This is a genomic window from Pseudoalteromonas sp. SG41-1 (assembly GCF_014164575.1).
Classification (GTDB): domain Bacteria; phylum Pseudomonadota; class Gammaproteobacteria; order Enterobacterales; family Alteromonadaceae; genus Pseudoalteromonas; species Pseudoalteromonas rhizosphaerae.
The window spans coordinates 1-57671 of the sequence record NZ_JACJFL010000015.1 but is presented as its reverse complement, the minus strand read 5'-3'; the positions used below and the strand labels follow the sequence as shown (position 1 = coordinate 57671).

Genomic DNA, 57671 nt, shown 5'->3' with positions numbered 1-57671 from the left:
GGCAAGTGGTCAACAAAGTCACCGTTTAGTGATTAATTTAAATGCTGGCTCGAAATAAAAATTAAGTGTTTTATAAGTTAATGTTTTCGTATATCTCTTAACCTGAGTTCAGGTTAAGAGATTGGATACGGTTGATTTTTATTTGCAGTAATATGTGGCACAGGCTCGGCAAAGTAATTGCCTTGCATTAGCGTCACATTTGCTTTTTTAAGCGCGTTGGCGATAGGTTTACTCTCTACATGCTCAGCAATTAGCTGTAAGTTGAGTTGCTTTGCAAAGTTGGCAATATGCTCAACATATAGATAAATGTCTTTATCGTGAATGATCTGTCTGATCAAACTACCATCAAGCTTAATACCATCTACTTCTAATTTTAGTACATTAGAGATATTCGAATAACCTGTACCAAAATCATCAATTATTACCCGTATACCACGATTTTTAACCATGGTTATAAATGCTTTTACTTCAGAAAAATTTGCGATAGCTTCGGTTTCCAATAGTTCTAAGGTAATATTACTCGGTAGTGGATAGCGTTTAAATTCGTTTTCCAAAAATTCAGCAAGGCTTGGATCAAGCATATCTTGGGCTGTAATATTGATGCTCCAGCACGTACTGGTTTTTCTAAATCGTGCAAAGCATTGTGTGAGCATAGTGCGGGTGAGCATGCCATCCATGCGAGAGCGATTAACGACATCTAAGAACGATTCTGGTTTAAGAATTTCACCATGGCAGGTGATCATTCTAGCCAAACATTCATACTGAATAATGGCATTCGTTTCATTATCATAAATTGCCTGAAAATAAGGCACAATTCTGTTGTTCTCAAATGCTTCACGTACTTCTTTTGCCATTGCTACATTATACTGATATTGGTTTTTTACATCATGTAGTGCGCTGGAGTAATTGACCACAGTGTGGCGTCCCTGCTTGGCTTGTAATGCGGCAATATGGGCATTTTCAAGTAACATTGATTTATTGCCACTGGCGATGCCTGCGCACAAGGTGATGTATATAAAAGGGTCGGTAAGTAATGGGGTACTGCAATTATAGGCTTGGATCACCTCGAGAAAACCTGCATTATCTTTACCCAAAGGAGCGATGAGGACTATTTTGTTGGTCGTTAGACGAAACATCTGACTACCAGCAGGGCGGCGCTTTTTGAAGTGTTGCAACAAGTTTTTCATAACGCGGTCGCCTACTTCAGTACCATAAAAACTGCTTATATCTTCAACTTCATTTACCCAAATAACAGCAAGTTGCAGATGATGATTAGGGGAGTTTTTAATATAATATTCAAGTGCAATATGATTGGCAAAGCCACTACTGGTATCGGTTGAAATTGCACGTTTCAATAAATACACATAAATACCGGCTACCAACAGAGCAATAAAAAAGAAAAAAATGGCCATGCCCGCAGCTTTAGATACACTTTGCGCTAATCGCTGATTGAGATCGTATATGGTGATATCGGCCCCTGTTAAGTAGGTGACTCCATTGGCATCAACGAAAGGGACAAAAATTGTTTTAAAATGTCCCCATTGATCTTTTGATATTTCAAACACCGGCTCTGTTGAATAAAATGCGCCAATATTAGCGGCAGTTGCTTCAGGGTAAAGATCGAGTAATTGGGTGATTCTACCGGTATTTTGATCGTTTTGAGTGTAACTCGATGCACTAAAATGTACATTACCGTCTTTTAATATCATGGCGTAAACATAAGCGATATTTAACGCATTAGCAAACTCTGAAAGTTGCCGACTTTTTTGTTGGTATTCGGTTGATGATATATATTGGCCTGCATTGATTTTTTGATGATAGTCATCACCAAGTATATGCTTGACACTTAATGCGGCATTGAGTAATCGAGTATCGACGCTGTGCATAATATCGTTACGGGTGCTGTTGTAGGTGTAATAGATGTAGCTTAATAAACTGATAAAAAACAGTATGAAACCCGCGATTATCCAATTTGTCCGTAAATTTGTATTTATCATGCTCTTCCTTGATTTATTAGCCCTTCTATTATACAAAAAAAGGCTGTATCGCCTATAAAAATATAGTTAGCCAAATTAATGATAAATATTAATCAACTTATCATTAATTTGTCATGCAATTGGCTACTTTTGTGGCTTTATACGAGACATTTCTACTCTATTACAGTAAAGTTAACGCATTTCATAGAATCATTGTAGTTTTGGCGTTATTAGCGATGGAGTTCATTGATATGGATCTTCAGCTAAACAAAGCTACATTCACTGGGTATAAAGATGGATCAAAAGCGTTGTGCCGTCGCCTCTAAAGAAACTCTGATGCGTATATTTACTGTGCCTGAAGCACCAGACTCAACTTTGAGTAAAATCGAACTTGAGATCTCGAGCAATTTAGCAGGTTTTTTGAATGAGAACATAGCGGCAATTGAAAAGCCATTGCATGAGATTGAAAAAGATTTTCAATCGGCAGCGATCCCAGAAGATCCGACTTTTGTATCTGCTTATGCGCAAGATATTATGGAGCAACTTGTCGCTCATTCAGTGCATACCGCTGCGCCAAGCTTTATTGGGCACATGACGTCAGCATTACCGCATTTTGTATTGCCACTTTCTAAGTTGATGGTTGGCCTTAATCAAAACTTAGTAAAAATAGAAACTTCCAAAGCATTTACTCCGCTTGAGCGCCAAGTGCTTGGTATGATGCATCATTTGGCATACGGGCAAGATGACAGTTTTTATAGCAAATGGATGCACAGTGCGAAAACGTCGCTAGGTGCTTTTTGTTCGGGTGGCACAATCGCCAATATTACCGCATTGTGGATTGCTCGTAATCGCTTACTGAAAGCGGACGGTGAATTTAAAGGGATTGGTTCACAAGGTTTGATCAGTGCAATGTTGCATTATGGATATAAAGGCCTTGCAGTACTTATTTCTGAACGTGGCCATTACTCGCTAGGAAAATCAGCTGATTTACTTGGCATTGGTCGTGATAACTTTATTGCCATTAAAACTGCAGATAACAATAAGGTTAATGTTGATGCAATGCGCGCCAAAGCCCATGAGCTAGCAGCGCAAGGTATAAAAGTGATGGCCATTGTTGGGGTCGCTGGCACGACTGAAACCGGTAATATTGATCCTCTCGATGCTATGGCTGATTTAAGCGCTGAACTTAACTGCCATTTTCATGTAGATGCAGCATGGGGAGGAGCTACGCTGCTTTCTAGTACATACCGCTCGTTACTAAAAGGTATTGAGCGAGCAGATTCAATTACCATCGATGCTCATAAACAAATGTATGTGCCAATGGGCGCTGGGTTAGTGCTATTTAAAGATCCTACAGCTACGGATGCTATAGAACATCATGCAGAATATATTTTACGTAAAGGCTCTAAAGATTTAGGCAGCCACACACTTGAAGGTAGTCGTCCTGGTATGGCTATGTTAGTGCATGCTTGCTTACGCGTTATTGGCCGTAAAGGCTACGAAATCTTAATAGATAAAGGAATTGAAAAAGCCCGTTACTTTGCTGATTTAGTGAAAGCAGATGACGACTTTGAGCTGATCTCAGAACCTGAGTTATGTTTACTGACATACCGTTATGTGCCAAAACAGATAAAACAAAAAATAGCTCAAGCAGATGAACAAACGCGTTTGGATATCTTTGCCTCGTTAAATCGTTTTACTGCCAGTATGCAAAAACGCCAACGTGAAGCCGGTCGTTCATTTGTGTCCCGTACCCGTTTAACTCCCGCGCAGTATGATCATCAACCTACAGTGGTATTTCGAGTCGTACTTGCAAATCCGCTGACATCAGAGAGTATTTTAAAAGATATACTTGCTGAGCAAAAAGAGCTGGCTAAAACAGATCCTGTATTTAAGAAATATCTTAAGAAATACATGGACTGAGCAGTAACAGTTGCGTTATTCCCAGGTTGCGTGGGGATAACGCAAGCAGCACTTTCTTTGTTAGCTAAAACACGATGTTCTGATCATTTCAGTGATAATATGTTGAGATGGTTTAATTTTTTCCATCGCCAAAAATTCATCGGGTTGGTGAGCCTGATTAATTGAACCCGGTCCCATCACAATCGTTTCACAACCCAATTGTTGAATAAATGGCGCTTCAGTACAGTAGTTCACTGCAACTGCTTGCTCTCCTGATATTTTTTCTGCCAGTTTAACTAATGCCGAATCAGTACTGCCGGTAAAAGCGGGGATTGGCTCGTGCATATCCATTACACTGACTGAATCTGGATATTGGTTATTGATCTCTGTAGCTATTTTTAACAGCATCATTTGCAGTTCTTGCACACTTAGACCCGGTAAAGGGCGCATATCAATATGCATTTCACAGCAGCCACATATGCGATTTGCATTATCGCCACCATGAATGTGTCCTAGATTTAAAGTAGGGTAAGGAATAACAAAATGCTCAACTGCATATTTATTCTTTAATTGCTCTTTTAAAGTTAACAGTTTTGCAATAACTTTATGCATCACTTCAATGGCATTTAAACCACGTTCAGGATCAGAGCTATGTCCGGAACGACCGACTACGCGAATCGCGCTGCTCATATGTCCTTTATGTGTGAAAACAGGTGTCATATCAGTAGGTTCACCAATAATACACCGAGCTGGCTTTAAGTTTTTATGCTGACAAACTTGCTGTGCACCGGCCATGGTGGTTTCTTCGTCGGCAGTAGCTAGAATCAAAATTGGCTGTGTTTGAATATTCTCATCTAGTTCACTGATTGATTGCAATACAAAAGCGAAAAACCCTTTCATATCAATACTACCTAAACCATATAATTTATTGTTATCTTCACTTAATTTAAACGGATTATAGTTCCAACGACTATCATCAAATGGGACTGTATCGGTATGACCGGCAAGCATTAAACCACCATCTCCCTGGCCACGTTTTGCGAGTAAGTTAAAACGACCTTTAGGGCCCGACAACTCAGTAATTTCACATTCAAATCCAAGACTTGTACACCAAGTAGCTAATAAATCAATCACCCCTTTATTGCTCATAGACAATGACTCATCCATGGCACTAATTGAAGGTGCAGCAATCAATTGCTGATACATAGATAAAAAAGACGGTAATGACATAAAAAAATCCAAAATAAGTATTCAATCTAATTGCATAACAATATAAAAGTATTTATGATGAATATCAATTCACTTTTTAAGCATAAATATATTAAAGCGACGCAATGAATATAAAACGACGATAACCAGATTTCATTCATAAAATAGTGTTTTATGCACTGTTAAACCCGATTTGAATATATATGTAGTAACAAAAAACCAAAAAGAGTAACGAATGAAAGTAGTGATTATTGGCGCAAGTGGCTATAGCGGCGCAGAATTAGCAAGTTTGGTAGTAAAACACCCGCAATTAACCTTAGCTGGTTGCTATGTATCTGAGCAAAGCTTAGATAAGGGTAAATTATTAAGTGACTTGTATCCTGAGCATTTAGGTTTGCTTGATTCTCCTTTATTGCCTCTTAGTGATAGCGCTTATAACGATATTGAAAAGTCGGCCGATTTTGTATGTTTGTGTACTGATCATAAAGTGAGTGTTGACTTAGCGCCACGTTTTTTAAGCATGGGCAAAAAAGTATTTGATTTATCGGGTGGCTACCGTTTAAGCAGTAATGAAGATTATCAAACCTATTATGGTTTTGCGCATCAACATACGGAATTACTAAGTGAAGCGGCTTACGGATTGGCTGAATGGAATAGTGAAGCAATCGCCAAGGCGCAGTTAGTCGCTGTGGCTGGTTGCTATCCAACAGCAGCGCTGAATGCGTTAAAACCATTGCAACAAGCCGGCTTATTAGCCGAGCAAACCATTATTATTAATGCTGTATCGGGTGTAACCGGTGCGGGGCGTAAAGCTAGTGTAGCCACGCATTTTTGTGAAGTGTCGTTAGCACCTTATGGATTGTTTAATCATAGACACAGTCCTGAGATTGAGCAGCATTTAGGTCACAAGGTGTTATTTACGCCGCATTTAGGTAATTTTCCACGCGGTATTTTAGAAACTATTTATGTGCAATTGAAACCTGGAGTTACACCAGAGCAAGTTACACAAGCTTATCAAGTGCTTGCTGATGAGCCACTGATCAGATTGCTTGGTAATAAAATGCCATCAATTAAAGGAGTTGCAAAGCAGCCTTACGTTGATATTGCATGGCAGCAGCAAGGTACGCAGCTAATTGTGATGGCAGCTATTGATAACTTATTAAAAGGTGCTGCAGGGCAAGCATTGCAGTGCATTAATTTAGCCATGGGTATTGCCCATAGTACAGGTTTAAAAGGGTAGTTAGTAATGCAAACATGGGTCATTAAACTCGGTGGTGCAGTACTCAATACAGAAGACGCGGCTAAAGCGTTATTTGAGGCGCTTGCATCGCAAACTCAAGCACAATTTGTCATCGTTCATGGTGGCGGTTCACTAGTTGATAATTGGTTGACTGAGGCTGGTTTTGCTAGTGCGAAACATCAAGGTTTACGCATCAGTCCAAAAGAGCAAATGCCTTATATTGTTGGCGCGCTTGCTGGGTGTGCTAATAAACAATTAATGAGCCAAGCAATTATCGCAGGTCATAAACCCGTCGGGCTTAGTTTATACGAAGCGGGCATTATTTCGTCACAAAAACTCAAAGCGCTTGGTCAAGTCGGTAATTGTGACGGCGGTGTGCAAAGTGTGATACCGGAGTTATTAAAACTCGGTCGTTTACCTCTGGTCAGCTCTATCGGCTTTGGTGAAGATGGCCTTTGGTATAACGTAAACGCTGATGAAGCGGCGGCAGCAATAGCTAAAGAGCTTAATGCGGAAATTATTTTTATGACTGATGTAGAAGCTGTACTTGATGCAAATAAACAGCCGTTACATCAACTTGACACAAACCAGATCAATACTTTAATTGCAGAAGGAGTAATTTTGGGTGGGATGGAGGTCAAAGTAAAGACCAGCCTTCTTGCTGCCCAGCACTTACGACGTGGCGTTTACATTTCGAGCTGGCAAAAGCCAGAAAACTTAATTGCTCTACTCGCGGGTGAGCACGTCGGAACAAAAATTACACCATAGGTTTTATATGTTTAATCATTTTTTATCGGGTCTAGAGTTAGACCAACAAGGCGCACTTAAATTACTTAACTTAGCGCAAAAAATTAAAGCTAACCCAGCTGATTTTAGTCAAGCACTGGCTGGCAAATCGGTGGTTACTTTATTTGAAAAACCAAGCTTACGTACGCGTTTATCATTTGATATAGGTATTAATAAGTTAGGTGGACATGCGGTGTATCTTGATTCACAAAATGGCGCCATGGGCGCACGTGAATCAGTAAAAGACTTTGCATTGAACATTGCCAGTTGGGCTGACGGTATTGTGGCGCGGGTATATCAGCATAAAACATTAACCACACTTGCTGAATTTTCAAGCGTACCTGTGGTCAACAGTTTGTGCGATTTATATCATCCATGCCAAGCACTTGCTGACTTTCTAACACTGCAAGAAGTATATGGCGATGTAAGCCAGCTAAAATTAGCTTATTTAGGTGAAGGCAACAACGTAACGCATTCACTGATGTTACTTGCGGCTACTTTAGGCACCGATTTTGTTGCCGTATGCCCTAAAGGCAGTTCACCAGACTCGCAAATTTTAAAGCAGGCTGAGCAAATTGCCGCAATGAATGGTGCATCAGTGATGGTGAGTGATCGTGTTGAAGCGGCTGTAGGCGCTAACGCAGTGTATGCCGATACATGGGTATCAATGGGCGATGATACGCCACTTGAACAAGTAAAAGAAAAGTACATGCCGTATCAATTAAATGCGGCGTTGCTTAAACAGACTGGGGCTGACACTGTACTGCATTGCCAGCCAGCACACCGTGAATTTGAAATTACTTCTGAGGTAATGGATGGTCCGGCGTCAAAAATTATACAACAAGCAGAAAACCGTATGCATGCGCAAAACGCATTGCTTGTTTCATTATTAAATCCAAATTTTGTGTAAGGTATCACCAATGAGTTCTATTAAAAAAGTTGTATTAGCCTATTCTGGTGGTTTAGATACGTCAGCCATCGTGCCATGGTTAAAAGAAAACTACGGTTGTGAAGTTATCGCGTTTGTTGCCGATGTAGGTCAAGGTGCTGAAGAACTTGAAGGCGTTGAAGCAAAAGCGATCGCATCTGGTGCGTCTGAATGTTATGTAGTTGACTTAAAAGACGAAATGGTAAGTGATTATATTTACCCAACGTTAAAAACCGGTTCAATTTACGAAGGTACTTATTTATTAGGTACGTCAATGGCACGTCCTATTATTGCTAAAGCGCAAGTTGAGATTGCTCGTAAAGTAGGTGCTGATGCACTTTCTCATGGTTGTACTGGTAAAGGTAATGACCAAGTGCGCTTTGAATCTTGTTTTGCGGCCCTTGCGCCTGATCTTCAAGTTATTGCGCCATGGCGTGAGTGGGACTTATCAAGCCGTGAGTCATTACTTGACTACTTGGCAGAGCGTAATATTCCATGTTCTGCATCGGCAACTAAAATCTACAGCCGTGATGCAAACGCGTGGCATATTTCTCACGAAGGTGGCGAGCTTGAAGATCCGTGGTGTCAACCAAGTGAGCAAGTGTGGACTTGGACTAGCTCACCAGAGCAAGCACCCAATGAGCCTGAATTTGTTACCTTAAACGTGGTTGAAGGTGAAGTTGTTGCTGTCAATGGCGAGCAGCTTAAACCGTATGATTGTCTAGTTAAACTTAATGATATTGCATCCCCACATGGTGTTGGTCGTGTTGATATCGTTGAAAACCGTTTAGTGGGCATGAAATCCCGTGGTTGTTATGAAACCCCTGGTGGCACAGTGATCATGGCGGCATTACAAGCGATTGATGAGTTAGTACTTGATAAAGCAAGCCGCAAATGGAAAGAAGTACTGGGCGGCGAGTTTTCACATTTAGTATATGACGGTCGTTGGTTTACACCACTTAAAGATTCAATCTTAGCGGGTGCAGAAGCGTTATCAACTGTGGCTACTGGCGAAGTTATTCTTAAGCTCTATAAAGGCCAAGTAACAGCGGTTCAGAAAAAATCACCAAATAGCTTATACAGCGAAGATTTTGCTACTTTTGGTGCAGATGATGTTTACGACCAATCGCATGCTGAAGGCTTTATTCGTTTATTCTCGCTTTCAAGCAGAATTTCAGCACTAGCGAAGAAGTAATTTTACTACAGCCTCGTAACAATAAGGCGGGGCAATTTCAGGGTTTGGAGAGATTTCATGGCATTATGGGGCGGACGTTTTTCTACGGGTCCAGATGAGGCGTTTAAACAATTTAACGACTCACTTCCCTTCGATTATCAACTCGCAGAGCAAGATATAGTTGGCTCTGTAGCGTGGGCAGGTGCCCTTAAGCAGGTTGACGTATTAAGTAGTGACGAACACAAAAAGTTAGTCGCTGCATTATATGAATTACTCGACGAAGTAAAAGCTGATCCACAAGCTGTGGCAACGTCAGGAGCTGAAGATATTCACTCACATGTTGAAGCTGCATTGATCGAAAAAGTGGGTGACTTAGCTAAAAAATTACATACCGGACGTAGTCGTAACGATCAGGTCGCTACTGACTTTCGTTTATGGTGTCGTGATACCGCCGCTCACATACTTACGGCGCTTGGTCAGTTAAAAGGTGAGTTTATCGCTTTAGCTGAACGTGAGCTGGGCACTATCTTACCTGGTTATACCCATTTACAACGTGCTCAGCCATTGTTGTTTAGTCATTGGTGTATGGCTTACGTGGAAATGATCGAACGTGATGAAAGCCGTTTAGCAGATGCTAAAGCGCGAATGAATTTTTGCCCTTTGGGCAGTGGGGCACTTGCCGGTACTGCGTACCCAATTGATCGGCAAGCACTTGCCGTGGGGTTAGGTTTTACCGCTGCGACTAAAAATAGTTTAGATGCCGTATCAGATCGTGACTTTGTGGTTGAGCTATTAAGCTGTGCATCAATCTCTATGATCCATTTATCGCGTATGTCAGAAGATTTGATCTTTTATAATTCGGGTGAAGCGGGTTTCATTGAGTTAGCAGATAATGTTACTTCAGGCTCATCATTGATGCCACAAAAGAAGAACCCCGATGCGCTAGAGCTTATTCGCGGCAAAACAGGGCGTGTATTTGGTGCCTTTAGTGCCATGATGATGACGTTAAAAGCACTGCCACTTGCCTATAATAAAGATATGCAAGAAGATAAAGAAGGCTTATTTGATGCCATGCCAACGTGGCTTGCTTGTATTCATATGGCGCAAGCGTGTATCAAAGGTATAAAAGTAAATGGCGATCGTACTTTAGCCGCTGCTAAGGGCGGGCATTCAAATGCGACAGAGCTTGCTGACTATTTAGTCGCCAAAGGGATCCCTTTTAGGGAAGGTCATCATATTGTTGGTGTGTTGGTACAAATGGCTATCGCACAAGGGAATAACTTAGAAGATTTAAGTTTAGAACAATTCCAATCGGTGCATAGTATTTTTGCACAGGACGTATATGCTGTACTAGAGATAGACGCATGTATAAAAGCGCGCCAAGCACTTGGTGGTACATCTTTAGAGCAAGTTACAGTTGCAGTTAAAGATGCCAAAAAAAAACAGCAAATAACAGTTCGTGACGCTAATCTTGACGATGTAGAGTCAATTGCTAAATTGATCCAGCACTGGGCTACGGTAGGTGAAAATTTACCGCGTGCTAAAAGCGACATGGTACATTCAATCAATGAGTTTGCAGTTACCGAAGTTGCTGGAGAAGTCGCGGGCTGCGCATCATTGTATATTTATGATACTGGTCTTGCTGAAATTCGTTCACTAGGGATAGATCCTGAAACAGGTATTACTGGGCAAGGTCGTCAGTTAGTTGAACATTTATTAGTTAAAGCCAAAAAATTGGCACTCAATCGCATCATTGTTTTGACGCGAGTACCTGATTTCTTTGAAAAACAAGGTTTCACATTCTGTACCAAAGACAGCTTACCGGAAAAGGTGATGAAAGATTGTGAACTGTGTTTACGCAGAGACAATTGTGACGAAGTCGCGATGGAATTTATTTTGAAGCAAAGTCGGAACGCGGAGATCCCGTGTAAAAATGTAGCTTAAAATCCCTGGATATAAAAAGCGTACGGTTATCCCTGTGCGTTTTTTTATGTCTTGCTATATCTGGTATGACCTGTTGTATTGGTTAGCTGTAGCAAATAAAAGATAAAAAAAGATCGTTTTTTTTAAATGTTGGATCAGTAATTGCTTATTACTTAGGTGTAAGATGGCTCAGCGTGAGTTCATCTTTAAAAGCGCCAAGCAGTTATCAGAGCGTTAAAAACAGTGACTTATTTAATAAGTCATTTTATTCAACATTTATTGAAAGGATTAATCTTATGCAAGTTACAGCTAACAGCCAATTACAAATGCAAGCATATAATAATATGCAACAATCAAAGCCAGCACTTGAACAAAGCGCTAGTAATAAAACCCTACAATCTGATACAGTGTCTATATCTAATGAGGCTTTGTTAGCATCAAAAGGCGAAGCTGAAATTCAACGTGGCGGGATCATTGTATTAGATCCAGATAAGCGCCCAAAATAATAGCAATGAGTTATAGATGTATTTAACAGAACATTTCGGACTTTCGTTGTCAGCATTGGTTGTTTGGGGCTTGATGATGGGTTTGTTTTTCAATCTTTTTTTATGGATAGCAGATTTAAAAAGAAATAATGTTCTGTTGATCTCATCTTTTATTGTTTTTACTTCTTATTTTATAAGTGATCATCTATTTACGTGGTTTGATAATTCTAACATTTATCTCAATTGGGCTATTTACGATGTTGTAACAATAACATTAATAATTATTAGCGCCTACTTGGTAAAAAATAATGCCAAGTCCCCAGCATTCTTCTATGTCATTTCTGTTTTAAGTGTTAATACAATTTTGTCATCTTCAATGTATTATGATCTACGAATATCAGAAAATACTACTCCGTGGGTATTGTGGGACATATATTCTTTTGGTGTTTATTTTCTTGATTTTACAATGATAGTAGCCTTGATTGTCGATCGTGACATTTTAGGTTTAATTAGGCTTAAAAATGCAATTAAAGCATTATTTAAAACACATCACGTAAAACACTCCATTTAGCTTATGTTTATAAATGACGTAGTTGGTCCGTACATCGGTGTATTTATCGAGTGGGGATTCTTAATGGTCTTTTTATTAAATTGGGTACTGTACATAAATAACCCCAATAAAAGCATAGTAATACTTTCATTTATAATGGCCGTTTCTTATATAACGAGCGAGCACTTATATTTAGTGTATTCAACTTATTTGAACTGGTTTATATACGATTTACTCACTCTTACATGCATTGGGTTATTGATCAGATATCAAAAGATTAGCCCCTCTCCAGTTAATTGCTATATTGTGTGTGGGCTTATCTTAAATGCCATTTTAATTACCGCAATTTATTGCGATATCTATGTGCGATCAAATTCTGAGCCTTGGTGGCTTTGGTCAGTTTATTCTTTTGGCGTTAATATATGCGATGTGATGATGATAACAGCCTTAGCTATAAATAAAGATTTTTTAGGCTTAAGCAAATTTTTAATAAAAGTTAGGATAATCAAAGGCCTAAATAAACATCAGGCCCTTATTTAGAACACTTAAAACCGATATTCCCAACTGGTTTTTAATGCGCTGTTGGTATTAGACTCGTTAGCAAGTTCGTCTTTATACACTGAGCCGCTGATCTTCCATAAACCACTAAAAATAGCCTGCTGATAACCAAGCTCTAATTGTAAGCGTTCAAACGTTTCAGCGACTTGAGTCAAGTCGGTGATGTCAGTTTTAAACCAACGTAACTTCGCATAGCCGCCATAACCGTTCATAGTATGATAATGCGCACCTAATACTGCTGATTTACTTTGCTGTGGTGTTGCAGAGCCAATTAAGCGGTCTTTATGATTATAGGCTTGGGCATAGTTCGTAAAGCTTTCATTAGCCTCATTACAGCTAAGTTGGGCCGTACAATCTTGTTGGGTATTTGAATATTCAAAATAGGTTTTTAATAACTGTTTTTGATCACCAAAAAAACTCTCTACACCAAGGGTATAAAAAGGATCACTGGGCGCAATACCACTGTCATTTTTACCCATTAGCTCAGTATAAAAAGCAATCGGTTGATTGGCGATGCTGGTTGAGTACTTAACATCTAAACTAGTTAAGCGTTGCTTAGTTGTTATCAGTTCGAGCGAATTGGGGGCTATTTCTGTGCTGGTTAAATAGTCAGAGCCCGCTGAGCTAAATGCAATCTCAAGCCCCGCAAGTGGTGTGCTGGCAAAGCGCATAGCCCAGTAGTCGCCTTTTTCACCATTACTTAAATGCGGTTTTTGTTTCGCGTAAATCCCGGTTAACTGCCAATTACCAATAAAGGAGAGCCAGCTTGGACCTACATATTGGGTGTTAGCGCGGTTTATCCGTAGCCCTTTCATTGGTGCTGCATTATTTGATAGCAGTAGTGCGTTATCGTTACTGGGTCCCCACCAATGGCTTACTTGCTCTGCACTGACAGACCAGCCGCCGATTAATACTGCTAAATAACTGCCGTGATAATTTGTGTATTCATCATCTAGTGCCTCATCAGCGTAATTAACACTGACTTTGGCGCTAACACGGTCGCCAGTGATAGAGCCATAGCTATTTATACCACTTTTTTGTTGATCGCGCTTACCAAAGCTTTGTTGCAAAGCTGGCTCACTATTGTAGTTAAGCCTGACACCAGAGCTACTGCCTTGTTTAGCTCTATCTAAGGCATGTTTTACGTGTTGATAAGCAAATTGACTCTGTGTTGATAAACTGCTGCTTTCAATTGTACTTAAATCTCTGGCAATACCTTGCCACATTAGGGGATAACTATTGATCGGTTGTTTAATCACACCTTGGTTAAAGAGCATTTCAATTGAAGCGCGTAATAAAGGATCGTCACTTTCAATCCAAGGTGTTGCAAACGCCGGTGTAGCAATGGCAATTAAGGCGCTTAAATAGATATTTAACTTCATCCGTGTAACTTTTCCTGCAATGCTTTTACTACAATAGGGTGTACAAACTCACTGACATCGCCTTTATGACGGGCGACTTCTTTAACGAGGGTTGAAGAGATAAATGAGTTTTTTTCAGCTGGGGTTAAAAAAACACTCTCTAAATCAGGATTTAAACGACGATTCATATTGGCAAGCTGAAACTCATAATCAAAGTCAGACACAGCACGAATACCGCGGATTAACACATTAGCACTATGATCGCGTGCTAAATCAGCTAATAATCCAGAAAAGCCAATAACACTGACGTTATCTAAATGAGTGAGTAAACTATTGGCAATTGCTACCCGCTCATCAAGGCTAAAGCAGGGTTTTTTACTAGGGTTGTGAGCAACTGCAACAATTACAGTATCAAACATTTTAGCTGCCCGCTGGATCAGATCTGTGTGTCCATTGGTTAATGGATCAAAGGTACCAGGGTAAATTGCGGTGACTTTCATAAATATCATCTTAGTGTTATTTTGAGGGTTATATTAACAGTCTTTGTTGTCCAGATCAGCCTGCAAATTGCGACTGCATATTTTCATTTGTAAATGAGTTTATTTCAATAAGAAACAATAACTACGAATTATGGATTAGAAATTTTCAAGGTAGTATTTTATTGGATTATATTTGTATATACTGCGCGGCTAATAATACTGAGTGAATTATGGTCATTTACTCTAATAAAAATAATCAGAGTCGCAGGATATGAGTACCAAGGATAAAATAATTACAACTAGCATAATGCTATTTAACCAACATGGCGAGCGCGCGATAACAACCAATCATATCGCTTCTCACATGGGCATCAGTCCCGGTAATCTTTATTATCACTTTAAAAATAAAGAAGACATTATTCGCCATATTTTTGCATTATATAGTAAGCATTTGCACACTCAGTTTGTGCCAATGGAAAAGCAGGATGAAGCACTGACACACTTAACTGGGTATCTTGATGCTTTGTTTGAGTTGATGTGGCGTTTTCATTTTTTCTATGACAATTTGGGTGATATTTTATCTCGCGACGAAGTACTGAAAAAAGACTATATTGAGTTCCAAGCAGCTTTGTTAAGCCAAGTGCGCGAAATTGTAATTGGCCTGCGTGAAGTTGGTATGATCGCAATTGACGATGAAGATGCTGTTGAGCTTGCTCACATGCTAAAAATTACTGTCAGTTTTTGGACTCCTTACATTAAAGCTAGACGGTTAAGCGGTGAGTTAATTCAGCAAGATATTTATAATGGTATCTTAAAAGTGTTAGCACTTTTTAAAGCATTTGGTACAGAGCAAAGCATCCCAAAAATTAACTTGTTACGCGAAAAATACAGTAAATTAGCGGCACAGGCAGGTGCCGTTTAATTAAACGCAGCGGTTGTTTATTTCCTAGACGTTAGATTTTTTGTTATAATCCCGCGCCCAACACGTGGGTGCGTGAATCCTAAATATTGTCTAACGAGTAAACTATGCTTAAATTTATCGTCAAACTCCATCCTGAAATAGCCATTAAAAGCCGTTCTGTGCGAAAACGTTTTACTAAGTTGTTAGAGAACAACATTAAAATTGTATTACGCAAGCTTGACGAAAAAGTACAAGTACAAAATAACTGGGACAATATATCCGTCGTAACTAAATTAGATGACGCGCAAATGCGTATTGATTTTATCGATGGCTTACAACGGATCCCAGGTATCGTGCAGTTTATTGAAGTGACCGAAACTAACTACGAAAACCTGCACGATATTTACGAAAAAGCGCTAGATATGGTTGGTCACACTGTTGTTGGCAAAACATTCTGTGTGCGTTGTAAACGCCAAGGTAAGCATGATTTCACTTCTACCGATGTAGAGCGTTATGTTGGGGGTGGGTTAAATCAACACGTCGATGGCGCCAGCGTAAGACTGAAAAATCCTGAAGTAACTATTCGCCTTGAAATTAAAGATGATAAAGCTTACGTAGTAACGCACACCCATCATGGTATGGCCGGTTTCCCATTACCAACGCAAGAAGATGTCTTGTCGTTAATGTCAGGTGGATTTGACTCGGGCGTTGCTAGTTATCAAATGATCCGCAAAGGCGCTCGTACGCACTTTTTGTTCTTCAATTTAGGCGGTGCGGCGCACGAGATTGGTGTTAAACAAGCCTGCTATTATATTTGGAAGCAGTTTAGCTCAACCCATAAAGTTAAATTTATCAGTGTTGACTTTGACCCCGTTGTTGCCGAAATTTTAGAAAATGTTGAAAACAGTCAAATGGGTGTAGTTCTCAAACGTATGATGATGCGTGCAGGCAGCCAAATAGCTGAAAAAATGGGGATTCAAGCGCTTGTTACCGGTGAGAGTCTAGGCCAAGTTTCAAGTCAAACATTAGCCAACTTAAGTGTGATTGACCGTGTTACCGAAACGCTTATATTACGCCCGCTGATCCAACACGACAAACAAGAAATTATAAACATCGCTCGTAAAATCGGCACCGCAGAAATGGCCGAAACTATGCCGGAATACTGTGGTGTGATTTCTAAAAAGCCTACAGTTAAAGCTAAAATTGCCGTAGTAGAAGCTGAAGAGCAAAAGTTTGATTTTGATGTGCTCAATACTGTTATTGAAAACGCACGTATTATGGATATTCGTGACATTGACGTCGAAGCTAAACAAGAGCTAAAAGAGGCAGAGTCAGTTTCTGATTTACCAGCTGATGCAGTTGTTGTTGATATTCGCTCGCCGGAAGAAGAAGATGCAGCACCGCTTGAAATTGATGGGATAGAAGTTGTGCATTTGCCGTTTTTCCGCTTAGCGACCAAATTTGCAGACCTACCGCAAGACAAAGACTACTACTTATATTGCACTAAAGGTGTAATGAGTCAGCTACAGGCGCTTATTTTACATGAAAATGGCTTTGCCAATGTTAAAGTTTATCGCCCGTAAGGTTGATAGTTATTAATAACAAGCGCGAGTTAAATCGCGCTTTTTTTATGTCTGATAGCATCGAGTAAAGATTGATTGTGAGGGGTATTAATACCGAGTTGATTACCTTTTTGGCAAATATAACCGCACATCGCGTCAATTTCTGTGATGCGATTATGGGCGACATCTTGATGCATTGATGAGTAATTGTTTTTGGTATCACTCATCACTTGATAGGCGTTCGCTAATGCTTCAGCAAGTCGCACATTAATACCTAGTTTATTTGCAACGGTACACGCTTCGTTTAAGATATTTAAAATTATGCCACTAAACTGTGGTGCAGTCAGTGCGCCATTTTTCACATTGTGCAGCGCACTGAGTGGATTAATAGCAATATTAACGAGTAATTTTTCAAAGCGTAATTGTTGTATATTATTTGTGGTTGTTAATTCAGGAATAGCGTTTAGTAGATTTTTAACTTCAGCGAGTTGTGTTTTTGCTTGCTGGTTACAATCACCTAAAATGCTGCTCCCGATACCAGTATGCAACACACTAAAAGGTGCATCTTTGTAGCCCGCTAAACGTGTTGTTAAAAAATATAGTCCTTGTTGTTTTGTAAGTTCGCTATTTATTTCATCTACATTACCCATGCCATTGTGAGATAAAATCAGTTGGCATTGAGCGCTTAAAAAAGGCTTTAGTTGCCTAAATGCGGTGGCAACTTGATATGCTTTAACAGTAAAAATAACAACATCGACTTGGCCGTGCTCAGATAATTGAGTCAGGTTTGTCAGTTGGCAATTAATTGCTTGTTTTGGCGCGTTTGCTTGTTGATAAAAACGAGGTTCGTCAATAGCATGCTTGGTAAGTAGGGTAACCCTGTGCTGTTGACTCAAATAATGGCTATAGAGCAGCCCAATGGCACCATCGCCAACGACGAATATATTAGCCATTTTGATTCTTTTTAAAACGAGAATAAATACCGAACAACAAAAAGAAACTAGCAGCCCCAGAAAAGTCAGCAACAACATCAGCAACAGATGCGCTACGATAAGGGATTGTGCTTTGCATTAGCTCAATAGCGATACCATAAAATGCTAATAACACGAGGTGAACGAATACAGGTAGCTTGAACGCTCTGACCATGACGGCTGCCAGAACAAAGAAAATAATAAAATGCACTAACTTATCTAGATGAGGCAGTGACGATACCCCAACGCCCCTAAAATCGCGGGCAAACAAAAAGGTAAATACCAGAATACTGATTAAAAATAGAGTTTGATAAACACGCCGAGTCACGAAAAATCCTAAATCGTTTAAAAATAGAACCGCAGTATATCAAACAAATTTCGTATCGCACCTGAACAAAGCATAGAAAAGTGTAAAGATTTATAAAATTTATATAGTATAATTATCGACAATATAAATTTGAATTAAAAATATCTTGTTAGGAGAGACTTATGCCTTCATTTGACATTGTTTCGGAAGTCGAAATGAACGAAGCAAAAAATGCTGTTGATAACGCTAACCGTGAACTTGAAACTCGCTTTGACTTTAGAGGCGTTGATGCGTCAATAGAGCTTAATGATAAAACCATTAAACTAAAAGCAGAAGCTGATTCACAGGTTATGCAGTTGTTTGATATTTTAGCGAGCAAAATATCAAAACGCGGTATGGACGTATCAAGTTTAGAGCTGCAAGATATTTCACGTGCGGGAAAAAATGTTTACCGTAATGTTGCGCTAAAGCAAGGTATCGAAAAAGATATGGCTAAAAAAGTCGTTAAAGCCATTAAAGACTCTAAAGTAAAAGTACAAGCCGCGATCCAAGGCGAAGAAGTACGTGTAACGGGTAAAAAACGTGATGACCTACAAGAAGCCATGCAAGTAGTACGCAGTGCTGATTTAGGGCAACCATTTCAGTTTAAAAACTTTAGAGATTAGAAAGCTAGGAGCTAGGTTTCTAGGTGCTAGAAAAAGCCAAATTGCAGCAATGTAGTTTGGCTTTTTTAGTTTAGAACTTATGATTATTCCTAGAACCTAGAGTATTTAGATGTATAGCCGTCCATTGACTTTTGTGCTTAAAATAATCACAATAGCGACCTATTTTCAAGGTGCTTGTGGTTACTTTTCAAGGTTGTTGATTAAGTAAAGCAAGATAATCGGGAAGTTGGTGGCGTTTATAGGATATAAACGAAGTCCAACACTGCCCCCGCAACGGTGATACATACTTTTAGCTAAATTTATTAGCGAGTTATGTTAAGTCCGGAGACCGGCCTTGAAGTCAATTTACTATCACTTGTGCGGTGGGCGCGGGTCAGGGGATATCATGTTAAACAAATCTACTCTAGGCGTAGCAATTGCCGCTGCGTTGTCTTTTTCTGTGTCTGCAGAGCAATCAATAGAACGCCTGACGGTAACCGCTAATAAATTTGAGCAATCAATTACTGATGTACTTGCCAGTGTAACTGTTATTGAGCGCAGTGATATTGAAACAAGTAATGTCCGTGATTTACCGAGTTTACTAGCAACCCAAGTTGGTTTTCAAATAAATTCCAATGGTGGCTTTGGGCAAAGTTCTGGCGTGTCACTTCGCGGTTCAAGCTCGCGACATACACTTATTTTGATTGATGGCGTACGTACGGGCTCTGCAACCCTTGGTTATAAATCAATTAGTAATATTCCTCTTAATTCAATAGAGCGCATTGAAATTGTTAAAGGCTCTCGTGCTGCAGTTTATGGGTCTGACGCGCTCGCTGGTGTGATCAATATTATTACTCGTACAAAGGAATCCGTCAGCCTAGATGCAACATTTGGTACTGATGCTTATCAAAATTATCAAGTTGCAGGTACAACGGTAGTTGATGCTGTTAAAGCGTCGTTTAATGCTGGGTTTGAAAAAACGGATGGCTTTGACGTATTGCAAGGCGTAGCACCGGATGAAGATGGTTATGAGAACAAAAATTTAGGATTTAATATTCGCTATGCAGATGAGCTGTTAGGTGAGCTTAAAGCGCTGGGTCAATACAGTGAAGGTAATGCACAATACGACAATGCTTTCTCGCCTATTGATAGTATCGTAGAAAATAATGAATTTGAAAATTATCAGCTAGGGCTGGGTTGGGATAAATCCTTTACCGATCATAAGCACTCAATTAATGTTGCTATTGCAACCGATGATTCTGACAACAAAGGCTATGATTACACTGGTGCGATTATTACTAATAGTTATAAAACAAAACGTAAACAATTTGATTACCACGGCAGTTATAATGCAAGCCAAGTTTTAACCGTTAATGGCGGGTTTAATTGGTATAAAGATGAAATATTTACTAATGGTAAGGCTTATCTAGCGGATAGCAAAGTAGCTAAAGCTGCATTTCTTGGGGGCTATTTTGATGATAATAAAGTCATTGCAAATTTAGCATTGCGTTTAGATGATGATGAGCAGTTTGGTAATGAAACAACTTACGCCGCAGCTGTTGGTTATCACTTAAATAAGCGTGCAACACTTCGATTGAGCCAAAGCACGGGCTTTAAAGCGCCAACATTTAATGATCTTTATTTTCCTGACCCTTTATCTCCAGGTAATCCAAATTTAGCACCAGAGACATCAACTAACCAAGAGTTAGGTTTGAGTTTAGACTTTTCTCAAGCAAAGCTTGATATATCAATATTCAGAAATAATATTGAAAACCTAATTGCATGGGCACCTAATGCAGCTGGTAAATGGCAGCCAGAAAATATAAATGAAGCACGCCATGAGGGTGTTGAGTTTAGCTTTGCCAATACAGTACTTGGTTTTGATAATCAGTTTAATTTTACTTATTTAAATGCTGAAAATACCGAAACGGGTGTAGCACAAACTAATGTTTCACCACGTACTGTGAACTGGTCTGTTGCGAAGCAGTGGGGCGATTTTGATGCCGGTTTTGATATGCAGTACCGTAGTGATCGTCAAGGTAAAGTAACAGAGCTTAGTTCTTATACGTTATGGAACTTAACTGCAAATTATCAATTTAACAGTGCGCTTTCATTTTCTGCTCGTGTTGAAAACTTATTTGATAAGCAATACAACGCGGTTGACTCAAGTATGGATTATGTAACTGGCGAAGTGTTTTACTACAATACAGTTGACCGTCGCTTCTTTGTTGGCGCAAGTTACCAGTTCTGATCTCGTTCTAGCTTAAATAAAAAAGCCCGACACTTTTGTTTGTCGGGCTTTTTTATATTTAGATGAAAATGCTTATTTAGCACTTTGCTTAGTTTACTAAAAACTGTTTATAGTCTTTTTCAAACTTTTTCAGCTTTGGTGCTATCAATAAACTGCAATAGCGTTGCTCAGGGTTTTCGTTGTAGTAGTCTTGGTGATACTGCTCTGCTGGGTAGTAAGTGGTTGCAGGGCTAACTTCAGTGACGATATCTTCGCGTATTTGGCTTTGTAATTTTGCAATATATTGATTAGTTTGCGCTTGCTGCTCGCTATCATGATAATAAATCACACTTCGATATTGGGTACCTATATCATTACCTTGGCGGTTTAGCTGAGTGGCATCATGCAGGGTAAAAAACATCGCCAGTAAGGTTTCATAGCTTATCAGGCTACTGTCAAACTTAATCTGTACAACCTCTGCGTGGCCGGTGAGGCCAGTGCAAATTTGTTTATACGTAGGCTCAGTTGTTTCGCCGCCAGTATAGCCAGAGCTTACTTGTAAAACGCCTTTCACGCGCCTAAACGCGGCATCAATACACCAAAAGCAGCCACCACCAAATGTTGCAGTTTCATTTGTTATACTCATTTAGTTGTTCCTTAAAGCTGTTAAATTACACGGATTATCTAGCGTAACAGAAGAACGAGCAAGGAGGTTTATTATTTCATTTAATTACGGCAGGGAAGTGTGTTGAAGTGAACAGTAGCGTTGCTATGGGTTTGCAACGCTACGATGAGATTAAAGCTCTTTTAGCGGCCTTTCAGCTTCTTGTTGGTTGAGCTTTTGTTGTAAAAACTCAGGAGACTGAGTATTGCGAGCCAGCGCATAGTACGCCGCAGGAACAACAAATAGCGTAAGTATGGTTGCGACAATAACACCAGTAAACACCACTACACCAATTACCATACGGCTCTCTGCACCAGGGCCTGAGGCTAGCACTAGTGGCACCGCACTCATTACCGTAGTCAAAGAGGTCATAATAATTGGTCGCAATCTTTGGGTTGCTGCTTGTAAAATAGCTTCACTAAACTCTACGCCTTTATCGCGCAATTGATTGGTAAATTCGACAATCAATATACCGTTCTTAGCACTAAGACCAATCAGCATTACAATGCCTATTTGGCTGTAAATGTTTATGGTTAGTCCTGCAACCCATAAACCAAACATTGCGCCCATCAAACCCAGTGGCACAGTGAGCATGATCACAAAGGGGTGCATAAAGCTTTCAAACTGAGCGGCTAAAACTAAGAAGGTAACAGTAAGCGCTAGAATGAAAACATACGTCATCGCTGAGGCACCTTCATAATATAATTGCGATTCACCTTTATAATCAATGGCGCCATCAATTTCGTTTTCTTCCATTGCCACTTTATTTAAAAAGTTAAGCGCTTCTTCAAGGGTGTAACCATCGGCGAGGTTAGCGCTCAAAGTAATAGCACGCATTCGGTTGTAACGATTTAGCCTTGATGCAGTGGCTTCTTCTTTTAAGCTAATTAAGCTATCTAGAGGAACCAGTTCATCACTGCGAGATTTTAAGTAAATATTTGATATATCGGTAGGATCAGCAAAGTCAGCTTTAGTGCCTTTTAAGATCACATCGTACTCTTCACCACGGTCAATAAAGGTGGTAACACGGCGTTGACCTAACATGGTTTCAAGGGTGCGGCCAACATCCGAAACTGAAATCCCTAAATCCGCCGCTTTGTTTTTATCGATACTGATCAAAAACTGCGGGAAGGTTTCTTTGTAGTCATGGTCAATACGCACCAGTCCTGGGTTTTTCTCTGCACGTTCAATGATCCGGTCTCGCCAATCAGCTAATTGTGCATAATCATTACCTTGCAGGACAAACTCAATGGGCCGTGATGAGCCACCGCCACCAATACCACGGCGCATAATAGCAAACGCGCGCACATCGGTGACTTCAGTCATTTTTGCACTGATCTCATCCATTACTTCCCAAGTTGAACGTTTACGTTCATCCCAGTCTGCCATACCAACAATTGCCACACCACCGCTGCCACCCCAGCCAGGAACGCGTACCAGCACTCGACTTAGTTCGCCCGCTTCGGAATAAGGCATTAAACGTTCTTCAATTTTTGCCATGTTGGCGGCGTTATTTTCATAACTTGCCCCTTCAGGGCCACTCATCATGATAAAGAAAGTACCACGGTCTTCTTTTGGCGTAAGTTCTGAAGGAATTTGTTGGAACAGTAAATAACTAACAAAACCAGCCAGCAGTAGGGTGATTGTTAAACCACCTGAACGCGTCATATTTGAGCGTAAAGAGTTTTTATAACTTTGCTCAATCTTACTAAAGATACGGTCCATCCATTGGCTGAATTTACTCTCTTTTGAGGATGGTTTAAGTACTAATGAACACAACGCTGGCGAGAGTGTTAATGCGGTAATGCTTGAGAAGAATACCGCGGCGCTGACGGCCATCGCAAACTCGGTAAATAATGCGCCGATACGGCCATCCATAAATACCAAGGGGACAAACACCGAGATCAGCACTAAGGTGGTGGCAATAATTGCAAAGCCAACCTCACGGGCGCCACGATAAGCGGCTAGTAGGGCAGGTTCGCCCAGTTCGATACGCCGGTGAATGTTTTCTAGCATTACAATCGCGTCATCAACAACCAAGCCAATTGCTAGCACCAGCGCCAGTAGTGTCAATAAGTTAATTGAGTAACCCATCGCCAATAAGAACATAAAGCTACCGACCAGCGCAACTGGGACTGTTACCGCTGGGATCAAGGTGGCGCGAATGTTCCCTAAAAATAAGAAGATAATTAATACCACCAAGGCCATAGAAATAGCCAAGGTTCTGTAAACCTCGTTAATTGATTCTTTAATGAATATTGACGAGTCGTAGCTGTCTTGAATAGTTGTGCCTTCTGGCAGGTTGCGTTTGATTTTTTCAAGTTCAGCACGGGCATTATCAACCACGGTAAGTGTATTCGCTTTAGCTTGTTTAACAATACCAAGGCCAACCATATTGCGGCCATTACCTCGGAATAAGCTTTCATCGTCAGCGGCTTCTAATTTTACATCAGCGACTTCACCAAGACGAACTAAGTAACCATCGTCGCCACGTTTAATTACTAGGTTTTGAAAATCACGCTGCTCTTTGTAACTACGCGCTGTTCGAACTGTAAAGTCACGGTCGATAGATTCTATCTCACCTGCAGGTAGCTCAACATTTTCAGTTCGTAGGGTGTTTTCTATGTCACTACTGGTTATGCCACGAGCAGCCATTGCTTGGCGGTTGAGCCAAATTTTCATGGCATATTTACGTTCACCACCAACACGTACATTGGAAACACCATCTACCACAGCTAAACGGTCGACAATAAAGCGCTGTGCATAATCAGATAGTTGCAATGAATCCATTGTGTCGCTATTGAGTAAAAACCATGCAATAGGGCTTTCATCACTGTTAGATTTAGATACTTCTGGCGGGCGTACTTGCTCAGGTAGACTATCAAGTGCGCGCGCTACACGTTCGCGGACATCGTTTGATGCGGCATCAATATCACGGCTGATATTAAATTCAATGGTAATATTTGAGCGGCCATTTCTACTTGATGAATTAATGCTTTTAATGCCTTCAATACCGGAAATACGGTTTTCCAGCACTTGGGTAATTTTTGTTTCAATGATCTCGGCTGACGCTCCCGTATATTCAGTGCTTACACTGACTATGGGTGATTCAATATCAGGATATTCGCGCAGCGGTAACATCGAAAAAGCCACTAAGCCAAAGGTTAGTAACAGTAGGTTAATTACAATTGCAAAAACGGGACGTTTGACACTGGTATCAGTAATTTTCACAGTTTACCCCTTCACAGTAACTTTGCTGCCTGAGCGAATTTTAATAATTCCTTCAGTAACAATTTGTTGCCCATTACTAATACCTTCATCAATGGCAACCCAACCATTGTGACGACCTGCAACGTGAACCTCTACTTTAGTGGCTATTCCGTCTTCAATTTGAAAAACATAATGTTTATCTTGTTGTGGGATCACCGCTTTCTCTGGCACCATCATCGCTTGATTCGAGCTAAGTTGTAACGCGGTCTTGAGCAACATGCCAGGGCGTAATAAACCACTTTTATTCGCGAAGCTTGCTGTGACTTCAACACTGCGGGTGATTGAATCAATCCGAGCACTAACGTGCGTTACTTTACCGGTGAAGGTTTTTTCAGGGTAAGCATCATTTTGGGTCATTACTTTCATGCCAACGTTTAATTGCGCAAGGTATTTTTCTGGGACTTTAAAATCGACTTTAATAATGCTTATATCATCTAAGCTTGTAATAATTGTGCTGTTATTTACATAAGCACCTACTGAGATCTGACGCTTACCTAAAATACCTGAAAAAGGCGCGATAATAGTCATTTCAGATAATTTTGTTTTGGCGTTTTCAAGCTGAGCTTCGGTTGCATCAACGCGAGAAAGTTGCTCTTCGAGTAATGACTTTGCAGTTGCTTGTGAGCGAGAAAGCTCTGTTAAGCGTTCAAGTTGACGTTTTTCTTCGCGTAAGTTGATTGCCAGCTCTTTAACAGTGAGCTCTTCTTGCTGCGATTGCAATTGTACGAGCTTTTGACCTTTACTGACTAAATCACCGTCTTTGAAATAAATGTCAGTTACGTAATCATTTTGTGCGCTTTGTATATAAATTGCTTGATTAGCGCGGGCACTGCCGATAGCCTCAATGAGGACAGCATTTTCTTCACTTGCAACAGTGTGAGCGGTTACTTGCGTTGCATTAACTGTGAAGTCAGATTGCTCACCTTGGCTGCTTGGTAAATAAAGATAAACACATAGCCCCAAAAGTAGAGTAATAATAAATGGAAAGAGCGCTTTGCCAGATTGCTTTGCATACATTGTTAAAAATACCGGAGAATTAATTGCCTCTAGTGTACAAAATTACAGCGTGAATTGGCGGCCGCGTATCTCATAAATCTGTCGGTTAGGCGTAAAAGTTCAGTTGTTTTTCATTTTGTTCCCATTTTATGTTTGTGTGTGAGAGAGTTATGAAGTTAACGAGCAAATGTCCGCGTTGTATGAAAATACGTAAATTGATAATTTGGGCTATAATTATGTACGCTTTTTATATTGTTTTTTATCGTTATGGTTAAACGCAAAAACGCTGTTTTGAAATTGCGTGCGCAAGGTGCGCGCAATGGTATCGAAACTCTCACTGTCGGTGCGGTTGGGCTTTTATTTATAATGCTAGTTAATTTACTGCGGCCCGACGAAATTAGCATTTTCGAAATTTTCTTGGTGAGTTTATGTTTGGCTGCCATTTTTGTTGGGTTTTTAAAAACCCAAGAGCCATTTTACAGTTTAGTTATTACAGAAAAGGAGCTTACTTACCAGCATAAGTATGGCTGCTGGTGTGTTAAGCAAGAAAATCTAAATTACAGTGGTATTCCTAAAGTAGAACAAGAACTTGAGCAACTTGAGTTAAATGCTGTAGGTATCAAACTTAACGACACCGATGAATTTTTATTACAACTAGGACCAAGAATTGCGGGTAAATTATTGATCGAACAACGACATTTATTTATGCAAGTAATTCAAAAACATTGCAAAAATGGCAATTGCCCATCAGAATGGTTAGTTGAGGATAATCATTACACTTCTGTGAATGGTCGCAGTTTTAATGGCCTTATAGCCATGTTTGCTAATAGAATGCGACATCTACGACAATTAACAGGATATGACTTACTGTTACCAGCAAGTGTATTGGATAGAAGTATTTGGGATTTTAGCCACAGCTTAAATGCATGGCGGAACAACCCAGTAGTATTTATTGAATCTCAATTAGAGAGTAAGACGCCTGAAAATAGGCGTTAGTTAGTAGGATGAAGCGATGAGTCAAGATAGATCTTTTATTAAAAGTGGCAGAAATACCATAATCCATAAAGATAAAAAACTCGATTTAGTGATCGTGAATTCTGAAGTGCACCCAAAAATAAAGGTAACTCAACATGGTTTAGAACCATTCAAAGAAGAGTTGCCAAAAAACCGTCGTGAAGCTAAAGAACGCTATTTAGAAATGGTCTATGTTGGCAGTGTAGACGTATTTGGTGAAGAGAAGCGTTTACTGTTTATTCAGGCGTTAGATGGCCGTGAGTATAAGATAGATTATAGTAAAATAGGCACAAAGTTATTTGTCCGTATTCACCAAGATAGCTATTTATAACATCCTCTCTTTTGTATCTGGCATTGTTGTTGCTTAATTTATTGATTGGCGTGGCTATTAACATTAAGGCTATGTAATTTCAGTTTTAAATGAGGAATCAGTGCATGAAATCCCCCTTGATAGTTTTACCGTTATTAGCTGTATTGACAGCATGCGGTGGCGGCGGAGGCGGCAACGATAATCCCGTGGTTGCAGCATCCGTTTTTGCTGGCGATGATCAGCGCATTATTGAAAAAAGTGAATTTACTATTGAAGCCAAAGGTTCGCCTGTTGATGGTACTTTTACGTGGCAGAGAGTAAGTGGACCAATTATTGACAGTTTCCCCCTTGATGGTGCACTACAAACAATTACCGCCCCCGATATTAAAGCAAACAGCGAATTATTATTGCGTGTTAGTTATCAAACCACAGATGGCCAATTAGTAAGTGATGACTTACTGATCGAAATTGAGTCAAATAATCAGCTTCCTCAGGTTATTGTTACTCAAACTTCACCCGAAACACTGCCTTCTGATTATAAAGATACAATTACTTTAAGTGGTGCCAGCTCAGTTGATCCGGATGAAAATGGCCAAATTAATAGCTATAACTGGCAACAAATTGCAGGACCAACGCTTGCTGTAGATAGTAATAGCAATGCAACAATTACTTTCACTCATCCGTTACTTGATACCAACACGCAGATCACTTGGCTGTTAACAGTTGTCGATGATGAGGGGGGAGAAGCAAGCACGCAATATTCACATACCTTAAATAAAACCAGCGATGTGATTATTGCCAATGCTGGTATTGATCAGAGTGCTATTGAGCTGGAAAAAGTGACCTTAGATGCTACAGGTTCAGAAACAGTAACAGACACCTTTAAATGCTATTGGCAACAAATATCTGGCAATGCAATACTTGATAATCAGCAACAATGCATTACCTCTTTTACTGCACCAGCGACCGAAGCGGTTAACACGCATACCTTTGAAGTAACCGTGACTGATAGCAAAGGGCGCACAGATACAGACACCGTCAATATCGTGGTTAAATCAAAACCGCTTGGTTTGCTCAATGATACCGGTATGGATAAATGTTACAACAACACCCAAGAAATAGCCTGTACGAGCCCTGACTTTCCTCGCCAAGATGCTGTTTTGGGTCGTGACAGCGTCGCAACTACACATATAGAAAAAGTCGGTAAAGGTGAATTGGCTTTTGATTTTACTAAATTAAATGAGTTCGCAGATGAACTGAGTGATTCTGCAAGCAACTTTAGTTGTATTCGCGATAACGTAACGGGTTTGATTTGGGAAGTAAAAAGCCCTAATACAGGCACTTTGCCAAATACGGCGTTGCGTGAAGGTCAAAATCACTACACATGGTATTTAAATAGTGGCGATGGCGTACAAACGGGGAGTGTACAAGGGACACCGAATAGTACTTGCCCAAGTAGTAGTAACTGTAATTTGCAGGTGTATATTAATGCCGTCAATACACTCGATTATTGTGGTGGTACCAACTGGCGAGTGCCTACTTACACAGAGTTATTAACGCTACTTAATTATGGCAAGCATGGACAATCAATATTGCTTGATGAGAATTATTTTCCTAATACGCCTAATAGCAACTTATTAGAGGATGGACTAATTTATTGGACCTCACAAACTTCGGCCGATGGTACCAGTTTATCGCAAGCGTATGTTTTTGATATGAGTAACGGCAATGATCTGGCTTATCCAAAAGGTAATACCGCCTTTGTGCGCTTGGTTAGAACTGCAGGAGCATCGCAATGAAATCATTATTAGTTGGCTTACTGCTACTTAGTCCTGCCGTGATGGCTGTGCAGACTTGCTACACTGGTGTGACCGAAACAACACCCGCAACCCGTTTTACAGTTAGTGTTGATGGCACCGTTAGCGACAGTGTAACCGGGCTAATGTGGCAAACCTGTAGTTATGGACAAGGTTATGATGTTGCCACCAACAGCTGTATTAATAGTGCTGTAAAAGTAAATTGGCAAGAGGCGCTAAGAGCCGCAGTGAATGACCGAACAGGTGCATATACAGATTGGCAAGTACCTAATAATAAAGAGCTTGCTAGTATTTTAGAGCACAGCTGTGTTACCCCAAGTATTAATCAGTCTGTATTTTTAGGTAATAAAAGTGAAAACTATTGGACAAATACTTCAGGTATTGCCGATAAAACTTCAGCTTGGGTATACACCTTTGACAGAGGCCTTAACAGTTTGCACGATAAAACCTCATTTGTGTACCTACGTCTAGTACGTTATGAAAAGTAGCTAGCTTAGTTAATTGAAATACTGCTGCAATATCTCTAACCGCGCTTGTTCTAGCGCGGTTTTTATTGCTGCGCCCTTAATGCCTTGCGTAATAAATTGCTGCGGGTTAATTGCTTTAGCTGCTTTGGTTGCTGTTAATAATTTTTGATTAGCCAGTGATGCTGCTTGGTTAATCTCAACGGCTTTAAGAACTGCCTCGAACCGTTCAGGGCGGCGCCATAAATCGAGTTGATTGCAGCAACGGAGTAGTTGCTGTGCGGTGATTGTTTGGCTACTTAAGGTTGCTTGGTGGGCATTAAGTTGTAATGCCAAATCGCGTACGTCATTTGGTAAACGAATAGTTTGACTGAGAATTTTAATCTCTTCTTGCGTCAATGATGCAGTGGCTTGTGCAAACAATAATGCCTGATCGGTTATATTTTGGCTTTGTGCGTAAGCGTAACGGTTTTTTAGTTGTTGATATAACTCATCGCTCCAGTTACCTGCTAAGGCAGGGCTGATTGCACTAAGCGCGCCTAACTGCGCTAAAATATTCAAAAACTCAGCAAATGCGCCATCCGTTAATGATTTTTCACATTCTAGCCAAATGCGTTCTGCGGTGAGTGTTTGTAACTCACCTTGGTTGATCATCTGTGTTAGCAATTGCTGGGTTTCTTCGGCAATCGTAAAACCAAGATAATGATAACGAGCTGCAAAACGGGCAACGCGTAATATACGTAGTGGATCTTCGCTAAATGCGTCAGATACATGGCGCAAAATGCGGTTGTCTAAATCTTGCTTGCCGCCATAAGGATCAATTAAGTTGCCATCTTGTGCTTTTGCAATAGCGTTAACGGTTAAATCGCGGCGGCGTAAGTCGTCTTCTAAGGTAACATCTGCTGAAAACTCGCAGACAAAGCCCGTGTAACCTTGGCCTTGTTTTCGCTCGGTACGAGCTAGTGCGTATTCTTCTTTAGTTTTTGGGTGTAAAAAAACGGGAAAGTCTTTACCAACTTGTTGATAGCCTTGTTTGATCAGTTGCTCAGGAGTTGCACCGACCACCACATAATCGCGCTCTTTGATGATTCGCCCTAATAGCTCATCACGAACTGCTCCACCGACCAAATAAACTTGCATAATTTCCCCTGAATATTAACTGTGCAAACTATTTTACGTTATTTAGCTAATAAAACGCTAACAAGGTTTTCACTTACGCTGTTTTTTTGCCATTATAGGCCGTGATTTAATCAGTAAGGAAATTTAGGGTGTATTTAAGCTATTTTGGCTTGTCAGAGAAACCGTTTTCAATCGCGCCAAATCCACAGTACTTATTTTTAAGCGAACGCCATAAAGAGGCGTTGGCGCATTTAACTTATGGCTTAGGTGAAGCCGGTGGGTTTGTATTGTTAACCGGTGAGGTGGGAACAGGGAAAACGACCTTAACCCGCAGTTTGCAAGAGCAGTTACCTGAAAACACACAAGTGGCGTTGATCCATAATCCAGCACTGTCACAATTGGAACTGTTAGCGAGTATTTGCGATGAATTTCATATTGTTTATGACGAGCAAAATGCGACGTTAAAAACCTTAACTGATGCAATTAAAAAGCATCTTGAAGCAAATCATCAAGCTGGTGGCCACACTATTTTGATTATTGATGAAGCTCAGCTTTTAGCCCCTGACGTACTAGAACAGCTTCGCTTATTAACTAACATAGAAACAAATCATAAAAAATTACTACAAATAGTATTGGTTGGTCAGCCAGAATTACAGGCTTTATTAAAGCGTAATGAGTTGCGTCAGTTAGCGCAGCGGATCACTGCTCGTTATCATTTACTACCGTTAACTGAAGGACAAACTTTTGCTTACGTTAAACATCGTTTGTATGTTGCAGGTTGTGATCGGGGACTATTCTCAAATGATGCGTTAAAAACGATTCACTTAGTTACTGCAGGTATTCCGCGTTTAGTAAATTTATTATGTGAACGCTGTTTAATGGGAGCTTTTTCTAAGCAGCTAACGATGATTGATAGTGATATAGTAATGCGCTCAGCACAAGAAGCGTTACCGCCGAGTGCATTAAGTTCCGTTAGCATAGAGCAGCAGTCGTCGTTTAATTGGCTCTATCCGTTGGCATTTTTAACTGTGCTCAGTCTGGGTATTGGTTTGTCGTTCATTCTTTAATTAATGGTCATATATGTCGTATTTATTAGATGCCTTAAAACAATCAGAACAACATGATGAAGCGTCAGCACATGACAGAAACGCTGAGCAATTAAAACAGCAGCAAGAACTACAGCGTTATCGTTTTATTGCGATTTCGCTTGGCTTGTTGGTTGCTTTTTTACTGACCTTGATGGCAGGGTTTTCAATTGGTAAATGGTTACAAAAAAATCATTTAAATACCCCTGAACAAATGGTAACGAGTGTTCAGGATCAATCAGTGGAGCCTGCTGATGACAAAACACCTGTGCCTGCCACAGTGAAGCCTGAGCAATCGATACCTGTGCAAACAAATCCAGTACAAACTAGCCCAGCGCAAGTTGCTAGCACGCAGCCGATGTCTCAGCCGCAATTTGTTCAACCTCAGCAATACCAACAAGCAACAGGGCAATATCAGTGGGTGCAAGTGCCAGTAAATACTGCACCAGCTTATCCGCAAGGTCAGCCAATACTGGTGCAAACACCTAATGGTTATCAGCAAGTATATGCAGCGCCTCAGCAGCAATATAATCCTAATGCAGTGCAAATGCAGCCAATGATTAACAATAGCGCTAGCAATATCGATATGAGTAAATACAAAGTATTGGGGAAGCCTCTTGGCGAACCGACTAGTGAGAAATCAAAGCCGGTTGCAACGGTAAGCGATGAAGAACTTGAAACTGTGCCAACGGCGCTTAAAAATGCCTTTGCTCGCGCTATCGAAGATACTCAAAGCACCCAATCTCATCAAGTAACGCAAGGCACTAAAAATTCATCTTATGCTGAGCCGATTGAGTTACTACCTGATGCTTTGTTGGCATTGATGCCAGAAATTAAATACCAAGCGCATATTTACTCATCATCACCTGATAAACGTTGGGTTAAGCTCAATAATCGGGAGTTGTATGAGGGGGATAGCATTGGGGACTTAAGAGTATTAGAGATCACTCCAGAGCAAACGGTGCTGAGCTTTGATGATTATGAATTTAGCTTAAAAGCGCTGCAAGATTGGCCCGAGTGAAGATTAGATAGCTACTTCGCGCAGGCCAATTTCGTTTTCGGCGATTATTACGGCAAAATTGAATTTTTGAAAAATCTAATTAAATCAATGTTGAAATCCGCTGGTTTAATGGCGGATTCTAACGAATCTTGAGTTCGGTTGTGCGCCAGATCTATATCTTGAACTTGTGTGTAGTGAGCGTGTTTTGCATTGTAAAAAGTTTTCACTTGAGGTTTAAGAGGGCTGCTAGGGTTGCTTTTGGTCACTAGGCCGACTTTTTGACTCGACAGTTTAACTAACGTGCCAACTGGATGAACGCCAATACACTGAATAAATTTAGTCAGTAACCCGCCATCAAAGCTATCTGGACAACCGTCTTTGAGTATTTTAAAGGCCTTGATTGGCTCCATGCCGGCCTTATAAACACGCTCTGCGGTAAGTGCGTCATAGACATCAACAATCGATGCCATACGCACGTACTGGCTTATTTCATCAGCTCGCTTGCCAAACGGGTAACCCGTGCCATCTAGTCGCTCATGATGAAAGCCTGCAATATCGACAGCAATGCCTTTAAGGCCCGCCAGTTCTAAAATTTCTTTACTAAAGCGCGCATGATCCTGAATCACTTTATATTCTTGATCGGTTAACTTACCCGGCTTATTAAGAATGTCATCCGGTATCTGAATTTTACCAATATCATGTAACAGCGCACCGGTGGCAAGTTCTTCAATAAGCGCTCGTTCAAAACCTAAGTGTTTGGCAAAAATACTGATTAAGATCGAGACGTTGATCGAGTGTTCTAGTAGGTAGGCGTCTTTTTCACGCATACGGGTGATGCATGCTAGGGCATCTTGATTACGAAATACCGAATCAATAAAGCCGCTAGCTAATTCTTTAAAGGGGGCAATATCTATAGTGTTACCGGCTTTTATATCGGTAAATGCTTTGCTTTGCAGTTGTTTTGCTTCGCTGTAGAGCTTAAATGCTTTGTCCATCTCTTGCTCAACACTGTGTGTTGTAGACCAAGGATCACGTTGTTTAGGCGGTTCAACCTGTATATCGTTTGTTGTGGCTGTAGGAGTGAGTTCAACGATGGTTTTATCAGGATCAATTTCGATTTCTAAGATACCGGCTTTTATAAGCTGCTGCACGCCTGCTTGCGTTTTTACCCAACCTTGGTTTTTGATTTTTATTTTACCAGTTTGTTTAGTTACGCTATGCACAAACATACCTGGCATAAGCTGATCGATTGGGATAATTTTCAATGTGTTTACTTCATAATAAATAACATACTACAAAACTAGCAAACTTTTTACTGGATAAGTAGTAAAAAGGGCGCTAATTAGCGCCCTTTGTTAATATCTACTTAAACTCTACTCGTCATCTTCAACTAAAGTCATTAGTGATGTATTACCGCCCGAAGCCGTTGTATCAATACTTATGGTCTTTTCTGTTACTAAGCGTTTGATTAGCGTGTCGTAGTACTCAGCACTGATCACTGGCAAAATAGCTCCTTTACGTTGTGCCAGCTGTTGACTGAAGTAACCTAAGCGCGATGAGCGCGCTGCAACAACAGCACCTGCTAAATGAGGGTGCGCCAAAATAGCTTGTAACTGATTCGGCTTAGCTACTTGGAATACCCCTTCAGCAATACCAGTTGAGATAAATTTATCTTTAAAGGCTACCGCTTCGTCATAGAATAACTCAGATGCTACGGTGATCACGGTATTACCAGCAGCAAGAGCTGTGATGATCGAAATAGCCCAGAAGTTAAACGAGGTACTCTTATCTGCATAACAAACCACACAACCACGCGCTTCAAGGTGAAGGGTGTTTGATTCACCTGTTGGCCCCGGCAAAGTAGTAAACTTACGCATGTGCTTTTCAAGGCGATTAAGCTGGGCACGTGCATCGGCAAGTGTTAATGCTAAATCGTCGGCTAGTTCATCGATAATATCGACTGTGGCAACTTTAGCTAATAGCTGACGTACCGCTGAAACACGATCGTTCAGTGGTGTTGCGCGCCAAATTTTTTCATCGCGCATTGAATTTGCCATTAACTTCTCGACTTGCTCAGCAGCACCTGAATAGTGGTGAGTGTCAAGCTCGTCTGGCGTCAAGTTAGTCATTTGCACGTTTTCAGGCGATGCTTTTTCTTTAACTAAACGAGTTAAGTAGTTAGGGCCACCTGCTTTAGGTCCGGTGCCAGATAAACCACGACCACCAAACGGTTGTACGCCAACAATCGCGCCAATCATATTACGGTTAACGTAGACGTTCCCGGCACGCGACATTTTTGCTAAGTATTCACAACGCTCTTCGATGCGTGAATGGATACCCATGGTTAAACCAAACCCAGTGTTATTTATTTGGTCAATCACGTTATCAAGTTCTGTGCCTTTAAAGCGAATGATATGCACACATGGGCCAAATACTTCACGTTTCAGTACAGATAGATCTTTGATTTCATATAAACGTGGCGCAAAGAAATACGCTCCGTTTTCGCTGTTATCTGGAATATCACACTCATAATGCAGTGTTGCGTTGCCTTTTAAGTACTCAACGTGTTCGTTTAAGTTCTTCAAGGCTTTTTCATCAATTACAGGGCCGATATCGGTTGATAGTAATGATGGATCGCCAATGTGTAGCTCTTTTAACGCGCCTTTGATCATTTCAATTACGCTATCTGCGATATCTTCTTGAATGAACAATACACGCAGTGCAGAACAACGTTGACCAGCACTTTGGAAACCAGAGCTGATCACATCGTCAACGACTTGCTCTGGCAGTGCTGTTGAATCTACGATCATACAGTTCTGACCGCCTGTTTCGGCAATCAACGGTACTTGAAGATCATTACGTGCAGCAAGTGTTTGAGAAATGATGGTACCGGTCTCAGTAGAGCCTGTGAACATAACCGCTTGAATGCGTTCATCAGGAACAATGGTTTTTCCTACTTCACTACCACGTGCGATAACAGGCTGTACCACATGCTCTGGTAAACCAACAGATAACATAAGCTCAATAGTACGCAGTGCAATATAGCTAGTTTGTTCAGCTGGCTTTGCAATAACAGTGTTACCAGTTACGATTGCTGCAGCAACTTGACCTAAGAAGATTGCTAGTGGGAAGTTCCATGGGCTGATACATAAAATCACACCACGGGCTTCAAAACGCTCATCTTCACTTAGCTCTTCGGCGCGAGCAGCGTAGTAGCGACAAAAATCAACCGCTTCACGTACTTCGTCAATACCATCTTGTGCTACTTTGCCGGCTTCTTTGATACAGATAGCCACAAGTTCGTCGTGATGACGTTCTAGAATATCAGCAATGCGGCGTAATAGGTTTGCGCGCTCTTTAACTGGCGTTTGTGACCACGACTCAAAGGCGGTTTCTGCATTGCTTAGTAGAGTGAGCATATCATCGCTATTTTGTAGCTTGATATGACCGATAATCTCTTGATGATTGGCAGGGTTTTTAACTGCAATTGAACCTTCAGGAATATCGCTTTCACTAATACGGTGCTCTGCAAACCAGTTATCAAGATTTTCCTTGAATGGCGTGATCACATTGATATCGGTTAAATCCATACCTTTTGAGTTAGCACGTTCAGCGCCGTATAAATCAATTGGCATCTTAATTTGCGTGTTGTACTTGTTACGCAAACCTTGCAGTGTTTCTACCGGATCCGGTAATAACGATTCAACAGGTTTAGTGGTATCAACAATGGCGTTAACAAACGATGAGTTAGCACCGTTTTCAAGTAAACGACGCACTAAATAAGCCAATAAATCTTCGTGCTGACCTACAGGGGCATAAACACGACACTGAATTTTTTCTTCAGTTACGATTTGGTCGAATAATGATTCACCCATACCGTGCAGGCGTTGGAATTCAAAACCTTGGTTATCACCTTTAGCAACTTCTAAAATTGTTGCCGCAGTGTAGGCATTGTGGGTTGCAAACTGTGGATAAAGTACATCACGTGCTTCTAGCATTTTGATAGCACATGCTTTGTAAGATACGTCGGTTGTTGCCTTACGAGTAAATACTGGGAAGTGCTCTAAACCATCTTGTTGTGTGGTTTTGATTTCGGTATCCCAGTAGGCACCTTTAACTAAACGCACCATCATTTTACGACCAACACGGCTGGCAAGCTCAGTTAACCATTCAATCACAAAAATTGCGCGTTTTTGATACGCTTGCACAGCTAAACCAAAACCATGCCAACCAGCTAGGTCATCATCACTAAATACTGCTTCGATTACATCAAGTGAAATATCAAGGCGATCAGCTTCTTCAGCATCAACAGTAAAGCCAATATCGTAGCTTTTAGCTGCCATGGCCAGCTCTTTAAGCTTAGGCACAATTTCGTTCATGACACGTTCTTTATGAGTGAACTCATAACGAGGATGGATCGCAGACAGTTTCACTGAAATACCAGGGCTCTTAATTGGGCCACGGCCATTTGCCGCTTTACCAATAGCATGAATCGCATTCATATAGCTATTAAAGTAACGCTGTGCATCTTTCATGGTGCGAGCGCCTTCGCCAAGCATATCGTATGAATATACATAGCCTTTTTGCTCTTTTTCTGCTGCGCGTTCGATGGCTTCGTTAATTGTACGACCCATAACAAACTGCTTACCCATGATCTTCATGGCAAAGTTTACTGACTTACGAATAACCGGCTCGCCTAAACGACCAATGGTTTTTTTCAGTACACCAAACTGCTGTTCTTTGGTTTTATCAGTGTAGTTAACCATTTTACCGGTCACTAATAGACCCCAAGATGACGCATTAACGAATAGTGAGTCGCTGCTGCCTAAGTGAGAGCTCCAGTCGCCTTTGGCTAACTTATCGCGAATTAGCGTGTCTTGAGTGGCTTTATCTGGCACGCGAAGCAATGCTTCAGCTAAGCACATCAATACCACACCTTCTTCACTAGAGAGTGAGAACTCATTAAGTAGCGCATCAACACCGCTTTGACCATCTTGATCGCGACGAATAGTGTGAACTATCTGGCGAGCACGTTCCCAAGCACGGCTGCGAGCTTTTACGCCTACTTCAGCAAGCGGTAAAATATGATCAATTACAGCATTTTCGTCAATGCGATAAAAGTCACGGATTTTTTGTCTGATTGGACACGTTGTTGTCAAATCGCCGTCAAATAACATAAGCAACCCTCTGGTGTATGGAGTCTTGCAGCTAAAAAATTTCGCTGCCCGATTTTTATGTACGTAATGCGTGCATTCTAATTAAAATCCAGCAGAATATGCTGGTTAAATTTAGCGTTTTACGATAATTTACAGGGCATACTTTAAACTTATCCGCATAAAATTCTGTTATGACAAGTCCGAATAGATTACGCATGCTCGATCGTATCGATTTAGCAATTTTAGACGTTCTGCAAAAAAACGGCAGAATTTCTAATGTTAACCTCGCAAAGCAGGTTAACTTAAGTCCCAGCCCGTGTCTTGATCGAGTAAAACGGCTTGAACAAGAAGGTTATATCGAAGGTTACTTTGCCAAGTTGAGCGAAGCCAAACTTAATCAAAGCTTAGTCGCGCATGTGCAAGTGTCGTTAGTGACGTCAAATACTGCGGTATTTAAAGTGTTCCGTGAACATATTTTAAAAATCAAGCAAGTTGTTGAGTGCGACATGGTTGCTGGTGGCTATGATTACCTATTAAAGATTCGGGTTTCGGATATGGATGAATACCGTCAAGTGCTTGGTGATTTAGTCGATATACCGGGAGTTGGTACGCACCACACTTATATGGTGATCGAAAAAATTAAACAAGACACTGGGCTCAGACTCGATACTTAAATTTAAACTCGCTGCTACCAATACGTAGGCGCGGGTTTACCCCACGCATTAAAAAAGCACCCAAGGGTGCTTTTTTAATATCAAATATAGTGGTTATCGATTAAGCCCAGCCGTCGTAACGTTTACGGCGCGATAATACGATAGTCAAAATAATACCTAAAAATAGACCTATGAAGGCAATTGCTCCGCCATAAGTTAGTAGCTGACGTTTTTCTTTTGCACCGGCTTGTTGTTTTTCAGTGCGTTCAACTTCTAAGGTACTTTTTAATTTAGTAATCTGCTCTGATAGAGCACTATTTTGGTCAGTTAAAGTTTGGCTTTGCTCTTGCAGCTGCGGCAATTCAATTTGTGCTTGACGAAGTTGCTCTTGCATTGATGCCATTTCAGCACTGAGCGTGCGATATTGTTGGTGAATACCAGGAGTTTTAGAAACAAATTTAGCTTCTACCCAGCCTTCTCGTTCTTTATCATCAATAACTTTAACAAAGCCATTTTCTTCAGCAGATAGCTGGGTTAATTTTGTACCAGCATCAACAGAGCCAACAATGCGGTAATTTTTACTCGCGCCAGAGTGCATAAATGTATAAAGATTATCGACTATATAAGCGGTGTTTGCATCGCTAGCTGAATTGCTTTCTTCTGCGTGACTCATAAATGCGGCCGCCGCGAATAGCAAAGCTAATAAAGAATGTTTAAACATCAATCTACCCTGTTAATGTAACCGTCTGTGGGACAGCAATCGTATTATTCATAGTTAAGTATTGAGATAGTATGGATTTAGCGCCCTAATAGCAAGACTGATATTGTAATCATGGCTGCTGTTTCATGATTCAAATAAGCTAAAAAATTTGCAATGTTGAGCAGCTTTGTTTATTTTGAGCTCTTATTTATTTTAAAGGTAATCCTCAAGCCTAATGGATACTGAGATAGAACTGAAGTTTTTGGTGTCAGACGCCGTAATCCCACTGATCCCCGCGTTAATTACTCAATTTGCAAAAACGGTTACTAATAAACCTTCGCGTAGTTTACAAAATGCTTATTTTGACACGCCAAGCCGTGAATTAAGAGCGCTCGATATCGGTTTTCGTACCCGCTGTGCTGATAATCAATGTGAGCAAACTATCAAGCTTGCTGGAGAAGTTATGGGCGGGTTGCATCAACGACCTGAATATAATTTACCGCTGGAAAGTAGCCGACCAAATATAACTGCATTTGATGCCAGTATTTGGCCGCATGGTATGCAAATAAGTGCAATTGCCGCTAATCTTTATCCTATTTTTAGTACTAACTTTATTCGTCGTACTTGGCTTATTGAAACCGACAGTGGCGCTAAAATTGAGGTCGTGTTAGATAAAGGCGAAGTATCTGCATCGGGTTTGATGGAGCCAATTTGTGAGCTTGAAATTGAACTGGTTGAAGGCAGCCGCGATGAATTATTTGCTTTAGCTGATAAGTTAGTGAGTCAAAGTAATATTCGTTTAGGGTTATATTCTAAAGCGGCTCGTGGTTATCGCCTTGCGGATGAAAAACCACTTAAGCCAAGTAAATCAATTGGCTTTGTATCGTTACCTAAATATGCAACACAAGAGCAAGCACTTATAGCCGCAATTGGCTTTGGTATTCGTTTTGTACAAAAACATGAACAGTGTTATTTCGATAAACCGAGTTTAAAAACTCTGAAACGAGTGACCGATGGAATTAGTTTAATCCGTCATACGTTCTGGTTGTTTGACGATATTGTTGATAAAAGCACCACCGAGCTATTACGCACCGAGCTAAAATGGCTATTAAGTGAATTAGCATGGGTTGAAAACGCGATTCAACTAAAAACCTATACATCCAAGCGCCACGCATACTATAAAAAAATCAACAGTGCACCTGAGTTAACGCAAGTTATTAATGACTTAAAAGAGCTACAGCCAAGTATTGATGATATTAATCGGTTGTTTCATAGCGCTCGCTATAACCGCTTATTATTGTCTTTAACCACCTGGCTGGTGGATAAGCAATGGCGTAAAAGTTGGGGACAAGTACAGTTTCAAGCAGCTGAAAAACCAGTCGCTGAGATTGCTAATCGATTATTTGAAAAAGATTGGCAAGACCTTCATCAATTACTTCCAGAACAAAAAACACTGACAGTTAAGGATTACTTGGATTTACGCATGCGTTTAGAAAACAGCTTACTCAGTGGTAACTGTTTAGGTTCGTTATTTGAAAAAGATGAACGCAGTGAGTTTCGTATTCCATGGTTAGATATTTCACACGGCATGTACGAGCTCAGCACGCTTGAGTATCTAAAGCAGTTATGTGCAGGACAAGATGATGAAGAGCTGGCAAAAATTCAAAGCTGGCTTGAAAGAAAGTCTGAATTCTTGGTCGACGCAATGGAACAAAGCCGTTTAGCTTCATATAAAATATCACCTTACTGGCAGTAATCGCCTTTAAGCCAGTACATAGGGAATACACATGGTACGGCGGGTATTATTACTAATGCTGCTCTTTAGTGCTGATGCGATCAGTGATGTTCAGCATTGGCAACTCTGGAAACAGCGTGATGGTGCAAGTGTGTACTACAAAAAACATGACAATGGTATTTTTGAAGTGCAGGCAGAGATCACTGTTGAAGGCGTCACGGCCAATGACTTTATGACATTGCTAAGTGATACTGACAGCGCGCCGTTATGGATTGATAATGTTACCCATGTGAAAGTGTTGGAACGACTAAGCCCCTCAGAAACTATTGTACATACCGAGTTTGACTCGCCGTGGCCGCTCGCTGATCGCGATATGGTGAGTTACTCATGCTACCAACAACTGAACGACACTCAGACGAAGTTAACGATTGCAGCAAAAACAGGGGAGCTTGCAAAGCGCCAAGCTGTGATCCGTATCACTGATCTAAAAGCACATTGGTTATTAACCCAACATAGCAGTGAAGGGCAATCATTGTTAACCATAACATATGAAATATACGCCAATCCTGGTGGTGCAATTCCTTATTGGCTAAGCAATAAAGTGGGATTAAAAAGTGCGATGCATACCTTGCTTGCTCTTAAATTACGCTTAATCAATAAAACCTATCAAACAAATCAGCAAGTAAGCCAAGTTGGCAATTGTATTCATGCCAATAAACAATAGCGTATTAATGCTAACAATCGACATAATCTAGATGGCTAGTTAATTTCTTGTTACTGTTTTTTTATTAAATATTTATTACAAATAATTACAAAAAAAATATTGTTACTGTAACTTAAATCGGTAATATTCCCGCCCTGGGAACATACTACTTTAAGGACAGTATAGTGTTAGCTTCATCACTTGCAGGCTCAAGCCGTTGGTTTTCATTTGTTAACGAAAGTTGGCGCATCGCTACATTATGGCTAGCGGGTGTTTTATTGTTTATGAGCTTTCGGATTTTCTTTTTAGTCTACTTTCATGACCGAATCACTGCACCAATAGATCTTGATGTCATTTTAAACACCTTAGAAACAGGATTTGCTTTTGACTCAGCAGCCAGTGGTGTGTGTTTTAGCATCCCCTTTTTATTAAATTGTATTTTACAGCCGATGCGCTTAGGTCATTGGGTAAGAATGGTGCGTAACTTTACAGGTAAACTCTTTTTTGTAGTCGCTATTTTACTCTGTATAACTAGTATTACGTATATTTCAGAGTACGGCAGTCAATTCAATTACTTTATGTTTGAAGGGTTGCACGATGATCAGCAAGCAATTGCTTTAACCGTGATTGAACAATATCGGCCATGGGGAAGTTTACTGGGGTTATTTACACTGTTAGTGGTTGCATTTAAGTTATGTCATCGCGTTGATAAGCAGTCGAATAGCTTTTTACAGCGCATTTTTACTGACTGTAAATGGAAGCGTACGTTGTTAATTAGCATCATAGTGGTGTTATTTATCTGTGCTATTCGAGGTTCTTTTGAGTCACGTCCGGCTTCACGGAAGTGGTCTGCGGTAACGCCGGACCCATTTATTAATAATTTAGTGATCAATCCATTTCGCAGCTTTTTATATGCCATTAAAGATTACAACGATCTACAAAGTCATGGCGTAGACGGCGAAAATCCATATTTAAATCATAACTCAGTGCTTGATGTCTTACCTTTAAACGCATTGAGTCAATATACTACAGCACCTTTGTTAGCTGCACCGTCACACGTGTTCGTGATTGTTATGGAAAGCTATGATTCTTGGCCGTTACAAAAGAAGTATGCTTCGCTTAATTTAACCAATCAGTTAAAAAATCTAGCTAGTAAAGGTATTTACCTAGATAACGTTTTACCTGCAGCTAGCAGTACTATGAATTCGCTATCCAGTATTGTATCTGGGATCCCTTATGCAGGGGTTAATATGAGTTTGATTGGGCCACAAAAACCAAGCAGCAAGTTATCGTTATTTAATCAATTAGAGCATTTAGGGTACACCAGCCAGTTTTTTTATGGTGGTTTATTATCATGGCAGAATGTCGGTGAGTACGTTCTATCTCAAGGTGCTGATAAGGTCTATTCAGCTACCGATGCTGGCGGTAAAGGTAGTGCAGGAGTCTGGGGCATTGATGATGGTCAGTTATTTGATTTAGTGGCAGAAAAAACCACACAGAAAAGTTTTAATGTGATTCTCTCTGGTAGTTATCATGGCCCGTTTAATCTCGATTTAGACAAATATAACTACCCTTATAAGTCGGCTGCAGATTACCCTGCAGAGATAAATAGATTAGAAGGGGAGTTATTAGATCCGTATGTATTAGGGCACTTGTGGTATGCAGATAAAATGCTGGGTGAGTTTGTGGCTAAGATGGAGCAACGCTATCCAGATGCATTATTTGTCATTACAGGGGATCATTATAGTCGTCGTAACTTTCACAAGCGTCCAAATTTATATGAGTTAACCCATGTGCCGATGGTGATTTATGGCAAAGGTGTTAGCGCAGATTTAGTGCCAGCACAACAAGTGGCAAGCCATATGGATATCGCTCCAACATTATTAGATTTAATTGCGCCAGCAAATACTCAGTTTTATAGCATGGGACAATCATTATTTAATGCAGCGCCAGATCGAAGGGTATTTGGTTTTCAAACAATACGTCACAATGAGCAGCTTTGGCGTGGTGATTTATCGGCACTTTATGAGTATTATAGGGTCAATGAGCGGGATAAAACTCAGCTTTTACCGACAACACCACCGCAATTTGTCGAAGTTGATGCGCAGGCAGAGCAAGCATATACCCAGTATATGGCGACAGCCTGGCAGTTATTAACTCAAGGCATGGATTAAGGTAATGTGTTTGGCCGATCACCCGATAAGCAAAAGCTATACGCTAAAGATCATAAAATGACTAAACCAGAAATTAATTTAGTAAACAAACCCAACGGCATAGGGATTGGGCGCATTTTTAAAGCAACCAAGTGCTCAATTAAAGGTTTTAAAGCTGCATTTAAGGAAGAATCGGCCTTTCGCACTGAGCTTGCGCTAGGGCTAGTATTATTGCCGTTATCATTTTGGCTAGCGCAATCATTACAGCACTGGGTGATACTTATAATCAGCTTTTTGTTATTGTTGATTGTTGAGTTGCTAAATTCAGCAATTGAAGCATTAACAGATCGAGTCGGTGTTGAATATCATGTGTTATCAGGGCGAGCGAAAGATATCGCTTCAGCAGCTGTGACATTAGCACTGATAGTGTTATTTATTGTATGGGCTGTGGCTGGGTATGAAAAGATAATTACATTGATAGGTTAGGAAGTTAGGCAAAACGTCACTGGCTTTGAGCAACGAGCTTCGAATACACCCAAGTCACTTTCTAGAACTGAGCTTTAATTGCGCGGGGTAAACCCGCGCCTACGTCTGGTAGCAGCGAGTTTATCTCGCGACAAACACTTTATCCTTCCCGGTGGCAAGCCACTCGCCTACAAGTAATATCCACCGCGCTCCTGTAGGTCGCCATTTATGGCGACAAGCCTATTTACCTCCGAGGGTAGGAGGTGCTGTGCGCTACACCTAGAAGACAAAAGTAAAGTTGATTACTTACAGGTTTTTCCTCTATGAACTCGGTGAACTCTGTGGTGAAATTATTAAAAAATAGGTTTGCACCAAGAGTAGTGAATGAGGGGGAAATACCACTGGCTTCGAACACGCCCTAACTCCTAGTCACTTCCTGGAACCGAGCTTTAATTGCGCGGGGTAAACCCGCGACTATGTCTGGTAGCCGCGAGTTTACCTCGCGACAATAACCTAGGCATTTACAACAATATAATCAGCAGGCATAAAAAAAAGCGCCAATTGGCGCTTTTTCTACATTTACATAAAGGCTGATATTAAAGACCAGCTGCTGCGCGAAGTGCGTCTGCTTTATCTGTGCGTTCCCAAGGGAATTCATCACGACCAAAATGCCCGTAAGCTGCAGTTGGTAGATAAATTGGGCGCTCAAGATCAAGCATTTTAATTAAGCCATATGGACGTAAGTCAAAGTGTTCACGAATCAATTCAATTAAACGTGATTCTTCAAGCTTGCTGGTACCAAATGTTTCAACACTGATTGACGTGGGCTCTGCAACACCGATTGCGTAAGAAACTTGTAGCTCACATTTGTCAGCAAGGCCCGCAGCAACGATGTTTTTAGCAACGTAACGTGCAGCGTACGCAGCTGAACGGTCAACTTTTGATGGATCTTTACCAGAGAATGCACCGCCACCATGACGAGCCATGCCGCCATAGGTATCAACGATAATTTTACGACCAGTAAGACCACAGTCACCCATTGGGCCACCGATTACAAAACGGCCAGTCGGGTTAATGAAAAACTTAGTTGCACTAGTGATAAGCTCAGCAGGAAGTACTGGCTTGATGATTGTTTCCATCACAGCTTCTACTAAATCTTTTTGTGAAATGTCTTCACTGTGTTGAGTAGAAAGTACCACTGCGTCAATACCTACTGGCTTGCCGTTTTCATATGCAAAAGTAACTTGTGATTTTGCATCAGGACGTAACCAGTTAAGCTCGCCGCTTTTACGTACTTGCGCTTGACGCTGCACTAAACGGTGTGAGTAAGTGATTGGTGCAGGCATTAATACTTCAGTTTCGTTACATGCGTAACCAAACATTAGGCCTTGGTCGCCAGCGCCTTGTTCTTCTGGGCTAGTACGGTCAACACCTTGGTTGATGTCAGGAGACTGCTTACCAATCGTGTTTAAAATTGCACACGAGTCTGCATCAAAACCCATATCAGAATGAGTGTAGCCAATTTCACGTACAGTTTTACGTGTGATTTCTTCGATATCAACCCATGCGCTAGTAGTGATTTCACCACCAACCATAACCATACCAGTCTTTACGTAAGTTTCACACGCAACACGGGCATGAGAATCTTGTTCTAAGATGGCATCTAGTACCGCGTCAGAGATTTGGTCCGCGATTTTATCCGGATGACCTTCAGAAACAGATTCAGAAGTAAATAAATGTTTTGCCATTGTCTTTGCTCACAAATATTGCGCTTCACAAACGTCGGTAAGAGCGCTAAAAAATTTAGGGGCGTATTTTATCTAAAACAACGATAGTTGCATAGTTTTTTTACGCCTAGACGTCTAAATAAAATTACTAATAACTTTTTGTTCTTAAAAAAAATTCATAATGCCCAATTTAATCAGGTTTTTAATTGCATACAGCCCCTACAATAAGTAAGAATGGATCTTCAAATGAATACACACAATAACCAGCGCAAATACAGTAAAGGTAGGAGAATCCATGCCGTCTCGCAAAGAACTTGCAAATGCTATTCGCGTCTTATCAATGGACGCAGTACAAAAGGCCAAATCAGGCCACCCTGGAGCCCCTATGGGCATGGCTGATATCGCAGAAGTACTATGGCGCGATTATCTAAACCACAATCCAACAAATCCAGAGTGGGTAGATAGAGATCGATTTATACTTTCCAATGGCCACGGTTCAATGCTTATTTATTCTCTATTGCATTTAAGTGGTTATGATTTACCAATTGAGGAAATTAAAAACTTCCGTCAAATGCATTCAAAAACACCTGGCCATCCAGAATATGGGTATGCGCCAGGTATTGAGACTACTACGGGCCCACTTGGTCAAGGGATCACTAACGCGGTAGGTATGGCGATTGCTGAAAAAGCATTAGCCGCGCAATTTAACCGCGAAGGTCACGATATTGTTGATCACCACACATATACTTTCTTAGGCGATGGTTGCTTAATGGAAGGTATTTCTCATGAAGCATGTTCACTTGCCGGCACATTAGGCCTAGGTAAGCTTGTTGCGTTTTGGGATGACAACGGTATTTCAATTGATGGTGAAGTTGAAGGTTGGTTTAGCGACGATACACCTGCACGCTTTAAAGCCTACGGTTGGCATGTCGTAAGTGACGTTGATGGCCATGACTCAGACGCTATCCGCGCAGCCATCGAAGAAGCACGCAGCATCACCGACAAACCAACACTAATTTGTTGTAAAACAGTTATCGGTTATGGTTCACCAAATAAATCAGGCAGCCATGATTGTCACGGCGCACCACTAGGTGAAGACGAAATCAAAGCAGCACGCGAGTTCCTTGGTTGGACTGGTGAAGCATTTGAAATCCCAGCTGATATTTATGCACAATGGGATGGCAAAGAAAAGGGTAAACAACTTGAAGCTAACTGGGATGAAAAATTTGCCGCGTACGCCGCTGCACACCCAGAACTAGCCGCTGAATTTAAACGCCGTACTAGTAGTGAGTTGCCAGCAGATTGGGCTGAAAAATCACAAGCATATATTGAGCAACTAGACGCAAATCCAGCAAACCCAGCATCACGTAAGGCATCGCAAGACGCACTGAATGCATTTGGTCCATTACTGCCTGAATTTATGGGCGGCTCAGCTGATTTAGCCGGTTCTAACCTGACTCTTTGGAAAGGCTCTAAAGGCTTAACACGCGATGATGCCAGCGGTAACTACATCTATTACGGTGTGCGTGAGTTTGGGATGTCGGCGATTATGAATGGTATTGCATTGCATAAAGGTTTTATTCCTTACGGCGCAACTTTCCTAATGTTTATGGAATATGCACGTAATGCTGTTCGTATGGCTGCACTTATGAAAGTGCCAAGCATTTTTGTATACACCCACGATTCAATCGGTTTAGGTGAAGATGGTCCAACTCACCAACCAGTAGAGCAAATTGCTAGCATGCGTTTAACGCCAAACTTAGTTAACTGGCGCCCGTGTGACCAAGTTGAGTCTGCGATTGCATGGCAACAAGCGATTGAACGCCAAGATGGTCCAACATCACTTATCTTTACTCGCCAAGGCCTTGAGCAACAAACTCGCTCAGCGCAGCAATTAAGCGACGTGAAAAAAGGTGGTTATGTGCTGAGCTGTGACGGCGAGCCTGAGCTTATCTTAATCGCAACTGGCTCTGAGGTGCAATTAGCACAAGATTCAGCCGCTGAACTGCGTAAGCAAGGTAAAAAAGTACGTGTTGTCTCTATGCCATCGACCGATGTATTTGATGCACAAGACGCTGCTTATAAAGAAAGTGTACTACCAGCTGCAGTTTCACGCCGCGTAGCCGTAGAAGCAGGTATTGCTGACTACTGGTATAAATACGTAGGTTTAAACGGCGCTGTAGTAGGTATGACCACCTTTGGTGAGTCAGCACCAGCTAATGAGCTGTTTGAGCACTTTGGCTTCACGGTAGAAAACATCGTAAACAAAGCAAACGAATTGTTTTAACCTTAAAGGTTAAAATGTAAAAAGCCCGCACTGTGTTAAACGCAGTGCGGGCTTTTTTATACAGAGCTTTAAGCCGTCAGCTATCAGTTTTAAGTCTGAGGCGCAGTGCCAAGTAAAATCGTAGGAGGTTGCTTCAGCTCCGATTTTTATGGTGTTTTGTTCTAGATTCTCTGTAATACCTTGTTGGCGTGAAACTTGTTTCTCGAGAAAAGTGAATTTGAGTTTTAAGCCGTTAGATATAAGGCTTAAAGGTGCATGCTAGGTAGCGGTGAGTTGCTAGCGTAAAGTTATTTGAAGGTAAATGTTAAATTATGGTTTGTCATAATCAAGAAACAGTGGAGGGTAATTTGACAAAGAGTGATCGGTAGCGATTAACAATAAGTCTAAATCTTTACAGATTTGTAGTCCCAACTTTGACATTACTTTTAAGCATTCAATTTGCATGCATTTTTCTGCATAATCCTCGAAACGAGTTTCTGTTTCAATATATCTTATGTTGCCTACTACTAATGCCCAGTTGAGCCAGAGTTTAGATAAACATTGTTTGTACATTATTTGGTTTCTAATAAATTTAGCTTTATCTGTTTTGTAAATATTTATTGCATCTTCAAACGCATTTTTTAAAGTTATTGATTGGCCAGGTTTATCTGTTTGAATAGTAGAATTCAAAGACTGAGTAACTAATTCGGTATAGTAGTCAATATTTTTGGATAGTTTTGCTATTTCCGCTCTCTCAATTAAATCTAATTGAATCTCATTTTGATGGTTTTGGAGGTTTAACTGTTTGTTTTGTATTTTTGTCTGTTTTGACATAAGAATAGTCTGCATAAAAATTACACTGAGCGTTAATATACTTAAAATTGGGGTGTAGACTCCTCCAAAAAATGACCCTAATTCAGACCACTGCGAAATATTAGAATAAAAACCAATTCCAAAATTTGATGTGAAGAGTATGATAGGTAACGCTAAAATAAAAATGATAAATAGAAAAAAGTAAACCTTCTTATTTTTGTAAATATCTGTCACTTTTCAATATCCCACTTTTTATTTTTAAATATTAATTTAACTTAATAGATTAATTTCGTTTTCGCAATCTATTGTTTATTACCATGAGTGAAAAGAGCTTTAGGATCAGGTCTTGGCTTTTTCTTCTATCTGTTCAACCCCTAACCACTTGACGCGCTAAAGCACGACCTACACTGTCAGCCCGAAGCCCATGAGTATTTTTCACATCACTACACTTGCATGCTATGCGTCCTTAAGGCAATGTGGTTGCAGTTAAATTATAAATCAAAGAACAGGAGTGAGGATGTCTCAGTTTGATAATGTAAGTGTTGTTAAAACAGCGAACGTATATTTTGACGGTAAAGTATCAAGTCGTACCGTAGTTTTTGCTGATGGCAGCACTAAAACGTTAGGTTTTATGCAACCGGGTGAGTTTGAATTTGCTACGAGCAAAAAAGAATTGATGGAATTAAACGGCGGCCAGTGGGATGTATTACTCCCTGGTGAGACGAAATGGCAAACGATGTCAGCAGGGGAGTCTTTTAATGTTGATGCTAACGTTACCTTTCAAGTAAAAGTGACTGACTTTGCTGATTACTGTTGTTCGTATACTTAACATACAAATTAAGTGTCACGCTGAAAGCCCGCCATGCGCGGGCTTTTGCATATTTAATGTGACTAAATTGATCTACATCAGCTGTAATAACAAATAAATTTCATATTTATGCTTTTCTGCCTTGTGTTAATCTAAATAGCCCCCAATACTAGTTATGAGGTAACATAAAAAAGGATACCCTATGAAAATTAATCTTTCTGGTCACCATGTTGACGTTACTGACTCTATTAGAGAGCACATCAACGAAAAATTTTCAAAAATTGCGAGTCATTTTCCATCTCTGATCGCACTAGATATCATTCTTTCAAAAGAGCATCATAAGCTCCAAGCAGAAATCAGTACCATATACGAAGGCGCGCGTTTATCCGTTAAAGGTGAGAACGAAGTTCTTTATCCAGCTATTGCAAACGCGGCTAAAAAACTCGATGCAGCACTAAAGCATCGTAAAGGCCAAATTAAAGCCAATTTACATGAAAAACCGGTGAGCACTACACCTGAAATTGCTCATGAAATTATTCAAGAAATGGACCTACGTTAAATAATAAAGACGCTAGATCTTAGGCAACTAGGATCTAGCGATTTACATCTAAAGGACTAGTCCTCTAAACCTCCGCTTTACTCTTTATTTCTTAATTAAAACGCTGTAACTTGCTTATTATTAACCATAAGTAATAAGTACACAGATGCAGTCAGCAGTATCAATTTGGCAAACTCGTTTAAACGCACTAGGTCCCGGTATTTTAATGGCGACCGCTGCAATTGGTGGCTCACATTTAGTGGCATCAACGCAAGCAGGGGCTATTTTTGGCTGGCAGCTATTTTGGTTAATCCTCGTTGTTAACGTGCTTAAGTATCCGTTTTTCCGCTTTGGTATCGAGTACACGCTAGCCACAAAAAAAAGCTTAGTTGAAGGCTATCAAAGTAAAGGCCCATGGTTTTTTTATAGTTTTATTGGGTTAAATATTATTGCTGCGGTGGTCAATACTGCTGGTGTGCTGCTATTAACGGCCAGTTTATTACACTACGCTTTACCCATTGCTATTTCAGTGACTTTACTGTGTTGGTTGATCCTCGCCGTTTGCTTAGTCATTTTATTACTCGGGCACTTTAAAGCACTCGATAGCGTCGCAAAGGCTATTATGGGGCTACTTACACTAGCAACAGTCATTGCCCTAGCTATTGCATTTAGTAACGGCCCAATGGCACCTGCTGATTACGTTGGCCCATCTCCCTATGAACTTGCTATGCTGGGTTTTATGGTGGCATTGATGGGTTGGATGCCTGCACCGATTGAAATCTCAGCATTAAGCTCATTGTGGCTTAAAGAAAAGCAAAGTCAGCAAAGCGTGACTAAGGCTCAGGGGTTGTTTGATTTTAATTTAGGTTATTGGTTAACCGCAGGGCTGGCATTAGTATTCTTTTCACTTGGTGTGCTAGTGCAATATGGGCAAAGCGCGAATATAGAGCTCGGCGGCGTGGCATTTGCTAAACAGCTTATTGATATGTATGCCCTCACCATAGGTGAATGGGCACGACCATTAGTTTCAATTATCGCGTTTTTGTGTATGTTTGGCACAACTTTAACCGTGCTTGATGGCTACGCGCGCACATTAAACGAATCACACAAGTTATTAGGTTTTAAACAAAGTAAGCACAGCTTAAATATCTGGTTGATAGTACAATCTTTGGCGGGGATGGCGGTGATCTTATTCTTTAAATCAGCCCTTGGCCCTATGCTTACTTTTGCTATGACGCTAGCATTTTTGACTACGCCGATTTTTGCATGGCTGAACTTCAGCTTAGTTCGCTCAGTGCCAAGTATTCAGCATTCCAAAGTAATACAAAGCTTGAGCTGGTTAGGACTGATTTATTTAGTTGGCTTTGCGTTGGTGTTTTTGGTTTGGAAGCTTGGTTAACAGCAAAGTAGTTAATTCGAGTTTGCGCGGGGTAAACCCCCGCCTACGTATTGGTAGCAGCGAGTTTACCTCGCGACTGTTTATACATTTACACCGATAAACCTATTTTACCACCGAGGGCAGGAGGCGCTGCGCGCTACACAGAGAAACCAAAGTAAAAAATTACTTATTTCTTCTCTGTGAACTCGGTGTTCTCGGTGGTGAATTAATCACTAAAACCATTTTGCACAAAGAGAAGTGAATGAGAGTAAATGAGAAAAAACAGGGGCTTCGAGCTGTGGGATAAATACACCTAGCACTTAGTCAGTTTCTAGAACCTAGCCCCTACTTTTATAATTACTTCTCTAAAGCGCAGCGCCTCTTAACCTCTTTGTGAATCAATTCTTTGTACGAATAAAGCTTGTTCTATTTGAAAAAATCATCGTCGTTTTTAGCAAGCATAGCTTCAATATCTTCAATCATATCTTGGCTTAAATCATCTGCAGAGGTAATAGGTGCAGAGATTTTATTGTTTTCAAACGACCATTCGCCTAAATCAATTAACTGACAGCGTTTTGAACAAAAAGGGCGGTGCGGACTTTTTTCTGACCATTCGACTTGGTTTTTACACGTTGGGCAGCTTACAACTGTTGGCATAACATCTTCTCATACATATTGTTTACGATTTATAACTCTAAAACCTAGAACCCTAGGTTTTAGGATCTTAAAAACTAGTTACTCGGTTTATCTCGGCTAATGAAGTCATACCGGCGGCAGCTTTTCTGAGGCCTGATAAACGCAAGTTATTAAAGCCTGACTTTAACGATACTTCAGCAATTTCTAGTGAATTACCGCCACGCATAATGATTTGCGCTATTTCTGGAGTAATCTGCATTACTTCATAAATACCCACACGACCTTTGTAGCCATCAGTGCAACTATCGCAGCCTTTGGGAGCAAATAAAGTGAGTTCAGTTATTTGTTCAGGGCTAAAACCTTGGCGTTGTAACTCTTCGTCCGGCAAGCTTTCTGGTGCTTTACATTTAGGGCATAAACGTCGAGCTAAGCGCTGTGCGATAATTAAGCTAATCGAGCTGGCAACGTTATAAGCAGGTACACCCATATTAAGTAAACGGGTTAGGGTTTCAGGAGCAGAGTTAGTATGTAAGGTCGATAATACCAAGTGACCAGTTTGCGCCGCTTTGATAGAAATTTCAGCGGTCTCAAGATCACGGATCTCACCTACCATCACCACATCAGGATCTTGACGTAAAAACGCTTTTAGCGCATTAGCAAAGGTCATCTCTGCGCGCGGGTTAATTTGTACTTGGTTGATACCTTCAAGGTTAATCTCAACCGGATCTTCTGCAGTGCTGATATTACGCTCTGGTTGGTTAAGAATATTCAAACCAGTGTAAAGTGATACTGTTTTACCCGAGCCGGTAGGGCCGGTAACTAAAATCATGCCTTGCGGTTGTTGCAGCGCATCCATATAGAGCTTTTTCTGCTCAGGTTCGTAACCCAGTACATCAATGCCAAGCATGGCACTGGATGAATCAAGGATACGCATTACTATTTTTTCGCCCCACAAAGTCGGCAGCGTACTTACCCGGAAATCGATACTTTTACGTTCGGTGATTTTAAGTTTGATACGGCCATCTTGTGGTTTGCGTTTTTCGGCAATATCTAAGCGTGCCATTACTTTTATCCGCGCTGATAAACGCGTGGCTAAGCTGTTCGGCGGGCTGGCCATTTCATGTAAAATGCCATCGATACGAAAACGCACGCGGTATTTATGTTCGTAAGGTTCAAAGTGTAAATCCGAGGCGCCTTTTTTAATTGCATCCATCAAAATTTTATTGATGTATACGATAATCGGGGCATCGTCTTTTTCGTCTTCGCCATTGTTTTGTATTTCGCGAGGACCTTCGGTATCTAAATCACTAAATTCTTTAAATTCTTCATCACTTAAATTTAAACTGCCCGACGCATCAAGCAGTTGATCTATTTTGGCTTCAAGCTGGCGATAATCAACAACGACCACCTCACAAGCAAGCCCTGTACTGAATTCAAAGTTTTCAAAAGCACCATAATCAGTAGGATCCGACGCGGCAATGTAGAGTTTACGGCCTTTTTTAACTAAAGGTAGAATATGATGATCTTTGATCAGTTTTTCTTTAACAAGCTCTTTTGGGATCAGCTCGACGTCAAACTCACGTATATCAAAATAAGGCACTCGGAATAAGTCGATACATTGCTCGGCAAGTTCATGACCATCAATACCGCTGCATTTTGCGATCAACTCTGCTGTTGAGCCATACTCACGCTGTTTGAGTTTGACTGTTTCTGCGTCAATACGGCCAAGCGTAATAAACTTTCTAAGTAATGGTGAATTAATATTCATTGCGCACCTTGGTTAGATCCTTTCATAGCCAGCAATTTATCAGAAAAAAGAATGGTATAACATCAGTCTTGTCGATTTAAGGTAATTTGACAACAAAAAGCTAAAAAGTTTTTGTTTATCACAACCGTTATCATCTTTATTAGTTAACTTTAGCCGTTAGTTGTAAGTAGTTTTGATGAAGCTGCATTATATCCTGCTCAACTAAATGCAATGGGCGGTTGTTATCAATCACATCGTCAGCTCGATGGCGTTTATCCTCGCGTGACATTTGTGCGGCGATAATACTGCGTGCTTGCTGCTCAGAGGTGTTATCGCGGGCGATAGTACGCTTGAGTTGTATTTCTACAGGAACGTCAATCACTAAAGTGCGATCACAATATTGCTCAAGACCATTTTCAAATAACAGTGGTGCGACGAGCACCACATATGCGCTGTTTGCAGAGTGTAAATCAGTAAGGATTTTTTCACGGATCAGTGGATGCAGCAAATTATTAAGCCAAGTTTTTTGCGCTGTATCAGCAAAAATAATCTCACGTAATTGCGCCCTGTTTAAACTGCCGTCGGGGTTTAGCACTTGGGCACCAAAATGCTCACTAATAGCAGCTAAACCAGGGCTATGCGGTTTGACTACGTGGCGTGCAATAATGTCAGCATCAACCACGGTAATAGCGAGTTTTTCAAACATGGCACTAACGGCGCTTTTTCCGCAACCAATACCGCCGGTTAAGCCCAGCACCCAATTTTTCATCGGTTTATGAGTGGATGCATTCATATTAATAACCTAACAAATTAAAATAAAATACTTGGATTTGTGTGCCCCATAACAAAGTAACCCAGCCGGCAATGGCTAAATAAGGCCCAAATGGAATTGGCGTGGCTTTATCTTTGCCTTGAATACTCAATAATGCGATACCAATAATAGCGCCCACTACACTCGATAATAAAACAATGGTGAGTAATGATTGCCAGCCAAGCAATGCGCCAAATACCGCCAGTAATTTAAAATCACCATAGCCCATGCCTTCTTTACCGGTGATCAGTTTAAATAGCCAAAATACGCTCCAGAGGCTTAAGTAACCACATGCTGCACCAATAATGGCATCTGTTGGGGAGATAGTGATGCCCATTACCGCAGCAATTAATGCTAACCAGACTAAAGGTAAGGTGAGTTGGTCAGGCAGTAGCATATGATCAATGTCAATAAAGGTCAGGGCGACGAGCACCCAAGTAATTAAAATATACAGTAGTGCCTGCTCAGTCGCGCCAAAGGTGTAGGCCACTATTAAGCTTAAAACCGCAGTAAGCATTTCAACAATTGGGTAACGTACTGAAATAGGGTTACTGCAACTAGCGCAGCGACCTTTTAACAATAACCAGCTAATAACAGGAATGTTTTGCCAAGGCTTAATGGCAGTTTTGCATTTTGGGCAAGTAGAGTTAGGCTTGACCAGATTAAACTCAGCTTCTGTATTATCAGCTTTTGTGGGTTTTAAATCGTTAGCCAGTAAAACACGGCATTCTGTTTGCCATTCACGTTGCATCATTATCGGCAACCGGTAAATAACTACATTCAAAAAACTGCCAATACACAGGCTCACTAAGCCAACAGTGAGTAAGTAAAACCATAATTGGTTTTGCATAACAGTGATTATATCGAGAAAGAAATTTTGCATTCGCTAAAACCTAAAACCTAAAAACTACTAAAAGCCCGCGCTTACGTGTATGTAGCAGCGAGTTTACCTCGTGATTGTTTATACATTTACACCGATAAACTTATTTTACCACCGAGGGCACAAAGGCGCTGCGCGCTACACAGAGAAACCAAAGTAAAAAATCACTTATTTCTTCTCTGTGAACTCGGTGGTGAATTAATCACTGACAGAACTTGAATCTATTGCGCGGGGTAACCCCGCGGCTACGTATTGGTAGCAGCGAGTTTACCTCGCGACTGTTTATACATTTACACAAACAAACCTATTTTACCACCGAGGGCACAAAGGCGCTGCGCGCTACACAGAGAAACCAAAGTAAAAAATTACTTATTTCTTCTCTGTGAACTCTGTGTTCTCGGTGGTGAATTAATCACTGACAGAACTTGAATCTATTGCGCGGGGTAACCCCGCGCTTACGTGTATGTAGCAGCGAGTTTACCTCGCGACTGTTTATACATTTACACCGACAAATCTATTTTACCACCGAGGGCACAAAGGCGCTGCGCGCTACACAGAGAGACCAAAGTAAAAAATCACTTATTTCTTCTCTGTGTTCTCGGTGGTGAATTAATCACTGATAGAACTTGAATCTAATTGCACGGGGTAACCCCGCGCCTACGCATTGGTAGCAGCGAGTTTACCTCGCGACTGTTCATACATTTACACAAACAAACCTATTTTACCACCGAGGGCACAAAGGCGCTGCGCGCTACACTTAGAGACCAAAGTAAAAAATCACTTATTTCTTCTCTGTGAACTCTGTGTTCTCGGTGGTGAATTAATCACTGACAGAACTTTAATCTAATTGCGTGGGGTAACCCCGCGCCTACGTATTGGTAGCAGCGAGCTTACCTCGCGACTGTTTATACATTTCCACCGATAAACCTATTTTACCACCGAGGGCACAAAGGCGCTGCGCGCTACACAGAGAAACCAAAGTAAAAAATCACTTATTTCTTCTCTGTGGTGAATTAATCACTGACAGAACTTTAATCTATTGCGCGGGGTAAACCCGCGGCTACGTATTGGTAGCAGCGAGTTTACCTCGCGACTGTTCATACATTTACACAAACAAACCTATTTTACCACCGAGGGCACAAAGGCGCTTCGCGCTACACAGAGAAACCAAAGTAAAAAATCACTTATTTCTTCTCTGTGTTCTCGGTGGTGAATTAATCACTGATAGAACTTGAATCTAATTGCGCGGGGTAACCCCGCGCCTACGTATTGGTAGCAGCGAGTTTATCTCGCGACAATGAGATTATTTTCGCGGTGGCAAGCCTCTCGCCTACAAGTAATGTCCACAATTAAAAACCTTTCTGCACAAAGAGTAGAATGAGAGCAAATGAGAAATGCGCCACGGGCTTCGAATACACCCTAGCCACTTCCTAGCACCTATTTTTACAATTACTTCTTTAAAGCGCAGCGTCTCTTAATCTCTGTGGTGAATAAATCACTTAAATAAAAAAGATGTTGCATTGCTTAATATAAATTAGGAACATTATTGCTTACAGCTTACAGCTTACAGCTTACAG

At 40.8% G+C, this 57671-nt stretch carries 47 protein-coding genes and 1 riboswitch (1 of these 48 running past the window's edge); of the genes, 28 read left to right on the top strand and 19 right to left on the bottom strand.

Features of this window, described 5'->3' with window-relative positions:
• Positions 1-58, top strand: partial view of a tRNA (guanosine(46)-N(7))-methyltransferase TrmB gene (locus tag H5203_RS10790; protein WP_145235108.1) — the end only. 623 nt of this gene lie to the left of the window's left edge; 58 of the gene's 681 nt are visible here — the last part of the coding sequence; its start codon lies off the left edge, out of view; the stop codon is at positions 56-58.
• Positions 59-113: 55 nt separating this feature from the next.
• Here H5203_RS10790 and H5203_RS10785 read toward each other — a convergent pair whose 3' ends face one another.
• Positions 114-1997: a bifunctional diguanylate cyclase/phosphodiesterase gene (locus H5203_RS10785; RefSeq protein WP_145235110.1), complete on the bottom strand. Its 1884-nt coding sequence runs from the start codon at positions 1995-1997 to the stop codon at positions 114-116.
• 273 nt (positions 1998-2270) lie between these two features.
• Between H5203_RS10785 and panP the strand changes: the two genes are divergently transcribed.
• On the top strand, positions 2271-3899 hold the full coding sequence (gene panP, locus H5203_RS10780; protein WP_145235112.1) for a pyridoxal-dependent aspartate 1-decarboxylase PanP: 1629 nt from the start codon (positions 2271-2273) through the stop codon (positions 3897-3899).
• Between the two features lie 60 nt (positions 3900-3959).
• Here panP and argE read toward each other — a convergent pair whose 3' ends face one another.
• On the bottom strand, positions 3960-5108 hold the full coding sequence (gene argE, locus H5203_RS10775) for an acetylornithine deacetylase (protein ID WP_145235114.1): 1149 nt from the start codon (positions 5106-5108) through the stop codon (positions 3960-3962).
• 214 nt (positions 5109-5322) lie between these two features.
• Here argE and argC point away from each other — a divergent pair, with 214 nt between their 5' ends.
• From argC to H5203_RS10740, 7 genes are all read left to right on the top strand, one after another.
• Complete coding sequence (gene argC, locus H5203_RS10770; protein WP_145235116.1) at positions 5323-6327, top strand: N-acetyl-gamma-glutamyl-phosphate reductase; 1005 nt, start codon at positions 5323-5325, stop codon at positions 6325-6327.
• Positions 6328-6333: 6 nt separating this feature from the next.
• Positions 6334-7095 (top strand): acetylglutamate kinase, encoded by a 762-nt coding sequence (gene argB / locus H5203_RS10765; RefSeq protein ID WP_145235118.1) that lies wholly within the window; start codon positions 6334-6336, stop codon positions 7093-7095.
• 7 nt (positions 7096-7102) lie between these two features.
• Entirely contained in the window at positions 7103-8023 is a 921-nt protein-coding gene (locus tag H5203_RS10760) for an ornithine carbamoyltransferase (RefSeq protein ID WP_145235120.1), read from the top strand.
• A 10-nt stretch (positions 8024-8033) separates the two neighbouring features.
• Positions 8034-9236 (top strand): argininosuccinate synthase, encoded by a 1203-nt coding sequence (locus tag H5203_RS10755; protein ID WP_145235122.1) that lies wholly within the window; start codon positions 8034-8036, stop codon positions 9234-9236.
• A 57-nt stretch (positions 9237-9293) separates the two neighbouring features.
• Entirely contained in the window at positions 9294-11159 is a 1866-nt protein-coding gene (gene argH, locus H5203_RS10750) for an argininosuccinate lyase (protein WP_145235124.1), read from the top strand.
• 275 nt (positions 11160-11434) lie between these two features.
• Complete coding sequence (locus H5203_RS10745; protein ID WP_145235126.1) at positions 11435-11644, top strand: hypothetical protein; 210 nt, start codon at positions 11435-11437, stop codon at positions 11642-11644.
• A gap of 16 nt (positions 11645-11660) precedes the next feature.
• Positions 11661-12194: a hypothetical protein gene (locus H5203_RS10740; RefSeq protein ID WP_145235128.1), complete on the top strand. Its 534-nt coding sequence runs from the start codon at positions 11661-11663 to the stop codon at positions 12192-12194.
• Positions 12195-12718: 524 nt separating this feature from the next.
• Here H5203_RS10740 and H5203_RS10735 read toward each other — a convergent pair.
• Both H5203_RS10735 and coaD read right to left on the bottom strand, forming a co-directional pair.
• Complete coding sequence (locus H5203_RS10735) at positions 12719-14113, bottom strand: capsule assembly Wzi family protein (protein WP_145235131.1); 1395 nt, start codon at positions 14111-14113, stop codon at positions 12719-12721.
• Positions 14110-14592, bottom strand: coding sequence for a pantetheine-phosphate adenylyltransferase (gene coaD, locus H5203_RS10730; RefSeq protein ID WP_145235133.1), 483 nt, complete (start codon positions 14590-14592; stop codon positions 14110-14112). The genes H5203_RS10735 and coaD overlap by 4 nt, the downstream gene beginning before the upstream one ends.
• A gap of 250 nt (positions 14593-14842) precedes the next feature.
• Between coaD and H5203_RS10725 the strand changes: the two genes are divergently transcribed.
• Both H5203_RS10725 and thiI read left to right on the top strand, forming a co-directional pair.
• Positions 14843-15493: a TetR/AcrR family transcriptional regulator gene (locus tag H5203_RS10725; RefSeq protein WP_145235136.1), complete on the top strand. Its 651-nt coding sequence runs from the start codon at positions 14843-14845 to the stop codon at positions 15491-15493.
• A gap of 104 nt (positions 15494-15597) precedes the next feature.
• Positions 15598-17055 (top strand): tRNA uracil 4-sulfurtransferase ThiI, encoded by a 1458-nt coding sequence (thiI, locus tag H5203_RS10720; RefSeq protein ID WP_145235138.1) that lies wholly within the window; start codon positions 15598-15600, stop codon positions 17053-17055.
• Positions 17056-17084: 29 nt separating this feature from the next.
• Here the strand turns inward: thiI and H5203_RS10715 are convergent, their stop codons facing one another.
• Together H5203_RS10715 and H5203_RS10710 are read right to left on the bottom strand one after the other, a co-directional pair.
• Positions 17085-17987 (bottom strand): ketopantoate reductase family protein, encoded by a 903-nt coding sequence (locus H5203_RS10715; protein ID WP_145235140.1) that lies wholly within the window; start codon positions 17985-17987, stop codon positions 17085-17087.
• Entirely contained in the window at positions 17980-18333 is a 354-nt protein-coding gene (locus tag H5203_RS10710) for a VanZ family protein (RefSeq protein WP_145235143.1), read from the bottom strand. Before H5203_RS10710 ends, H5203_RS10715 begins: the two co-directional genes overlap by 8 nt.
• Before the next feature lie 161 nt (positions 18334-18494).
• On the opposite strand from H5203_RS10710, the gene H5203_RS10705 reads away from it, so the two are divergent.
• Both H5203_RS10705 and H5203_RS10700 read left to right on the top strand, forming a co-directional pair.
• Positions 18495-18977 (top strand): YajQ family cyclic di-GMP-binding protein, encoded by a 483-nt coding sequence (locus H5203_RS10705; RefSeq protein WP_145235145.1) that lies wholly within the window; start codon positions 18495-18497, stop codon positions 18975-18977.
• 173 nt (positions 18978-19150) lie between these two features.
• A riboswitch (cobalamin riboswitch) is annotated at positions 19151-19329 on the top strand.
• A 33-nt stretch (positions 19330-19362) separates the two neighbouring features.
• Entirely contained in the window at positions 19363-21207 is a 1845-nt protein-coding gene (locus tag H5203_RS10700) for a TonB-dependent receptor domain-containing protein (protein ID WP_182819716.1), read from the top strand.
• A gap of 88 nt (positions 21208-21295) precedes the next feature.
• On the opposite strand, the gene msrA is transcribed toward H5203_RS10700, so the two are convergent.
• The 3 genes from msrA to H5203_RS10685 form a co-directional block, all read right to left on the bottom strand.
• Positions 21296-21832 carry a peptide-methionine (S)-S-oxide reductase MsrA gene (msrA, locus tag H5203_RS10695; RefSeq protein ID WP_145235150.1) on the bottom strand — a complete coding sequence of 179 codons (537 nt, stop codon included), beginning with the start codon at positions 21830-21832 and terminating at the stop codon, positions 21296-21298.
• Between the two features lie 150 nt (positions 21833-21982).
• Positions 21983-25081: an efflux RND transporter permease subunit gene (locus H5203_RS10690; RefSeq protein WP_145235151.1), complete on the bottom strand. Its 3099-nt coding sequence runs from the start codon at positions 25079-25081 to the stop codon at positions 21983-21985.
• A 3-nt stretch (positions 25082-25084) separates the two neighbouring features.
• Complete coding sequence (locus H5203_RS10685) at positions 25085-26137, bottom strand: efflux RND transporter periplasmic adaptor subunit (protein WP_182758409.1); 1053 nt, start codon at positions 26135-26137, stop codon at positions 25085-25087.
• 246 nt (positions 26138-26383) lie between these two features.
• Here H5203_RS10685 and H5203_RS10680 point away from each other — a divergent pair, with 246 nt between their 5' ends.
• The 4 genes from H5203_RS10680 (at position 26384) to H5203_RS10665 (ending at position 29745) form a co-directional block, all read left to right on the top strand.
• Positions 26384-27112 (top strand): DUF2982 domain-containing protein, encoded by a 729-nt coding sequence (locus tag H5203_RS10680; protein WP_145235154.1) that lies wholly within the window; start codon positions 26384-26386, stop codon positions 27110-27112.
• A gap of 16 nt (positions 27113-27128) precedes the next feature.
• Positions 27129-27461 carry a hypothetical protein gene (locus H5203_RS10675; protein WP_145235156.1) on the top strand — a complete coding sequence of 111 codons (333 nt, stop codon included), beginning with the start codon at positions 27129-27131 and terminating at the stop codon, positions 27459-27461.
• Positions 27462-27565: 104 nt separating this feature from the next.
• Complete coding sequence (locus tag H5203_RS10670; protein ID WP_182819715.1) at positions 27566-29239, top strand: DUF1566 domain-containing protein; 1674 nt, start codon at positions 27566-27568, stop codon at positions 29237-29239.
• Positions 29236-29745 carry a DUF1566 domain-containing protein gene (locus H5203_RS10665; RefSeq protein ID WP_145235161.1) on the top strand — a complete coding sequence of 170 codons (510 nt, stop codon included), beginning with the start codon at positions 29236-29238 and terminating at the stop codon, positions 29743-29745. Before H5203_RS10670 ends, H5203_RS10665 begins: the two co-directional genes overlap by 4 nt.
• A 9-nt stretch (positions 29746-29754) precedes the next feature.
• On the opposite strand, the gene H5203_RS10660 is transcribed toward H5203_RS10665, so the two are convergent.
• On the bottom strand, positions 29755-30861 hold the full coding sequence (locus H5203_RS10660; RefSeq protein WP_145235163.1) for a tRNA nucleotidyltransferase: 1107 nt from the start codon (positions 30859-30861) through the stop codon (positions 29755-29757).
• A 128-nt stretch (positions 30862-30989) separates the two neighbouring features.
• Here H5203_RS10660 and H5203_RS10655 point away from each other — a divergent pair, with 128 nt between their 5' ends.
• Together H5203_RS10655 and H5203_RS10650 are read left to right on the top strand one after the other, a co-directional pair.
• Positions 30990-31907 (top strand): ExeA family protein, encoded by a 918-nt coding sequence (locus H5203_RS10655; RefSeq protein ID WP_145235164.1) that lies wholly within the window; start codon positions 30990-30992, stop codon positions 31905-31907.
• Positions 31908-31920: 13 nt separating this feature from the next.
• Positions 31921-32946, top strand: coding sequence for a general secretion pathway protein GspB (locus H5203_RS10650; RefSeq protein ID WP_182778787.1), 1026 nt, complete (start codon positions 31921-31923; stop codon positions 32944-32946).
• Positions 32947-32993: 47 nt separating this feature from the next.
• Here H5203_RS10650 and H5203_RS10645 read toward each other — a convergent pair whose 3' ends face one another.
• A complete protein-coding gene (locus H5203_RS10645; protein WP_145235168.1) occupies positions 32994-34190 on the bottom strand; it encodes an HD-GYP domain-containing protein in 1197 nt (398 codons plus the stop codon).
• Positions 34191-34298: 108 nt separating this feature from the next.
• Positions 34299-38102 carry a bifunctional proline dehydrogenase/L-glutamate gamma-semialdehyde dehydrogenase PutA gene (gene putA / locus H5203_RS10640; protein WP_145235170.1) on the bottom strand — a complete coding sequence of 1268 codons (3804 nt, stop codon included), beginning with the start codon at positions 38100-38102 and terminating at the stop codon, positions 34299-34301.
• A 170-nt stretch (positions 38103-38272) separates the two neighbouring features.
• Here putA and H5203_RS10635 point away from each other — a divergent pair, with 170 nt between their 5' ends.
• A complete protein-coding gene (locus H5203_RS10635) occupies positions 38273-38755 on the top strand; it encodes a winged helix-turn-helix transcriptional regulator (RefSeq protein ID WP_145235173.1) in 483 nt (160 codons plus the stop codon).
• Between the two features lie 100 nt (positions 38756-38855).
• Here the strand turns inward: H5203_RS10635 and H5203_RS10630 are convergent, their stop codons facing one another.
• Positions 38856-39455 carry a TIGR04211 family SH3 domain-containing protein gene (locus H5203_RS10630; RefSeq protein WP_145235175.1) on the bottom strand — a complete coding sequence of 200 codons (600 nt, stop codon included), beginning with the start codon at positions 39453-39455 and terminating at the stop codon, positions 38856-38858.
• Positions 39456-39669: 214 nt separating this feature from the next.
• Here H5203_RS10630 and H5203_RS10625 point away from each other — a divergent pair, with 214 nt between their 5' ends.
• The 4 genes from H5203_RS10625 (at position 39670) to H5203_RS10610 (ending at position 44511) form a co-directional block, all read left to right on the top strand.
• On the top strand, positions 39670-41190 hold the full coding sequence (locus tag H5203_RS10625) for a CYTH and CHAD domain-containing protein (RefSeq protein ID WP_149981355.1): 1521 nt from the start codon (positions 39670-39672) through the stop codon (positions 41188-41190).
• A 31-nt stretch (positions 41191-41221) separates the two neighbouring features.
• Complete coding sequence (locus tag H5203_RS10620; RefSeq protein ID WP_259399575.1) at positions 41222-41893, top strand: START domain-containing protein; 672 nt, start codon at positions 41222-41224, stop codon at positions 41891-41893.
• Positions 41894-42057: 164 nt separating this feature from the next.
• Entirely contained in the window at positions 42058-44046 is a 1989-nt protein-coding gene (locus H5203_RS10615) for an LTA synthase family protein (protein ID WP_182819714.1), read from the top strand.
• Positions 44047-44103: 57 nt separating this feature from the next.
• The gene (locus H5203_RS10610) at positions 44104-44511 is read left to right on the top strand and encodes a diacylglycerol kinase (protein ID WP_182819713.1); all 408 of its coding nucleotides are present in this window, start codon (positions 44104-44106) and stop codon (positions 44509-44511) included.
• A gap of 575 nt (positions 44512-45086) precedes the next feature.
• On the opposite strand, the gene metK is transcribed toward H5203_RS10610, so the two are convergent.
• A complete protein-coding gene (gene metK, locus H5203_RS10605) occupies positions 45087-46238 on the bottom strand; it encodes a methionine adenosyltransferase (RefSeq protein WP_149981353.1) in 1152 nt (383 codons plus the stop codon).
• A gap of 274 nt (positions 46239-46512) precedes the next feature.
• On the opposite strand from metK, the gene tkt reads away from it, so the two are divergent.
• Entirely contained in the window at positions 46513-48504 is a 1992-nt protein-coding gene (gene tkt, locus H5203_RS10600) for a transketolase (protein WP_182819712.1), read from the top strand.
• 309 nt (positions 48505-48813) lie between these two features.
• Here tkt and H5203_RS10595 read toward each other — a convergent pair whose 3' ends face one another.
• On the bottom strand, positions 48814-49530 hold the full coding sequence (locus tag H5203_RS10595) for a hypothetical protein (protein WP_145235185.1): 717 nt from the start codon (positions 49528-49530) through the stop codon (positions 48814-48816).
• Between the two features lie 283 nt (positions 49531-49813).
• Between H5203_RS10595 and H5203_RS10590 the strand changes: the two genes are divergently transcribed.
• The 3 genes from H5203_RS10590 to H5203_RS10580 all read left to right on the top strand — a co-directional run bounded on the left by H5203_RS10590 (position 49814) and on the right by H5203_RS10580 (position 52041).
• On the top strand, positions 49814-50125 hold the full coding sequence (locus H5203_RS10590) for a pyrimidine/purine nucleoside phosphorylase (RefSeq protein ID WP_145235187.1): 312 nt from the start codon (positions 49814-49816) through the stop codon (positions 50123-50125).
• A gap of 181 nt (positions 50126-50306) precedes the next feature.
• Complete coding sequence (gene hpf, locus H5203_RS10585) at positions 50307-50663, top strand: ribosome hibernation-promoting factor, HPF/YfiA family (RefSeq protein WP_145235189.1); 357 nt, start codon at positions 50307-50309, stop codon at positions 50661-50663.
• A 205-nt stretch (positions 50664-50868) separates the two neighbouring features.
• Complete coding sequence (locus H5203_RS10580) at positions 50869-52041, top strand: NRAMP family divalent metal transporter (RefSeq protein WP_182819721.1); 1173 nt, start codon at positions 50869-50871, stop codon at positions 52039-52041.
• A 405-nt stretch (positions 52042-52446) separates the two neighbouring features.
• On the opposite strand, the gene yacG is transcribed toward H5203_RS10580, so the two are convergent.
• From yacG to H5203_RS10560, 4 genes are all read right to left on the bottom strand, one after another.
• Positions 52447-52677, bottom strand: a complete 231-nt coding sequence (gene yacG / locus H5203_RS10575) for a DNA gyrase inhibitor YacG (protein WP_182735849.1) — start codon at positions 52675-52677, stop codon at positions 52447-52449.
• 67 nt (positions 52678-52744) lie between these two features.
• Entirely contained in the window at positions 52745-54424 is a 1680-nt protein-coding gene (pilB, locus tag H5203_RS10570) for a type IV-A pilus assembly ATPase PilB (RefSeq protein WP_145235193.1), read from the bottom strand.
• A gap of 139 nt (positions 54425-54563) precedes the next feature.
• Positions 54564-55196, bottom strand: a complete 633-nt coding sequence (coaE, locus tag H5203_RS10565; RefSeq protein WP_182758400.1) for a dephospho-CoA kinase — start codon at positions 55194-55196, stop codon at positions 54564-54566.
• 1 nt (position 55197) lies between these two features.
• On the bottom strand, positions 55198-56097 hold the full coding sequence (locus H5203_RS10560; protein ID WP_310736557.1) for an A24 family peptidase: 900 nt from the start codon (positions 56095-56097) through the stop codon (positions 55198-55200).
• Between the last annotated feature and the right edge of the window lie 1574 nt (positions 56098-57671).

What these genes read in the sequence shown, in the direction of transcription:
- H5203_RS10580 (WP_182819721.1), top strand. Translation starts at nt 50,869, where the DNA reads ATGGCGACCGCTGCAATTGGTGGCTCACATTTAGTGGCATCAACGCAA.
- H5203_RS10760 (WP_145235120.1), top strand. Translation starts at nt 7,103, where the DNA reads ATGTTTAATCATTTTTTATCGGGTCTAGAGTTAGACCAACAAGGCGCA.
- H5203_RS10680 (WP_145235154.1), top strand. Translation starts at nt 26,384, where the DNA reads ATGGTTAAACGCAAAAACGCTGTTTTGAAATTGCGTGCGCAAGGTGCG.
- H5203_RS10715 (WP_145235140.1), bottom strand. Translation starts at nt 17,987, where the DNA reads ATGGCTAATATATTCGTCGTTGGCGATGGTGCCATTGGGCTGCTCTAT.
- H5203_RS10745 (WP_145235126.1), top strand. Translation starts at nt 11,435, where the DNA reads ATGCAAGTTACAGCTAACAGCCAATTACAAATGCAAGCATATAATAAT.
- H5203_RS10625 (WP_149981355.1), top strand. Translation starts at nt 39,670, where the DNA reads ATGGATACTGAGATAGAACTGAAGTTTTTGGTGTCAGACGCCGTAATC.
- H5203_RS10635 (WP_145235173.1), top strand. Translation starts at nt 38,273, where the DNA reads ATGACAAGTCCGAATAGATTACGCATGCTCGATCGTATCGATTTAGCA.
- H5203_RS10725 (WP_145235136.1), top strand. Translation starts at nt 14,843, where the DNA reads ATGAGTACCAAGGATAAAATAATTACAACTAGCATAATGCTATTTAAC.
- H5203_RS10755 (WP_145235122.1), top strand. Translation starts at nt 8,034, where the DNA reads ATGAGTTCTATTAAAAAAGTTGTATTAGCCTATTCTGGTGGTTTAGAT.
- H5203_RS10705 (WP_145235145.1), top strand. Translation starts at nt 18,495, where the DNA reads ATGCCTTCATTTGACATTGTTTCGGAAGTCGAAATGAACGAAGCAAAA.
- yacG (WP_182735849.1), bottom strand. Translation starts at nt 52,677, where the DNA reads ATGCCAACAGTTGTAAGCTGCCCAACGTGTAAAAACCAAGTCGAATGG.
- argH (WP_145235124.1), top strand. Translation starts at nt 9,294, where the DNA reads ATGGCATTATGGGGCGGACGTTTTTCTACGGGTCCAGATGAGGCGTTT.
- H5203_RS10735 (WP_145235131.1), bottom strand. Translation starts at nt 14,113, where the DNA reads ATGAAGTTAAATATCTATTTAAGCGCCTTAATTGCCATTGCTACACCG.
- H5203_RS10785 (WP_145235110.1), bottom strand. Translation starts at nt 1,997, where the DNA reads ATGATAAATACAAATTTACGGACAAATTGGATAATCGCGGGTTTCATA.
- argB (WP_145235118.1), top strand. Translation starts at nt 6,334, where the DNA reads ATGCAAACATGGGTCATTAAACTCGGTGGTGCAGTACTCAATACAGAA.
- tkt (WP_182819712.1), top strand. Translation starts at nt 46,513, where the DNA reads ATGCCGTCTCGCAAAGAACTTGCAAATGCTATTCGCGTCTTATCAATG.
- metK (WP_149981353.1), bottom strand. Translation starts at nt 46,238, where the DNA reads ATGGCAAAACATTTATTTACTTCTGAATCTGTTTCTGAAGGTCATCCG.
- H5203_RS10590 (WP_145235187.1), top strand. Translation starts at nt 49,814, where the DNA reads ATGTCTCAGTTTGATAATGTAAGTGTTGTTAAAACAGCGAACGTATAT.
- H5203_RS10630 (WP_145235175.1), bottom strand. Translation starts at nt 39,455, where the DNA reads ATGTTTAAACATTCTTTATTAGCTTTGCTATTCGCGGCGGCCGCATTT.
- H5203_RS10675 (WP_145235156.1), top strand. Translation starts at nt 27,129, where the DNA reads ATGAGTCAAGATAGATCTTTTATTAAAAGTGGCAGAAATACCATAATC.
- H5203_RS10560 (WP_310736557.1), bottom strand. Translation starts at nt 56,097, where the DNA reads ATGCAAAATTTCTTTCTCGATATAATCACTGTTATGCAAAACCAATTA.
- pilB (WP_145235193.1), bottom strand. Translation starts at nt 54,424, where the DNA reads ATGAATATTAATTCACCATTACTTAGAAAGTTTATTACGCTTGGCCGT.
- H5203_RS10670 (WP_182819715.1), top strand. Translation starts at nt 27,566, where the DNA reads ATGAAATCCCCCTTGATAGTTTTACCGTTATTAGCTGTATTGACAGCA.
- H5203_RS10685 (WP_182758409.1), bottom strand. Translation starts at nt 26,137, where the DNA reads ATGTATGCAAAGCAATCTGGCAAAGCGCTCTTTCCATTTATTATTACT.
- hpf (WP_145235189.1), top strand. Translation starts at nt 50,307, where the DNA reads ATGAAAATTAATCTTTCTGGTCACCATGTTGACGTTACTGACTCTATT.
- H5203_RS10660 (WP_145235163.1), bottom strand. Translation starts at nt 30,861, where the DNA reads ATGCAAGTTTATTTGGTCGGTGGAGCAGTTCGTGATGAGCTATTAGGG.
- panP (WP_145235112.1), top strand. Translation starts at nt 2,271, where the DNA reads ATGGATCAAAAGCGTTGTGCCGTCGCCTCTAAAGAAACTCTGATGCGT.
- argC (WP_145235116.1), top strand. Translation starts at nt 5,323, where the DNA reads ATGAAAGTAGTGATTATTGGCGCAAGTGGCTATAGCGGCGCAGAATTA.
- putA (WP_145235170.1), bottom strand. Translation starts at nt 38,102, where the DNA reads ATGTTATTTGACGGCGATTTGACAACAACGTGTCCAATCAGACAAAAA.
- H5203_RS10740 (WP_145235128.1), top strand. Translation starts at nt 11,661, where the DNA reads ATGTATTTAACAGAACATTTCGGACTTTCGTTGTCAGCATTGGTTGTT.
- H5203_RS10665 (WP_145235161.1), top strand. Translation starts at nt 29,236, where the DNA reads ATGAAATCATTATTAGTTGGCTTACTGCTACTTAGTCCTGCCGTGATG.
- H5203_RS10610 (WP_182819713.1), top strand. Translation starts at nt 44,104, where the DNA reads ATGACTAAACCAGAAATTAATTTAGTAAACAAACCCAACGGCATAGGG.
- H5203_RS10620 (WP_259399575.1), top strand. Translation starts at nt 41,222, where the DNA reads ATGGTACGGCGGGTATTATTACTAATGCTGCTCTTTAGTGCTGATGCG.
- argE (WP_145235114.1), bottom strand. Translation starts at nt 5,108, where the DNA reads ATGTCATTACCGTCTTTTTTATCTATGTATCAGCAATTGATTGCTGCA.
- H5203_RS10700 (WP_182819716.1), top strand. Translation starts at nt 19,363, where the DNA reads ATGTTAAACAAATCTACTCTAGGCGTAGCAATTGCCGCTGCGTTGTCT.
- coaE (WP_182758400.1), bottom strand. Translation starts at nt 55,196, where the DNA reads ATGAATGCATCCACTCATAAACCGATGAAAAATTGGGTGCTGGGCTTA.
- msrA (WP_145235150.1), bottom strand. Translation starts at nt 21,832, where the DNA reads ATGAGTATAACAAATGAAACTGCAACATTTGGTGGTGGCTGCTTTTGG.
- H5203_RS10650 (WP_182778787.1), top strand. Translation starts at nt 31,921, where the DNA reads ATGTCGTATTTATTAGATGCCTTAAAACAATCAGAACAACATGATGAA.
- thiI (WP_145235138.1), top strand. Translation starts at nt 15,598, where the DNA reads ATGCTTAAATTTATCGTCAAACTCCATCCTGAAATAGCCATTAAAAGC.
- coaD (WP_145235133.1), bottom strand. Translation starts at nt 14,592, where the DNA reads ATGAAAGTCACCGCAATTTACCCTGGTACCTTTGATCCATTAACCAAT.